A 56,609-nucleotide genomic window follows, 5' to 3' on the forward strand; every position below is an offset into this window, starting at 1 on the left:
CCGCTCAGGATCATCGAAAGGGCCGGAGCGATCCGGCCCTTTTGCGTGGCGCCCGCGCCGCGATCAGGCGGGCTTAAGCAGATCAAGAAAAGCCTGCGCCGCGCGCGTCATGTAGCGCTCGCGGTGATTGAGCGCGATGAAGCGCCGCGAGGGCATGGGCACATCGATCAGCGCCATGGTGCCGGCCCGGATCGCGCTGTCGACGACGCGTCGGGAGATCACCGTCGCCCCGCTCCCCGCCTCGACCGCCGCCCGGATCGCCTCGTTGGACGGATATTCCAGCACGATGTTCAGCGCCCCCGGTGCGAGCCCCCGCGTGGCCAGATAGGCCTCGAAGATCGCCCGCGTGCCCGAGCCCGGCTCGCGCAGCACCCAGGGCCCTTCACCCAGCGCCTCCGCCGTGCGGGGCGGCTTCCAGCTCCAGGGATGCACCACCGGGGCGACGAGCACCATCTCGTCCTCTGCCACCGGCCGCACCGCCAGCGCGCCATCCTCGATCTCCCCCTCGACGATGCCGAGATCGGCGGCCCCGTCGCGCACGCGAGCGGCAACCTCATCGCTGTTGCCGATCTCGATGCGCACCTCGATGCCCGGATAGAGCGCGCGGTAGCGCTGGACGATCTCCGGCAGCCAGTAATTGGCGACGGTCTGGCTGCCGGCCAGCGCCAGCCGCCCGCGCGCGAGACCCGAGAGATCCACCAGAACCTGCTCGGCCGCCGCCACGCGGGCGAGCACCGCCCGCGCCTCCACCAGCAGCAGCCGCCCGGCCTCGGTGAGCGCGATACGCCGGCCGATCCGGTCGAAGAGTTTGGTCGCGTGATTGGCTTCCAGCGTCGCGATGGCCGCGCTGGTGGCCGACTGCGTCAGGTTCAGCGCCTGCGCCGCCCTTGTGAGATGCTCGCGCTCGGCCACCGCCACGAAGATGCGCAACTGCTCAAGCGTCATGGCGCCGTCCGAAAGCCTTTAGCCGATGGTCATCACCAGCATTAGGCTGAAGCTGCCGACAAAGGCAAAGGCGGCGAGACCCAGCAGCAGGGGGCGCAGCCCCTTGGCGCGCAGCCGGGCAATGTCGGTCTCCAGCCCCATCGCCGCCAGCGCCATCGACAGCAGGAAGGTGGTGAGGCCGACGAGCGCGGTCTTCATCTCCGCCGGCACGGCAACAACGCTGTTGAACGCGATCATGGCGATGAAGCCTAGCACGAACCACGGCACGGGCGGCCGGGCCGCTTCCGTCCCGGCTCCGGCGCGGCGGCTGGCGAGGAAGCCGAGGGTCAGCACCACCGGCGCCAGCATCATCACCCGCGTCAGCTTGGCGATGGTGCCGAACTCGCCCGCCGCCTGCCCGTCCTGATAGGCGGCGGCCACCACCTGCGCGACCTCATGGATCGAGGCGCCGGCCCACAGCCCATAGGCGCGCGGGGTGAGGTGCAAGAGGCCCGGCAGCAGCGGGTAGAGGAACATGGCGATGGAGCCGAAGACGGTGACGCAGGCCACCGCATAGGCGACATCCTCATCCGGCGCGCGCGTCACCGTGTTGGTGGCGATCACCGCCGAGGCGCCGCAGATCGAGGTTCCCGCCGCGATAAGCTGCGCCAGCGGGGCGTCGACGCCGAGCAGCCGGCCGAGCCGCACGGTGAACAGGAAGGTCGCGACCAACGTCAGCGCGATCACCGCGACACCGGCCAGGCCGACCTCGACGATCTGCGCCGCCGTGAGCTGGAGCCCGAGCAGCACGATGGCCGCCCGCAGGATGCGCCGCAGGGTGAAGGTCACGCCGGGCTTGGCGAGGACCGGCGTGCCGACGAGGTTGTGCAGCGCCATGCCGAGGAGGATGGCGAGGATCAGCGGGCTGAAAAGCTGGAGCCCCGGCACTTGCCGCAGCCCGAAGGCGGCGGCCGCGATGGCCGCGGTCAGCACGAGCCCCGGCAAGACATTCGCCGCGCCGGACAGGAAGGGATGCGCGGGTCGGCTGGTCAGCACAGGCATCGTCATGGCAATCGCCTCCGTCTTCACGACGAAGCCATGACACGCCCGTTATCGTTCGATCCAACGCATAGTTTTGGTCGTAACGTTCGCTAAAGACGAACGATACACTTCACTCAGTGCCGGAAGTGGCGCACGCCGGTGAACACCATGGCGATGCCCGCCGCATCGGCCGCGGCGATCACATCGGCGTCGCGGATCGAGCCGCCCGGCTGGATCACCGCCGTCGCCCCCGCCTCGATGGCGGTGATGAGGCCGTCGGCGAAGGGGAAGAAGGCGTCGGAGGCGACCACGCAGCCCTTGGTCAGCGGCTCCGCGAGACCCGCCGCCTCCGCCGCGTCGATGGCCTTGCGCGCGGCAATGCGGGCCGAATCCACCCGGCTCATCTGCCCGGCGCCGATGCCGACCGTGGCGAGATCCTTCGCGTAGACGATGGCATTCGACTTCACATGCTTGGCGACGCGGAAGGCGAAGGCGAGATCGGCGAGCTCCGCATTCGTCGGCGCGCGCTTGGTGACGACCTTCAGCTCCATGTCGTCGACCACCGCATTGTCGCGCGACTGCACGAGCAGCCCGCCGGCCAGCGACTTCACGGCAACACCACCGGCGCGCGGATCGGGCAGCGCGCCGGTGACCAGCAGGCGCAGATTCTTCTTGGCGCCGACAATGGCGATGGCTTCCTCAGTCGCGTCGGGGGCGACGATCACCTCGGTGAAGATGTCGACCATGGCGCGCGCCGCCGCGGCGTCGAGCGTGCGGTTCATCGCGACGATGCCGCCAAAGGCCGAGGTCGGGTCGCAGGCCAGCGCCTTGCGATAGGCTTCCTCAAGAGTGGCGCTTTCCGCCACGCCGCAGGGATTGGCGTGCTTGACGATCACCACCGCCGCCGCGCGGGCGGGGTCGAACTCGGCCACCGCCTCGAAGGCCGCGTCGGTGTCGTTGAGGTTGTTGTAGGAGAGCGCCTTGCCCTGGATCTGACGCGCGGTGGCGACGCCGGGACGGGCCGCGCCGCCGACATAGAAGGCCGCGCTCTGGTGCGGGTTCTCGCCATAGCGCAGCGCCTCGGCGAGCGTGCCGGAGAACAGCCGGGTCTGCGGCGCCTCCTCCTCGGCCACCTTGGCGAACCAGGTGGTGATCGCAGCGTCATAGCTGGCGGTGCGGGCATAGGCGCGCTGGGCAAGGCCCCGGCGGGTGAGGAAGCGCGTGCCGCCATGGGCGGCGAGATCGTCCAGCACGGTCTGGTAGTCAGTGGGATCGACGACGACGGCGACATCGGCGTGGTTCTTGGCGGCGGCGCGGATCATTGCCGGGCCGCCAATGTCGATATTCTCGACGCAGTCGTCATAGTCGCCGCCGCGCGCGACGGTCGCCTCGAACGGGTAGAGATTGACCACGACGAGGTCGATCGGCCCGATGCCGTGCTCCTTCATCGAGGCCTGATGCTCGGCATTGTCGCGAATGGCGAGGATGCCGCCATGCACGGTTGGATGCAGCGTCTTCACCCGCCCGTCCATCATCTCGGGAAAGCCGGTGAGGTCGGCGACGTCGAGCACCTTCAGCCCCGCTTCCGCCAGCGCCTTGCGCGTGCCGCCGGTCGAGACCAGCTCGACGCCATGGCCGGCGAGCGCCTGCGCGAAGGCCACGAGGCCGGTCTTGTCGGAGACGGAGAGCAGCGCGCGGCTGATGGGGCGGACATCGGTGGTCATGGCTGGCCATTTCGCAACGGGAGAAAACAGGGCGCCGCCCTATCACGTCTGCGCCCGCGCGTGAACCGGGAGGGGCGTAGAGCAGCCCTGCGTGCGCCGTAAGGCCGCCTAGCCGCGCAGCGCCTTCACCCGCACGAAGGTCCATTCGACCCGCGGCGCCTCACCGGCGCGCCCGGCAATGACGAGTTGCTCGGTGCGGCGTGGGCCGCCGCTGGCGGCGAAGACGATGCTTTCCTCGATCGCCACCGTGCAGTCCGGCGCGGTGAACGCCCAGTCGTCGCCATCGGGCAGTTTGAGGATCACCGTATGCCCGTCCGCCGCGCGCGAGGGCTGCACGAGCGGGTGCAGGTGGAAGCGCAGCGCGTAATGGTCGCGCCCGCCGCCCGGCAGGCTTTCACCTTCGACCGGGCGGAACAGATCCTCGCCATCGAGCCGCGCGCCATCCGGCGACAGACGCCAGGAGCGCTGGTGAATAATGCCGAAGCGGCGCGCATAGCCGTCATGGCTCGCCCGCAGCACCTCCGCCCCGCCGCGCTCCATCCGGTCGACGTGAAGCTGCGCCGGCCCATCCAGCACCGGCGTGCCGCAGATGCGGCGCAGCAGCCCGCTGGACACGAAGCGGCAGGAAGAGGTCTCCTCGATCACGGCAGTGGAATGCGCCGCCGTCTGCCGGGCGATCGGGCGCCATTCGTCGCGGCCGATGGCCGGCATGCCGCAATTGATGATGAGGCGGTTACGCCCCGCCGACATCTCGAAGGCGAGGCACCCGGCATGGGCCTCGTGGCTCAGCGGCGGCGGCGGCGGCGCGCCGGTGTCGGCGATGAGGATGGTGCCTGCCGCCTCCATGCGCTGATAGCCGGAATAAGGTGCGTTGGAGAGCGGGCGCCCGCGCGCATCGTCATAGGCAAGCACGGTGGCGAGCCAGTCCGCCGGGGTCGGGCCCATGCCGTTGAAATGGGCGAAGGCACCGTCGCCATGGCGGAAGAAGCGCAGCATCGGCATCATCCGGTCGATGGCGTTGAGCAGCGCGGGCGGCGGCGGCAGATGGCGCGCGCCGTAGCACTGGCGCAGCGGCAGCAGGTCGAGCAGCAGGTCGATCAGCAGGCCTGGATTGCGCGTCGCCGGCCCGCCATCGGCGAGCACGAGACGGTCCAGCTCCTCCACCAGCCGCTTTTGCGCGCTGCGCATCAGCTTGGGCTGGTCAGCCATGCACAGGCTGGCGAAGGCGAGCGCGATGGCGCAGGCCAGACGCGGGCGCCCGTCGCGGGCCTGCGCCCCGGCGCCCTTCACATAGCGGACCTGCGCGGTGAGACTGCGGATGAAGCGGCGGTGAAAGGCGGCGTCGGCATCCTGCAGGATCAGTGGCGCCTGGGTCAGCCAGCTGATGACCCGCCGCGCGGCGACCTCCGGCAGGGTGGCCGCCGGCAGGCGGTGGCAGCTCAGCGAAATCCAGTCGCCGACCAGCGCGCGGGCATTGGCGCGGGCGATCGGCGTGCCCGCGGCCTGCATGTGGCGCAGCCAGCCGAACCCCATCAGCTCCTCCGCCCATTCGCGCGAGGGCGGCTCGATTTCAAAGGGCGAGAGGCCGTCGGTCAGCACCGCCTTGCCGGCGAAGGCGAAGCGGCCGGAATAGAACTCGGCGGCGCGGGTCGGATCGCCGGTGCGCAGATCATGCGGGGCGAGCAGAAGCCGCGACGGCACCGGCACGGAACGCGAGCGCCACGGGTACCAGCGCTGGGTGAGCGCCCAGGCCCGCAGGCGCCGCCAGCCGGATTCGGCGATGAACCCCGCCAGACGCGCGCGGTCCGCATAGACCTCGCGGGCCATCAGCGCCTCGTCCCCCTACTGTGCCTCAAGAGCCGTCTGTCTCCTCAATCTAGCCGGTTGATGCGGATCAGGGGCAGCGAATCGCGGATGATTCCCGCGCCGGCCGGCGCCCCCGCCGGGGCGCGACATTACCCGAGCGAACGGGAAGGTCCAGCCGCGCCCTCTTCCGTTGCGTCACGCCCTGCGGCGCAGGCGGGCGGCGAAGAAGCCGTCGAGCCCGGCGCGGCGCGGATCCTCGTCCGGCAGATGGGTGGGAAGCGTGCGCACCTCGCCCACCGCGTTGATCCACTCGGCCGCGATGCCGGCCTCGCCGGGCGTCACCGGCGCGCGCTCGAAATCGGCGCGGGCGGCGAGCAGCGCCTCGATCTGGCGCTCGCCCTCCTCCGGCTCCAGCGAGCAGGTGGAATAGACCAGCAGCCCGCCCGGCTTCACCAGCCCGGCGGCGTTGGCGAGGATACGGGCCTGCAGCGCACTGAGGCTGGCAATGTCGCCCGGCGCCTTCGACCAGGCGACATCGGGATGGCGGCGGATCGTGCCGGTCGCCGAGCAGGGCGCGTCGATCAGCACGCCGTCGAATTCCCCACCCTTCCACCTCGCCGCATCGGCCTCGACGACCTCCGCCGTGAGGCCCAGCCGGTCGAGATTCTCCGTGAGCCGCTTCAGCCGCGGGGCGGCGCGGTCGACCGCCACCACCTGCGCGCCGGTGGCGGCGAGCTGGGCGGTCTTGCCGCCCGGTGCGGCGCAGAGATCCGCCACGCGCTGGCCCGGCCCGGCATTCAGCAACCGCGCGGGCAAAGCGGCGGCGGCGTCCTGCACCCACCAGGCGCCTTCCGCGAAGCCCGGCAAGGCGGTGACATTGCCGGCCTCGATGAGGCGGATGGTGCCGGTCGGCAGCAGCGTGCCGCCGAGCTTTTCCGCCCATTCCGCGGCATCGCCGCGCGCCGTGAGATCAAGACCCGCCTCCTGCGCCAGCGCGCGGGAGATCGCCTGCGCGGCGGGCGCGCCATAGGCGCTCGTCCAGCCCTCGATCATCCAGAGCGGCTGGTCGGCGACATCGGGCAGCGCGGCGCGGCCCTCGCGGGCGATCCGCCGGAGCACGGCGTTGACCAGCCCCTTGAAGCCGGCGGTCGCCGCGCTCTCGCCGGCGAGATCGACGCCGGTGGAAACCGCCGCATGGTCCGGCACATCCATGAACAGGATCTGCGCCGCGCTGATCAGCAGGATGGTCTCGACCCGCCCCGCCTTCTCCGGCAGGCCGCGCTCCAGCGTGGAACGCACCAGCGCGCCGAGGCTGCCGAGCCGACGCAGCGTGGTCGCGGCGATCATGCGGGCGAGTGACCGGTCGCGGTCGTCGAGGTCGCGCGTCAGCCGCTCCAGCGCCTCTTCGAGCGGGCGCCCCTTCTCCAGCACGGAATCGACCGCATCCGCCGCCGCGCGGCGCACGGCAAGACCGGGGGAAGCGCCGCCGGGCGAACCGCCGGAGGTGGAACGGGCGGGACCGGAGCGGGCGGGGCGGCGCGGGGCGCGGGGTGTATCGTTCATCGCCAAGCCACTAGGCCGGCACGCGCGCGAACGCAACCGTCGCGCCGCCTCGCCGGCCCGTACGGGTGCATCGTGCCGCACCAGCCAGCGTGAACCGGACGCCGGCCCTGCGACTTGTGGGAAGGCGGGCCGGCCGGCCCTCGCCCTTCGTCTCCCCCTTGCGGGCCTTGTCGAAGGGCCCGAGATTGGTTCCTATCGGGCCACCTCGGAGCGGCCGGCCCGGCGAGTCGGACCGGCCCCGCCGGCCGGCTCATCGGCTCGTGTCGGACAAGCGTGGATTGGCATCGGATTTATGGCCCACCTGATACTCATTGCCGACATTGGCGGCACCTCGTCCCGGCTGGCCCTGGTGGGCGTCGATGGCGTCCCGACCGACATCCAGATCCACCGCAACGACAGCTTCAAGGGCTTCGAGGCGATGATCGAGGCGGACCTTGCCACGCGCGACCCGGCGGTGGTCGCCGCCATTGGCGGGGCGGTGCTGGCGGTGGCGGGCCCGGCGGATGCGGAGTTCGTCAAGCTCACCAACCGCGACTGGTCCTTCTCCAAGCGCGCCATCCGCCGCTATTTCGGCTGGCAGAAATTCGCCGCGGTGAATGATTTCGAGGCGCTGGCGCATGGTGTCACCGCGCTCGGCACGGGCGATCTCATCCCGGTCGGCGAGGGCCTGTCCGAGCCGCGCGGCCCGGTGCTGATCTGCGGTCCGGGCACCGGCTTCGGCGTCGCCGGTCTCATCCAGTCCGGCCGCCTACCGGCGGTCATCACCGGCGAGGGCGGACGTTCCCGGCTCGGCGCGACGGACGCCGAGGAAGCGCGCCTGCTCGCTCATATGGTCGGCGAGCTCGGCCCGGTCGTGGTCGAGCACGCGCTGTCGGGCTCGGGTCTTGCCCGCATCCACCGCATCTCCACCGGCGAGGCGATCTCGCCCGAGGCGGTCATCACCGCCGCCGGGCGGGGCGATGATGGCGCGCTCGCCACCTGCAACCTGTTCCTGCGCATTTTCGGCCGCATCGCCGGCGACCTCGCCCTCACCTTCAACGCGCGCGGCGGCGTGTTCCTTGCCGGCGGCGTCTCGGCCGGGCTCGCGCCGTTCTTCGCCGCCTCGCCCTTCCGCGAAGCGTTCGAGGAGCACCCCCCGCATGAGGCGCGGCTCGCCGGCATGGCGGTGAACATCATCACTCACCCCACCCCCGGCCTCATCGGCTGCGGACAGCTCGGCGCCCGCATGGCGCGTAGCCTGAAGCCCGGCCTGCATCTCGTGTGACGAGGTTCAGCGCGGCGAGAAGGTGATCCCGTCCGCCGCCGCTTCCAGCGCGGCGGGGTCCATGCCCGCCCGCTCCAGCGTCGCGCGCATATGGGCGGGCAGCGGGGCGCGGGCCTCGACGGGATCACGGCCCTTGTTCTGCGGCACCACCACGCGGCGGGCATGAAGATGCAGGATCGGCCCGCCCGGCAGGCGCGAGCCACCGCCATAGATGGGATCACCGAGGATCGGGTGGCCGATGGCGTCGAGATGCACGCGCAGCTGGTGCGTGCGCCCGGTGAGCGGGGAGAGCGCCAGCACGGCGAAGCCCTCGCCCGCCGCCAGCATCTGCCATTCACTGATGGCGTCCTGCCCCTTCGGATCGACCGCCATCCACCAGCCGCGCGTCGGCGAACGCTTGGCGAGCTTGAGTTCGATCCGCCCGCCCGGCTCAGCCGGCACGCCGCGCACCACCGCCATATAGGTCTTGCGCACCGAGCCATCGGCGAAGGCCTTGCCGAGATCGGCCAGCGCCTTGCGATGGCGCCCGAGCACGAGGCAACCCGAGGTGTCCTTGTCGAGCCGGTGGGCGAGTTCGGGCGCGTTCGGCAGGCCGAAGCTGAGCGCGCCGAGGTAATCGGCCAGCGTCTCCCCGCCTTTCGGCCCCTTATGCACGGCGAGCCCCGCCGGCTTGTCGATGATGAGCATCATGCCGTCCCGGTGCAGCACACGGGCGGTGATGTCGAACGCCGACGGGGCGGCCGATGCCGACTGATTGGGGGCGGAGAAAAGGGGGGCGCGTGCGCTCATGCCCCCTCAACACCACAAAGCGGCCGGCCCGTCGAGAGCCGGCACGCTCACGGTCGTCAGCTGCGCCGCAGCTCGTCGCTCACATCAAGCGTCGAGCGCACGCCGATATCGTCGAAATGGCGGGCGAGGAAGGCATCCGCCGCCTCGCGGCCGATCTCCTTGAGATAGACGAGGAACTCCCATTCCGCGTTCATCTTGGTGGAGGCATCGAGCGCCACCAGCTTCTCCGCGCCATCAATGCGGTGGAGCCGCAGGTCGCGATAGCCGTCAATGCCGTCGCCCCTCTTCTTCAGGCTGCCATGCTTGAGCAGACGGGTGACGAATTCGGCGGCGCGCAGCTGCGCCAGCAGCGAGGCGTTGAAGGTGATCTCGTTCATCCGGTTGCTGATGTCGCGCGCCGTCTTCGGCGTCTCGCGGCGGATGATCGGGTTGATCTGGACGAGCAGAATGTCGTCGGTCTTCACCGCATTGTAGAACGGGTAGAGCGCCGGGTTGCCCATATAGCCGCCGTCCCAATAGGGAACGCCGTCAATCTCCACCGCCTGGAACATGAAGGGCAGGCAGGCCGAGGCCATGATGGCGTCGGGCGTCAGTTCGTGGCGGGCGAAGATGCGGGCCTTGCCGGTGTGGACATTGGTGGCGCTGACGAAGACATGCACATGCCGGCAGGATTGCAGCGCCGGAAAATCCACATGCCGCTCGATCAGTTCCATCAGCGGGTTGATGTTGAGCGGGTTGAAGTCATAGGGCGACAGGAACCGGCTCATCATGTCGAAGGCGATATAGCTCGGGTTGCTGTTAAGCGACCAGTTGCCCATCAGCCGGTCGAGCAGCGTGCGCTGGAGCGGGCTGGTGCGCCCGTCCTTCGAGACGTCGCGCCAATAGGCCTCGAGCGCCCGGCGCCCGCCCTCATTGCCGTCCTTGGCGAGGCCCGTCGCCAGCACGGCGGCGTTCATCGCCCCGGCGCTGGTGCCGGAAATGCCCTCGATGGCGATGCGCCCATCTTCCAGCAGCCGGTCGAGCACGCCCCACGTGAAGGCGCCATGCGCGCCGCCACCCTGCAGCGCGAGGTTCAAGGGCTTCAGCGCCGCCGCGCCGGGCTTGTGAGGATGAGGCTCGGGGGCATCGCCGGCCCCCTTCACCACGGTGGGACCGGCGGGCGTCGACAGCGCCCCCGCCGCCGCCTCGGCGGTCGCGGTTTTGGGCGCGGGTTTGGTGTCGCTCCTGGTGTCGGAACCGCCCGCCGCCGTCTTGGGCGCGGGTTTGGCCCGCGTTTTGGCGGAGGGCTTGGGGGGCGTCTTGGCGGGCGTGGCGACCGTCTCCGCCGGCGCGGCCTTTGCCGCCGCCCGTCGGGCGGGAGCGGGCTTGGCGTCCGGCGTGGTAGCGGCGGGCGCCGCCGCCGGTGCCTTGGCCGCAGGTTTGGCGACCGGCGTGGCGCGCGTCTTGGGAGCCGCCTTGGCAGCGGCCTTGGGCGGCGTCGCGGGCTTGCTCGCGGGGTCGGCGGGCGCGGCTGTCACCGCCGCCGGCGCAGGCGCGGTCTCAGGGGTGGACGCCGTCGTGCGGGCGCGGCGGGTGGAGGTGGCGCGGCGAGCCCGCGCGGGCTTGTTGGTTTCGGCCACGCCGCGATCCTCCCGCCTACTCGGCGACCCAGCCGCCGTCGATCTGCTGCAGCGAGCCGGTGATGGAGCGCGCGGCGTCGGAGGCGAGGAACACGGCGAGCGCCGCCACTTCCTCCACCGTGACGAATTCCTTGGTCGGCTGCGCGGCGAGCAGCACGTCCTTCTTCACCTGCTCCTCGGTGAGGCCACGCGCCTTGGCGGTGTCGGGAATCTGCTTCTCGACAAGCGGCGTCCACACATAGCCCGGGCAGATGGCGTTGGCGGTGATGCCGAAGGTCGCCGTCTCCAGCGCCACCGTCTTGGTCAGGCCGGCGATGCCGTGCTTGGCCGAGACATAGGCCGCCTTATAGGGCGAGGCGACCAGCGCATGGGCGGAGGCGGTGTTGATGATGCGGCCCCATTTGCGCGCCTTCATGCCCGGCACGGCGGCCTTGATGGCGTGGAAGGCGGCCGAGAGGTTCAGCGCGATGATGAGATCCCACTTGTCGTCCGGGAATTCCTCGATCGGCGCGACATGCTGCACGCCGGCATTGTTCACGAGGATATCGACCGAGCCGAGCTCCTTCTCGGCGAACGCCACCAGCGCCGCGCATTCGGAACCCTTGGTGAGATCGGCGCCGGAATAGATCGCCTTGACCCCGAACTCGCTCTCAATACCCGCGCGCTCCGTCTCGATCGCCGCCGCATCGCCAAAGCCGTTCAGCGTGACATTGACGCCCTCGGCGGCGAGGCCACGGGCAATGGCGAGGCCGATGCCGCTGGTGGAGCCGGTGATGACGGCGTTCTTACCCTTCAAGGACATAGGCGCGTTCCCCATTTTGTGACCGGACGGGCGGCACGGGCCGCCCGTCGCACTCTACGCATTCGGCATGACGTTTCGTCAGGCCTTTCCCGGACGATGGTGCGCCGCGAAAACCGTCGGCGCAACCGCCTGTTTGCCGGAAGCCATCACGGCTTGAGGCAGACCGCGACCACCTGCTTCACCTGATGCTCGCATTCGACGACGGTCTTGCCGCCATCCTCGGCGAAGGAGGCGATGTGCTGGAAGCCGCGCTGCGGGTTGAGACAGTAGCCGCCAATGACGCTCTCGCCCGTGTCGCAGCTGGCGACGCAGCCCGCCGCCGGGCAATCGGTCGCCCGCACCGCGATCTGCGCCGAGCCGGGCGCACCCGGAGCGCCCGCGGGACCGGCCGGACCGGCAGGGCCGGCCACGCCCGCCGCACCGGCGGGACCGGCCGGACCCGGCGCACCCGCAGGACCAGCGGGACCGGCGGGGCCCGCCACACCCGGCGCACCGGCATCGCCCTTGGCCCCGGCCGGGCCGGGCGGGCCCGCGGGGCCTTCGAAACAGGCCGCCAGCGGCAGCGCGAGAGCAACGACAAGAAGAAGTTTGAACGAGCGCATGAAACCCCCAATGGTTAAGCCCAGCGGCCCATCCTGCGACGGCGCCGCAGGCCGCTCAAGCCGGTAGTTCGGTGTGGCGCCCGCCCTTCCGCTTTGGTGAGCCGATGGCAGGGCGCGCCAGCCCCCACCTGCCGCGTCCCGATGACAGATGCGCGACGTGATCCACACGTGGTCCCCTCATGGCCTCTCATGGTCCCCTCATGGCGAGCAGCGGCGCGAGCGTCTATATTGGGGCCATGACGGTTCACCCTCCGCACGACCACGCCCCGCACGACCATGCGCCGCGCCCCACCGATCCGCATGGCGATGACCACGGGCATGATCATCACCAGGATCACGCTGCCGCGCCCGAGGCGGGCCATGACCGTGACCATGACCATGACCACGCCGCCTGCGTCGCCGGGGCGATGGCGCGGTTCGAGGAGGCCTGCGCCCAGAGCGGCGCGCGGCTGACCCCGCTGCGCCGGCGCGTGCTGGAACAGCTCGCCGACAGCCATGTCCCGCTGGGCGCCTATGAGCTGGTGGAGCGGCTCGGCGCCGCCGGCGACAAGCCCCCGCCCATGTCGGTCTATCGGGCGCTGGATTTCCTTGTCGTGCAGGGCCTCGCCCACCGCATCGAGAGCCGCAACGCCTATCTCGCCTGCGCCCGCGCGCATGGCGCGGACGATGTCATCGTCTTCCTGATCTGCGAGAGCTGCGGGCTCACCTCCGAGGTCGCCTCGCACGCCATTGGCCGCGACCTCGCCTGGGCGACGCGCGCCGCCGGCTTCACCCCGCGCACCCCGGTTCTGGAGATCGCCGGCACCTGCGCGCGCTGCCGCGACGCGGGAGCGGGCACGCCGGCGACGAGCGATGCGTCGCTCGCCACACCTTGATGGCGCGGCCTGTTGACGGCCCGCGCGGGCCGGCTTAACCCGATCTTCCATGAGGCGCGCCCCGTGAGGCGCCGGCGCCTGGCCCGGCCTGCCCCTGTCGAAGCGAGAGCGAAGTGATGACCGACCCGATGGCCGAAACGCTGGCCACCATCGTCGCGCCGGAACTCGAAGCCGCCGGCCCCGCGCCGCGCCGCCAGACCGTGGCGGTGAAGGTCGGGTCGATCACGGTGGGCGGCGGCGCCCCGGTCGTCGTCCAGTCCATGACCAATACCGACACGGCCGATGCGGAAGGCACCGCCCGTCAGGTCGCCGCGCTCGCCCGCGCCGGCTCGGAAGTGGTGCGCATCACGGTGGATCGTGAGGAATCCGCGGTTGCCGTGCCGGCCATCAAGGAGCGCCTCCTGAAGATGGGGCTCGACACCCCCCTCGTCGGCGACTTCCACTATAATGGCCACCTCCTGCTGACCAAGTACCCGGACTGCGCGGCCGCGCTCGACAAGTACCGCATCAATCCCGGCAATGTCGGCTTCGGGCAGAAACGCGACCGCCACTTCACCACCATCGTCGAGCAGGCGATCAAGCACGACAAGCCCGTGCGCATCGGCGCGAATTGGGGCTCGCTGGACGAGGATCTGCTGACCGAACTGATGGACCAGAACGCCCGGCTACCCCGCCCGGCGCAGGCCCGCGCCGTCACCCGCGAAGCACTGGTGCGCTCGGCCCTGCTCTCGGCCGCGCTCGCCGAGGAGATCGGCCTGCCGAAGAACCGGATCATCCTCTCCGCCAAGGTCTCGGCGGTGCAGGATCTCATCACCGTCTATGCCGAGCTTGCCCGCCGCTCGGACTATGCGCTGCATCTCGGGCTCACCGAGGCCGGCATGGGCTCGAAGGGCATCGTCGCCTCCGCCGCCTCGATGGGCGTGCTGCTGCAACAGGGCATTGGCGACACGATCCGCGTCTCGCTCACCCCCGAGCCCGGCGGCGACCGCACCCGCGAGGTGACGGTGGCGCAGGAAATGCTCCAGACCATGGGCCTGCGCACCTTCGTGCCGCTGGTCGCCGCCTGTCCGGGCTGCGGGCGCACCACCTCCACAACCTTCCAGGAGCTCGCCTTCGAGGTGCAGGACTTCATCCGCACCTCCATGCCCGGCTGGAAGACGCGCTACCCCGGCGTCGAGACGCTCAACGTCGCGGTGATGGGCTGCATCGTCAACGGGCCGGGCGAGAGCAAGCACGCCGATATCGGCATCTCGCTGCCCGGCACCGGCGAATTCCCCACCGCCCCGGTCTATCTCGACGGCAAGAAGGCGATGACCCTGCGCGGCCCCACCCTGCGCGAGGACTTCAAGAAGATCGTCGAGGACTATGTCGAACGCCGCTTCGGCATGGGCGGCCGCGCCGCGCCCACCGAGGGCATCGACGCGGCGGAGTAAGCAGGGTGGGCGGAGGCGGCACAATAATGGGGCCGTCACCCCGATCCCCATCCCGTCGTCATCCCGGCCGAAGCGGAGCGCAGAGCCGGGATCGTCACCCGTTGGGGAGCCTGGGGGCGGCGCCTGATCAAGCCGGAGCGCGATCCCGGATCGGCCTTTGGCCGTCCGGGATGACGTGGCACCATAGAAGTGTCATCCCGGCCCCTCGGGTCTTGCCTTCGGCAAGCCCAAGCGCAGGCTCCGCGGAGTGCAGAGCCGGGATTGCGAGCCGACGCGGAGGGCCGTCCATGAAGCGCTTCTTCGTCTACATGTTGGCCACCCGGATTGATGGCCCGCTCTATGTCGGCGTCACCAGCAACCTCCCGAAGCGCGTCGCCGAGCATCGCAGCCATGCCGGTCCCGGCTTCACGGCTCGTTACAACATCGACCGGCTCGTCTGGTTCGAGCCGCACGACGACGCCGAAGGGGCGATCCTGCGCGAGAAGCGCATCAAGCGTTGGCGCCGGGAATGGAAGGTGGCGCTGATAGAGGCAGGAAATCCGGGATGGGATGACCTGTTCCATCTGGTTGAAGCGGAATGAACGGTCCCCGATCCCGGCTCGGCCTGCGGCCGTCCGCGATGACGCCGATAGGTTGGCGACAATCCCCCCCATCGTCATCCCGGCCGAAGCGCAGCGCAGAGCTGGGATCGTCATCCGGTGGAGAACTTGGGCGGGAACCGCGTCAACGAGCCTGCACGCGATCCCGGATCGGCCTTTGGCCGTCCGGGATGACGTTGCATGATGCGGCCGGCGTCACGCGTCGCCACCCTGCCGTCATCCCCCCATCCTATCGTCATCCCGGCCGGAGGCGAAGCCGCAGAGCCGGGATCGTCAGCCATTGGGGAGCCTGAGGCAGGCGCGTGATCAAACCGGAGCGCGATCCCGGCTCGGCCTTTGGCCGTCCGGGATGACGGCTATAGGTGCGGCGATGGACAGAGGTGCCGATGAACAAGCGCGGCGACAGAGTCATATAGGAAAAAAAACCTAGACACACGCCCCATTCTCCGTCATCCTGCCCGCACCTGTCCTCACCGAGGGGTGCGTCCGGAGCGGCCGGCGTGGGGGATGGGGGCGGTGGCTTATTGCGCGGGAGTAACGCACCCGGGCAATACGCGGCCCAAGTCGGGTGTTCCCGTGCGGCGTAGCGCCGTTCACGGGCGGGATGCTACGCGCCTTCAAGCGCGTGGGCGCCGCCTTCAGTGGAGGATAACAAGTCTGACTCCTCCAGGGGCCTCCCGAAGCAAGCCAAAAAACACCGCGTGCGGGGCGCCGGGGACGGCGTGTCGGTTGGCTGAGTGAAGGCTTGCACCACCTTTTAAAACAAAGGTGCAGGCGGCCGCCGTTGGCGTCCGCCCCGGTGCCCCGCGCGCCCTTATTTGGGCGGATGGGAACGGCGCAGAGCCCCGGCCGCGACAGCGGCGCGGGGGTTTTGGTGCGGGGTCGTCCATTCGTCATCCCGGCTGCAGGCGAAGCCGGAGAGCCGGGATCGCAGGCCGCGCTCATCCCCCGCACATCGTCAGGACCGGGCTTGACCCGGCCATCCACGTCTTCCCGCCGCGCCCGGTCCAAGTCGTGGATCCCCGGGTCAAGCCCGGGGATGACGGTGTTCTGGGGCGGGGACCGCCTGAACAAGGCGGCACGCGATCCCGGCTCGGCCTTCGGCCGTCCGGGATGACGCGCTAGAGGGGCCGTCGCGGATGACGGCGCAACGGCGCAACGGCGCGGCACCCCGCCTAGAACTTGGTGCCACCGCTGAAGCGGAAAGCCTGGGTCTGGTCGTAGTCTTCCTTGGTCAGCACCCACGCATAATCGAAGCGCAGCGGACCGAAGGGCGACTTCCAGATCAGGCTGACGCCGACCGAGGAGCGGATCGAGTCGCTGTCCGCCACGCAGACATTATTATAGCCCTTGGTCTTGGAGCCGGCGATGGCCGAGCAGTCCGTCAGGCTGTCCTGCCAGCCGGAGACATTCTCGAACGTCGTCCCACCCTGATAGTCCCACATCGAGCCGGCGTCGGCGAACACGGCGGCTGTCAGGCCCATTTCCTTCGGCATGAAGGTGAGAGGAAACTGCATCTCGGCCGAGGCGCCCCAATAGACCGTGCCGCCCAGCGCATCGGCGTCGGAGCTGTCGCAGACGCCGTCGCTGCAGCCCGAGGCCAGATCGCGCGGACCGATGCCGTTCGACTTGAAGCCGCGCACCAGATCCGGGCCCTTGAAGAAATTGTCGAGGATGCGCAGATCCTCCCCGCCCCACGAGGCGATGTTGCCGCCCTGGCCGCGCACCATGAAGGTGACGTCGCCATAGACCGGGAAATAAAAGCGCGAGTCGAAGGTCGAGCGGATATAATTCACATCGCCGCCGAGACCCGCCAGATCCTGCTTGAACTCGAGCAGATAGCCGTTCGAGGGGCCGTTATTGTTGTCCAGCATGTTGTAGGTGAGCGTGTAGCCGATGGCCGAGGTGATGGCCGGATCGCCGTTCACCTCAAGCAGCGCCCAGGACGGCGTGCCGTAATCCTCGATCGTGTCCTCGTCGATCGTGATTTCCTTCTGGTACAGGCTGTAGCGCAGGCCGAGGGTGAATTCGTCCGTGAGCGGCAGGGCCGCGCGCAGCGTGCCGCCAACCGTGCTCGTGTCATAGGGGCTGGTCGAGGTTGCGGTCGTCTCTTTCCAGTAGAGGTCGAAGCCGGCGGCAATGCGGGAGTCGAGAAAATACGGCTCGGTGAAATTGAGATCGAGCCCCTGCGTGTCCTCGCCCAGCGAGCCCGCTATGCGCACATACTGGCCGCGCCCGAGGAAATTCTTCTCGGACACCGCGACCTCGCCGATGAAGCCGTCGGAGGTCGAATAGCCGCCGGAGATGGAGAACTCGCCCGTGGGCTGATCCTCGACCTGCACGACGAGAACAACCCGATCCGGGGCGGTGCCGGGTTCATTCGTGATCTTCACGTCCTTGAAGTAGCCGAGGTTGCGCAGGCGGCGCTCGGCGCGGTCGATCAGCACGCGGTTATAGGCATCGCCTTCCGCCAGATCGAACTCGCGACGGATGACCCAGTCGCGGGTGCGGGTGTTGCCGCGGATTTCGATGCGCTCGATATAGACGCGCGGGCCTTCCTCGACGGCGAAGACAAGCGAGATGGTGCGGGTCTGCACGTCGCGGTCGCCGCGCGGGCGCACCTGGGCGAAGGCATAGCCGCTCTTCGACACCTCGATCGTGGCGTTCTCGACCGACTTCTCGACCAGCTCGGCGTTGTAGACCTGGTCCTTCTGCACGCGCAGCGCCGCGCGGATGCGGGCCGGATCGACGTCCTTGATGTTGGAGACGACGTCCACCGTGCCGACGCGGTACTGCGGACCCTCGTCGATGACATAGGTCAGGATGAAGCCGTTCTTGCCGCGGTCGAGATCCGCCGTCACCGAGACGATGCGGAAATCGGCATAGCCGTGCCGCAGATAGAACCGGCGCAGCAGTTCCTGGTCGGAATTGATGCGGTCGACGTCATAGACGTCGGTGTTCTTGATCCAGGACAACCAGTTGGTCTCGGTCGTCGTCAGCTCTTCCTTGAGCTTGTACTCGGAGAAGGCCTTGTTGCCGACGAAGACGATGCCGGCGACGCCGAGCTTCTCGCCCTCGGTGATCTCGAAGACGAGGTCGACACGGCCCTGCCCGCGCTCGATGGTCTTCGGCACGACCTTCACATCGTAGCGGCCCGAGCGGCGGTAGAGTTCGATGATGCGCTGGGTGTCGGCCTGCACCGTGGTCTTGGAGAACGGCGCGCGGGCCTTGGACTGAACCTCGCTGGCGAGCTGCTCATCCTTGATCTTGCGATTGCCCTCAAACGCCACGCGGTTGATGACTTCGTTCTCGGTCACGCGCACCACGAGGCGATTGCCGCTGCGGCTGACATTGACGTCCGAGAACAGACCGGTCGCGTAGAGCGCCTTCAGCCCCTCGTCGATCTTGGCCGGCGTCAACGCCTCGCCCGGCTTCGACGCGAAATAGGACCGGATCGTCTCCGCATCCACACGCTGATTACCCTCAACGACAATGGAGGAGGCTTCCTGCGCCGCGGCAGACGCCGCGTAGAGGTGGGCCTGAGCGGCATCACCCATCGTATAGAACGCAACGGCGATCAGTATTACCAGCAGATGGTGAATGAAACTTGCGCCAAGACCACGTTCGTTATACGTCATATTACACCACTCAGCGCCGGATCATTCCATCATCCCGCACGACCAAACCGCCGAGAGCGGCAAAATCACCGGGATATTCGTCCGTCGCACGATAATCGGCCGATTTCAGGCTATTTTGCCGCGCATGCGTGTCCGAGCATTTCGCTTATGTATTATTTTACGACAACACATGACGCAGCGTGCGCCGGCGACGCATAGGCGCCACGACGTTTAGTTTTAATTTTACGCGAAAAGGTGACTGGGGCGCTGTTCGACGGGTGAAGTCATGGGTCAGCGCCCCAGCCGGGCCTGATGAAGTTGCGCTAACATCAGGTGACACTGTTCTAGCGCGGAGTGACTTGATGTGGTGTTACAAGTTACTGCTGCGGAGTTTCCATAGATCACGCAATCTGGCGATGAGCCGAGGTGCATGGCCGAACCGGTCTTGCCGCCCCGCGGTCCATGCGCGTCGCGGGCGGGAAGAGAACTCACGGCGCGCCCCGATCGCCCGAACGACTTTTCATAGCCGGCACCGGAAAAGAAAGGGGCGTGCCTTCAGAAGAGGTATTCGCCTCTGGCTATGTAGTGAAGTTGTTATCGACGATTTTTCCAACGCCTAAGTTGTAATGAGTATCTTTGACGGGTTTTTGCGACCAATCTCTGAATAAATTCTGGCTCTCGGGCGCCGCGCCACGCCTAATGGAAGGTGAACTGCCCGGGCGCCGCCACGCGCCGGGTAGGGCTTCCTCACCTCACCCACCATGGAGCGAGATCGTGTCCCTGATTGCCCTGAATCATGTCGCCGGCGCGGTTGACGTCACCGCCCTCCCCGCCACCCACGCCCAGGAAGAGGCCGTTCAAGCCATATATGGCAACGGCTATGCTAACCTTCGCCTCAGTATCGATACGGTGAACTCGATTTGCTGGACGTTCATGCGACCGGTTGGAAAGCCGTCCTATACGCATGAACTGATGCACGACATCAGTTGCCTGCAGGGGGCCATTACCCGCAGCTTCGCCGAACTCCCGGACCCGGCGGCGGCCCCCTTCTCCTGGTTCGTCATGGCCTCGGACGTGCCCGGCATCTACAATCTCGGCGGCGATCTCGGGCATTTCGCCGCCCGCATCCGCACGCGCGATCTCGCGGCGATGCGCCATTACGGGCATGTCGCCGTCACCGCCATTCACCGCAATGCGGTGGCCTTCGACAGCCCGGTCGTCACCATGGCGCTGGTGCAGGGCGACGCGCTGGGCGGCGGCTTCGAGCATGCGCTGTCCTTCGACCTCATCGTGGCCGAACGCAGCGCCAAGATGGGCCTGCCGGAAATCCTGTTCAACATGTTCCCCGGCATGGGCGCCTACAGCTTCCTGTCACGGCGGATGGACCGGGCCAAGGCGGAAGCCCTCATTCTCTCCGGCCGGGTCCACACCGCCGAGGAGCTGCATGCCATGGGCGTGGTCGACGTGCTGGCCGAGGACGGGCAAGGCCAGCAGGCGGCGATGGACTACATTGCGCGCCACAGCCGCAAGCATAACGCGCATCTCGCCGTCTACCGGGCGCGCCGCCGGGTGAACCCGGTGACGTTGGCGGAGCTGATCGACGTGGTCGACATCTGGGCCGAGGCGGCCCTCAACCTGACCGAGGCCGATCTGCGGAAGATGGACCGGCTATGCGCCGCCCAGAACAAGCGGCTTGCCGGGCTTCAGTCGCCCATGCCGCTGCTGACGGCCGCCGAGTGACACGCCCCCTGCCCCTGGCGGCTCTGGGGCCGCCGGGGGCGTCTATCCCGTATTCTTCAGGCGAACGGAACAGGCCCGCATCGCCACGCGGGTACGCGCCAGCTGATGCTGCGCCAGACGATCAAGTTCGTCGGCGCGGGCGCGCAGCTCATCCCCGCGCAAGTCGCGCCAGGGCTGACACAGCGCGCTGAGGGCCAGAGCGCCGACATTGGCGGAGCTGCTTTGCAGCGCATGCGCTTCGTTGCGGAAAGCGATCACATCGCCGCGCCGGGCCGTGGCGGTGAGCCGCCCGATGATGGCCTGCGCGTCCTCGAGGTAATCCTCCATCAGCTCGGCCGCGAAATGCGGCCCGCCGAGGCGGCACAGGCTCTCAATGGCCTCGTCATCCAGCGGCCGCAGCGAGCTGTCCGGATAGAGGAGAATTCCCCCATTCTCCTGCAGCGGCGCCGGGGCGTCACTGGCCCGCGCGCGGCGGTCGATCATCGCCAGCAGAACACCCGGCTCCACCGGCTTGATCAGGCAGTCATCCATACCGGCGTCACGCCATCGGCTGTCACCGAGCGCGGTAGCGTCCGCCGTGAGACCGACAATGGGCAGGCGATTATCGCCAGTCGACATCATCCGGTAGAGCTTGCTGGCTTCGAGCCCGTCCATGTCGGGCATGTTGAAGTCCATGAGCACCAGATCGAACGCGTCGGCGTCATCGGAGAGCAGATCCAGCGCCTGCTCGCCCGTTTCCGCCACGCGCACCTTGTGGCCGGCGCCCTCCAGGATGCGCTGGAAGACACGCTGGTTGACGCGGTTGTCGTCCACCAGCAGGAGCTGGCAGGCGCGGCGGGGCACCGGCGGGAGGGCCGGTTCCGCCTCAAGTGACGCGGCCACGCCGAGACGGCCGGCCAGTCTCAACGCGCGCTGCACCTCATGGACGGGCGCTCCCACATCGAGCACGCTCGCATAAAGCCGGCGCAGTTCCAGCGGCGGCAGTCCCGGCTCGGATGCGGGCCGAACGAGCACGGGCGGCGGCGAATTGGCGGGAGGCGCCGGCAAAGCAAGATTGCGCGTGTCCGGCTCATACAGAAGCCGGACAGCGCCCACCGCCTGTGGAGGGAACATGCGGGCCGGCCCGAACCGGGGATCGGCGATCAGGGGCGGCAGGCCGAGGTCGCCGAGCGCCTCAAGCAGCGGGGCGAGCGGGGCCGTGTCGCGGCAGACCAGAACGGGAGGGACGTCGCGCTTTGCATCAGCGTCGTCGAGGGCGGCGCCGTCGACCGGCACCTCCAGGCGAAACGTGCTCCCGACGCCCGGTTCGCTGTCCACCGAGATGGCGCCCCCCATGAGGGCAACCAGCCGGCGGGTGATCGCGAGGCCGAGGCCGGTGCCGCCGAAACGGTTGAGAATGCTCGCATCCGCCTGGGTGAAGTCCTCGAAGATCCGCTCCTGATCGGCACGGGCGATGCCGATGCCGGTATCGCTGACCTCTATGATCAGGGTGAGACGGCCGTTCTCGAGCGGCTCGACATCGACGGCGATGGTCACGCCGCCCTTCTCGGTGAACTTCACCGCATTGCCGGCGAGATTGAGCAACACCTCATGAAGGTGCTGGCGGCTGCCCACGAGGTCGAGCGGCGTGCGCGGCGTCACATGAAGATTGAAGCTCAGGCCGCGCTCGCGCGCCTGTCCCTCGACCAGCCGGCGAGCGTCCGCCAGCAGCGCGACGAGATCGAAGGGCGCATGCGGAACCGGCATCCGTCCGGCCTCGATGCGGGAGAGATCGAGCAGCCCGTCGATGAGCGTTCGCAAGGAGCGGGTCGCGACATCGACGGTGTCGACCATCTCGCGCTGATCCTGCGCCAGCGGCGTGCCGCGCAGCAGGCCGGTCATGCCGACGATGGCGGTGAGCGGGGTGCGCAACTCGTGGCTGACGCTCGCCAGGAACAGGCTCTTGGCCTGGCTGGCCTCCTCCGCCACCTTCGTCGCCGTCGACAATTTGCGGATCAGGGTTCCCGCATAGGCCGGCAGGATGACAAGGCCGACCAGCAGGCCGAGCGACAGGTGCCACTGGTCCCGCCAGAACGGCGTGGTCCACATGACCATCGCGAAGCTCAGCACGGCGACGGGTATCGCGGTCAGCAGTTCCGCGACGCCGAACCGGAAGCCATTGCCGAAGATGACCCAGAGATAGATCGGGTAGAACAGCGCGGCGACCTCGCCGCCCAGATGCAGCTGCCAGCCGAGAAACCCGCAATCCAGCAGCAGCGCGAAGACCCGCCGGGCGCGCGATACCGCCGGGCGGATGAGGATGTGCCCGAGGACGCCGAGGGCCAGCACGATGTACAGCGCCATCACCCGCAGCGACTCATGGACGTCGCTCGTCGTGCTGTTCACCGCCAGGACGATGACGATGATGAACGCGAAGATGAGCCGGTTGAAGCTCATCTCGTGCTCGCTGTCCGCGCGGTTGCGCAGGCGGCTCGCGATCCAGTGAATCGGTGACATCAGGCGGCGCTGGAGCGGGGTGGATCGCATGATGACACCTTACCTCATGGCGTCGGGTTGTTCCCACCCTCCCGGTGCGCCAGCCATTGGACAAACATTTCCGCCGGCACGGGCCGGCTGAAATAGTACCCCTGCACCTCGTCACAGCCCTCCGCGCGAAGGGTCTGAAGCTGACACACCTCCTCGACGCCCTCGGCCAGAACCTTCAGATTGAGGTTATGGCCGAGGTCGATGATGGTCCGCACGATGGCGAGCGCCCGCGGGTCGATCGCCAGATCCTTCACGAAGGATCGGTCGATCTTGAGGCGCTGCAGCGGGAAATTGCGGATGTAGTTCAGCGACGAGTAGCCGGTCCCGAAATCGTCCACCGAGAGGCTCACCCCGAGCGAGCGCAGCAGGCGCATCTGCTCGGACACCGTCTCATTATAGTCGATGAGAATGCCCTCGGTCAGTTCGAGGTCGAGAAGCTCGGGGGCGAAACCGCTTTCCTCGATTACGCTGCGGACCAGCTCGCCGACCTTCTGGCGGCGGAACTGCACGGGGGAGAGGTTCACGGCCATGCGCAGATCGCCCATGCCCGCCTGCCGCCACGCCATGCCCTGGCGGCACGCCTCGCGCAGAACCCACTCATTGATCGGCACGATCAGCCCGCTTTCCTCGGCGAGGCTCAGAAACGCGCCCGGCGCCAGCAGGCCGTGCTGCGGGTGCGCCCAACGCAACAGGGCCTCGGTTCCGATGACAGAGCCGCTGCGCAGATCGACCAGGGGCTGGTAGTGGAGCAGGAACTCTCGGCGCTTCAGGGCGTCGCGCATGTCGCTTTCCATCTGCGCCCGCTGGCTGGCGAGCGGGGCCATGTCGGCGGCGAAGAAGCGCACCGTATTGCCGCCGACCGACTTGGCCAGATACATCGCCTGATCGGAGTTGCGCAGCAGGTCGTCGGGGTCCGCGCCGTCGAGAGGGGCGACCGTGATGCCGATGCTGGCGCCGATACGCGGGGAGGACGAATTCTCGTCCTCGCCAATGAGCATCCGCAGGATCGTGACGGCCAGACGCTCCGCATCCTCCGGCCCGTTAATGTCAGGCTGCAGCACCGCGAACTCGTCGCCACCGAGGCGCGCCACGGTCAGGCCCGGGCCGAGCAGGCGCGTCAGGCTTTCCGCCACATCCTGCAGGAGCTGGTCGCCCCGGTGATGGCCGTGGGCGTCATTGACCGCCTTGAACCGGTCCAGATCGATGAAATGCAGCGCGAAGCTCTGATTGCCACGCCGGCCGCGCGCAAGCTCGCGGCGCAGATGATCGCGGAGCAGAAGACGGTTCGGAAGTCCGGTCAGCGAATCGTGGTTGGCCAGATACTCCAGCCGCAGCTCGATCTGCCGGCGCTGGGTCACGTCGATCGAGGTGGTCAGGATGCCGCTGATCCGGCCCGCGCCGTCATGCAGCGGCGCCTTGTTGGTCAGGTAGATGTAGTGCTCGCCGCCAGGAGTGACGACCTCTTCCTCGCGGGGTGCGATCGCCTTGCCCGTCCTGAGCACGAGCTGATCAAGCTGACGGCTGAGAAGGCCGCGCTCCTCACCGATCAAAGATTCGATCGGCTGCCCGACAAGGTCGTTCGGAACCTTGCCGATGGACGCCGCCTGCTGGGCATTCACCAGCACGCAGCGGCCATCAAGGTCGGACGCGCTGATGAAAGCGGGCACCGTGTCGATGACTTGGGCCAGCGCCTCGCGACTTTCGCGCAGCAACTGGTCCTTTGCGCTGAGGTTGATTTCCAGTTGCTCGGCCCGGTCCGCAAGCAGCAGGTGCTGCCGGCGCAGCTTCAGCAGGTTTCGCGACCGCGCCAGAAACTCGACATGATCCACCGGGCTCAGCAGAAAATCTGTCGCGCCCGCTTCAAGCGAGGCAACGCGAAATTTGCGATCGTCATAGGCAGTCACGACGATAATGGGCACGTCGCGCAGATGCGGCAGGGCGCGAACGGCGCGCACCAGCTCGGCGCCATTCATTTTGGGCATCTTGTAATCTGTTATAATCAGATCAGCGCGCTGCTCCGCCAACCATTCCAGTGCTTCGGTTCCGTTCTCGAACGTCTCTACGTAAACATTAGGCTCAAGCTGGCGCGCGAGCTCCGAGTAGATGCGTCGATTGGTCGTACTGTCGTCAATTATTAGTACCGCGGGCATCACTCTGGGGCCTGTGAACGGTTTTCGCTGATATTATACATCAGAATAGGACAATGTCCGCCCGGCGATACCGCGTCGGGATGCTTTTAGACATCGCAGGCGCGGCATGGAGCCGGCGCGCACAACTGGAAATCGCAAAGGTTGCATAATAGAGCGAGGTCGCGACGGCTCATGCGGCGCCTGTTGGAGGTATGGAACAACCGCGATCTCCGGCGGCGGTTCCATCCTCACTCCCCGCGATAGTGACGTTGCGGCAGAGGCGCGCGGCGAGGGCGGCGTCGCAAGGCCGCGCGGGCGCAGGCGAAACCTTGCTCTCATCCGCCTTTCGGCGTAAAAGCCCGCCCTCGCCCGAGCCTGTGAATGGCAGGGCCGTCAGGAGAGACACAATGGGCTACAAGGTCGCTATCGTCGGTGCCACGGGCAATGTGGGCCGCGAAATGCTCGACATTCTCGCCGAACGCGGTTTTCCCGCGGACGAGGTCGTCGCGCTCGCCTCCCGCCGTTCGGTGGGAACGGAGGTCTCCTTCGGCGATAAGACCCTGAAGTGCAAAGCCCTTGAGAATTATGACTTCTCGGACACCGACATTTGCCTGATGTCGGCCGGCGGCGACGTCTCCAAGGAGTGGTCGCCCAAGATTGGCCGCCAGGGCTGCGTGGTGATCGATAATTCCTCGGCCTGGCGCTATGATTCCGACGTGCCGCTGGTGGTTCCCGAGGTGAATGCCGACGCCCTCGCCGGCTTCACCAAGAAGAACATCATCGCCAACCCGAACTGCTCGACCGCCCAGCTCGTCGTGGCGCTGAAGCCGCTGCACGATCTGGCGACCATCAAGCGCGTGGTGGTGGCGACCTACCAGTCGGTCTCCGGCGCCGGCAAGGACGCCATGGATGAGCTGTTCGCGCAGACCCGCGCCGTCTTCGTGTCGGACCCGGTCGAGGCGAAGAAGTTCCCCAAGCGCATCGCCTTCAACGTCATTCCTCACATCGACGTCTTCATGGAAGACGGCTACACGAAGGAGGAATGGAAGGTGATGGTGGAGACCAAGAAGATCCTTGATCCCAAGATCAAGCTGACCTGCACCGCCGTCCGCGTTCCGGTCTTCATCTCGCACTCGGAAGCCGTCAACGTCGAGTTCGAGAAGCCGATCACCGTCGAGGAAGCCACCGCGGCCCTGCGCGCCGCGCCGGGCATCCTGGTGGTCGATAAGCGCGAGCCGGGCGGCTACATCACGCCCTACGAGGCGGCCGGCGAGGACGCGACCTACATCTCGCGCATCCGCGAGGATGCGACGGTGGAGAACGGCCTCTCCTTCTGGTGCGTGTCGGACAATCTGCGCAAGGGCGCCGCGCTCAACGCGGTCCAGATCGCCGAGGCGCTGATCAACCGCAAGCTGCTCCAGCCCAAGTCCGCCAAGGCGGCCTGAGGCGGACGCGGCGGGGGCTCATGAGGCCTCCGCACACAGCGAGACATCATCACCCCCGGGCCAAGCTCGGGGGTGATTTCGTTTTGCAGGCGGCAACCACGGCCTCGGTGGACCGTCGCCCCCTTGGCCCTCGCCCCCGAACCGGTCACCATTCCGCCGAACTCCCCAGCGAAGATTCGGTGCGCTGCGGGAGCGCGGTGCGGCAAGGGTGATGATGCGGATGATCCGGCGGTTTCTCGGGGCGGTTCTGGTGCTGTGCGGGCTCGTCGCCCCGGCCTTTGCCCATCCCCATGTCTGGGTCACGGTGAATGCTGAGCTCGATTATGCGCCCGATGGCCGGCTCACCGGCGTGCGCCACGACTGGACCTTTGACGAGGGCTTTTCCAGCTACGCGCTGCAGGGGCTGGAGACCGGGCCGGACGGCAAGCCCAGCGAGAAGACGCTGAAGGAACTCGCCCAGGTGAACATCGATTCCCTCAAGGAATTCGACTATTTCACCTATGCCAAGCGCGGCAAGCAGGCGATCGGCTTCGCCCCGCCCAAGGACTACTCCCTCACCTATGACGGAACGTCGCTGACGCTGCACTTCACCCTGCCGCTGGCCGAGCCGGAGGCAAAGAAGGGTTCGACGACGATCGACGTCTACGATCCCACCTATTTCGTCGCCTTCGCGCTCGCCGACGACAATCCGATCAAGCTGGCGGGCGATGCCGCCGGCTGCTCGCTGGCGCTGCACCGGCCGGACCCGGCGACGGGCACCACCACGCTGTCGGAAGGCTTCTTCAACGCGCTGACATCCGCCAGCAATTTCGGCTCGCAATTCGCCAACCGCGTGACGGTGACCTGCTCGTGAAGCCTCACGTTCCGGTTCGCGCGCTGGTGGTGACGGGCGCGATGGCCGGGCTCGCCGCGCTTCTTTTCGCCCATCCCGCCCTCGCCCAGTCGCCCTTCGGTGTCGGGGCGCCCGCGCCCTCGGGCAACGTGCCGGGCGATGTCGGCGGCATTGCCGGCTTCATCCTCGCCAAGCAGGCCGAATTCTACCGGCTGCTGACCGGTGCTGTGCGCGCCTCCAAGCAGGATGGGCACGCGGTGTTCCTGCTCGGCGGCATCTCCTTCGCCTATGGCGTGTTCCACGCCGCCGGCCCCGGCCATGGCAAGGCGGTGATCTCCTCCTATCTGCTGGCCAATGAGGCGACGCTGAAGCGCGGCATCGGGCTCGCCTTCGCCAGCGCCTTCGCGCAGGCACTGACCGCCATTCTCGTCGCCGCCATCTTCGCCGTGCTGATCGGCGCCACCGCCGCGACAATGAGCCGGGCGGTCTATCTCATCGAACTCGCCGCCTATGGGCTGATCGTGCTGATCGGCCTGCGCCTCGCCTATGCGAAAGGCCGCGCGCTCATCGCCGCCTGGCGCGGGCAGCCGGACCATGTGCATGGCGATGACTGTGGCTGCGAAGACGGGCACGGCCATATGCCCGCTCCCGAGGCGCTGCCCAAGGGCGGCGGCTGGCGGGAATGGTGGGGCGCGGTGCTCTCGGTAGGGCTGCGGCCCTGCACCGGGGCGATCCTCGTGCTGGTCTTCGCGCTGACGCAGGGCATCTTCTGGGTCGGCGCCGCCTCGACCCTACTGATGGGCGTCGGCACGGCGATCACGGTGAGCGCCATCGCCGCGCTGGCGGTCTTCGCCAAGCGCGCGGCGGTCCGGCTTGCCGCCACCCGCCGGCGCACGAGCGGGGCGGTGGTGCTGCGCGGCGTGGAATTCCTCGCCGCGCTCGCCCTTATCGCCTTCGGCCTGGCGCTGATGTTCGGCTTCATGGCGGCCGAGCGGCTGGGGCTCGGCTGAGCCCGCCTCAATCCTTCAGATAGTCGTGCACCACCTTGCCGAGGCCAAGCGTCAGGTCAGCCTTGATGTGGACGGCGGACAGCACCTCGAGCACCGGCAGCTTGGCGACATCGCAGATGGCGTGCGGGAACAGGCCGAGCGCCGCCGGGCCGGTCCACGCCTCCTTGATGGTGACCTCCTCGAGATAATACTCGACGAGTTCGAGAATGCGCGCGCTGCCATCGACGTGCGGGATGATCTTGAGCAGCCAGCTCGGGGCAAGCATGGAGGCCATCACCGCGTCATGGTCGGCGGGCTTGTACTTGTAGCCCATGGTGCCGGAGGCGCAGAGCACGCTGCCATAGTGCAGATCGGCCACCAGCACGTCGCTCTCCACCCTGAAGCGTGGCTTGGCGAGCTTCTTGGGGAAGCCCCAGAGCTCGCGCCCGCCAGCGATGGGCGCCTCATCGTCGAGATACATGGAGTGGACAAAGCCGCCCTTGCGGCCTTCGAACTCCACCGGGATCACCTGCCCGGTCTCGGTGTAGTCACCGAAGCCGGTGGAGTCCGGCATGCGGATGAACTCATATTTGACGATCGGGTCCGTCACCTTCAGCGGCTCGGGCACCACCTTCTCCAGCGCCGCCGGGTCGGTGCGGTAGGTGATGATGAGGTATTCGCGGTTGAAGAAGCGATAGGGCCCCACCGGATAGGCCGGGTTGGTCAGCGGCATGGAATAGCCAGTGCGGCGGACGTCCTCGATCTTCATGGCGCTCGGTTCCTCTCCTGCGGAAGTGCCAGCCTATCCCATTTGCCGCAGTGCGGTAGAGGTACCGTTGCGGAAATGCCGGGCGGCCCGGAAGGCGGCGGGAAACGCCCCGCCGCCGCAGGGCTCAGAAGCGGTAGACCAGCCCGCCGCGCACAGCATTGGTCTCCACATCGCTGGCAAACTCGCCCTCATAGCCGATGTTCAGGCTGAAGCCCTTGCCGAGCTTCACGTCGATGCCGGCGCCGAGCACGAAGCTGTCCTCGGCAATGGGCGCGCCCTGCACCGCGAAGCCGGCGCCGCTCTCGGCAAAGGCCATCGCCGCTTCCGGCGTGATGTCGCCAAAGGCGTGGCGCCAGCCGAGGCTGGCATGCGGCGTGGCCACCGCCGACCCCATCTCGATGGAGGTGGCGAGACGCAGGCCCAGCGTCGAATAGGGCACGTCGAAGGACAGCCCGTCCGAGGAGAGCGCCAGGCTGCCGCCGCTCTCGGTGAAGCTGTCCGTGTCGATCCAGCTCCACGCCATCTGCGCGAAGGGCTCGAAGGCGATGGCATTCATCTCCACCGCATAGGCCGCCTCGATGAACACATTCGCCGTGCCGCCATCATAGGAGGCGGTGAGCGACTGGGTGAGGCCCATGAAGCTCGCCGTGCGCTGCGTGTCGGTGTCGGTCCAGCCATAGGAGGCGCCGCCGCGCAGGCGGAAATTCTCAAGGCTGGTGCCGGCATAGGCGGCGATCACGAAGGTCGAGGTGTCGGCGCTGCTGAGCCGGGCATCGACATCGGTGTTGGCCGAGACGTAGCCCGCCGCGAAGCCGAAGGTGCTGGCGTCGAGCGTCACATCCGCGCCGGCGAGGAAACCGCCGAGCGAGCTGTCGATCTCCGCCGAATTGCCCGTGCCGTCCGCCGTGCTCCACTGGCCGAAGCCCTGCGCCCAAGCGGCATAGGCCGGGCCGACCGGGGCCGCCACGGGCGCCTTGGTGACAATCGGGCTCTTGGTCGTGCTCGGCGCGGCATAGGCGAGCGCCGGGCCGCCAGCGGCAAGCGCCGCCATGGCCGGGCTGCTTCCCGTCGGGGCGCTCTGGCGCAGGCGGGCGGCGAGCGTGTCGCCGATCAGCGTCGACTGGGTGTAGAGCGTGTTGCCGACCGAGGCATGGACCTCGCCGGAGAGCAGGTCGAACCCGGTCGCGAACTGGCTGGTGTCGGTCGCAGTGGTCGCCGCCGTGAGATAGGACGCCGCCGTGCCGCCGGCCTCCAGCGCATTCGCCACCGCCGCCTGATTGGCGGTCTGGGCGTAGCTCGCGAAGCTCGTGCCGTTACGGGCCAGCGTCAGCGTTACGGAGGCTCCGTCGCGGCCCAGCGTCGGGGTGATGAAGAGGTAATCCGGGCTGACCAGCGTGTCGAACTGGGTGCCCGCCGTGGTGGTGCTCGTCGCGCTGATGATCGTGTAGACGGCGCCGGCGTTCAGCGGGCCGGAGGAGGACAGCTGCACCGTGCCGCCATTCAGCGCCAGCGTGCCGGCGACGATCTGGTCGGACGAGGTCTGGTCGATCTCCACCACATAGGTCGAGCCGGTATTGAAGGTCGCGGTGCCGGTGACCGTCACCGTGCCGATCGAATTGCCCGGCGAGACGGTGCCGCCATTCTCTACGGTGAGGGTCGCGACCGTCGAGTTACCGGTGAGCGTCGCGCCATTGGCGATGGTGAAGCCCGCCGCCGCGAGCGAGCCGTTAAGCGTCAGGCTGCCGTCGATCTCAAGCGTGCCGGCGAAGTCGCTGGTGCCGGTGGCGGTGATGACCGCGCCTTCCGCGATCAGCAGCGCCTCGAAGTCGCGGTACTGCGCGCTGGTGCCGAGCAGGGAAAGGTCGAAGCTGCCCGTGCCAGCGAGCTCGAACGTGTCGGTGCCCGCCCCGCCGGTCACATAGCCGGTGACCGAGCTGCCGATATGGTAGATGAACAGGTCGTCGCCGCCGCCCATGTCGACGGCCTTGGCGTCGTCGCTGGAGATGACGCTGTAATTCTCGATCGTGTCGTTGTTGTTGCCGACCAGCGTGATGGCGACACCGTCCGAACGGATGGTGCCCTGGTTGATGATGGTGGTCGCGAAGGGCGCGGCGCCGCCATTGCTATCGTCGATCAGGATCGCGCGGCCGACATCGTCGGAACCGTCGTTCGGGTAGTTGTCATAGGCTTCGATGACGGCACCGGCATAATTGTAGATCGTGCCGCCGCCCGCCGCGATGCCGTCCGCCGTGTTGGAGATGCCGTCATTGGTGCCGGTCGCGCCGGTGCCCTGCACCGTGCCGTAATTGTGCAGCAGGATCTGGCCATCCACATCGATACCATCGCCGTCGCCATCCGGCACGCCATCGGCCGCGCCGTCATCGTCGAGGAGGCCCGTGACGGCGCCGGTGATGGTCCCGTAATTGGTGATGGTCACCACCGTGGCGCCGGTGCTGTCTACATTGATACCCGAGCCGTTCTGGCCGGTGATGCTGCCGCCCAGCTCGTTGGTGACGGTGATCGCGCCATCGCCGGTGATGCCGTGCTTGGCGCCGAGGATCACGCCGGTCGATTTGTTCACGACCGTGCCGCCGGCGGTCTGGAAGTCGACGCCATCGCCGTCGCTGGTCAGACCGGTCGCCTCGATGCGCCCGTAATTGATCACCGTCCCGCCGGTGCCGGGACGCACCACGTCAGCCGTGCCGGATTCAAGCGTGCCGTAATTGGTGATGGTCACCACGGCGGTTGCGGCGGTGACATTGGCGAGATCGAACACCTGCCCGGTGGCGGAGGTCATCGTGCCATAATTGGTCACGTTGAGCGTGCCATTGGCGAAGTCGTCATTGATGCGGAACGTGTCGTTGGACGCGGAGATCGTGCCATTGTTCACCAGCGTGTAGATGCCGGTGATCGACGAGCCGCTGGTGTCGAAGGCCCGCCCGCCGGTGCTGCTGATCGTGCCGTCATTGGTGATGCTGACGCCGGTACTGGTCGCCGCGCCGTTCCACAACACGGCGACGCCCGAGGTGGTGATCGAGCCGGAGCTGGTGACGGTGCCGACATTGGTGCCGGAGACCTGCTGCTGCGTCGTCGTCGCGGTGCTGACGGTAAAGTTGCCGGCCTGCGCGGCAAGCGGCGCCGCAAGCACAACACCGGCCGCGACAAGCGCGCGCACGCTGGTCGACACGAAGAAGCGGTTCATTGAAAACATCCCCAGGCCTGAAAATCCTCAAGCCTGCGGGTAATGGCGGCGGATGACGGTTGGGTGACAGCCGGACGGCTTTTCGCCCCTCCAGCCGCCGGCATCGTCCGCAAGGTCACATAAGGCCGGCGGTGTGGCCCGAGCGACACATGGCCAAGAGCTAACCGCCTGTCACATCTAGAAATATTCAGCCGGAGGCTGCACTCAGAAGGACAGCAACCCAGCCTTGCCGGCCTCGTCGCCAAGGGCCAGCGCGCCGCCATCGGCGCGGAAGGCGAGCGCGGTCACCGGGCTGCCGGTCGGGGCGCGCAGCAGGATCTCGGCGCCATCGGCGATGCGGACCATGAGCACGAGGCCGTCTTCATAGCCGCAGGCGAACACCTCGTCCTTGGGGTGCGTGGCGACACAGGACACCCGCACATCGCGCGGCGCCAGCATCACCGGCTGCTTGCCCATCGGCCCTTCCTTGCTGCCGAAGGGCCAGAGGATCACCTCCGCCGAGCCCGAGGTGGCAAGGAACCGCCCGCCGGCGGTGAACTCCAGCGAACGCACGCGGGAGGGATAGCCGGACATGCGCATATTGGCGCCGTCGGGCAGCCGCCAGCCATGCAGTGTCGCCTCCTGCATGGTGGTGACGACGAAGCGCCCTTCCGGGTGCCAGACCACGCCGCGATGCGAGCCCTTCCACTCCAGCACCTCGGGCTTGGCCTGTGCGTTGGGGAACCACAACGTCACGCCGCCATAATGGGCGACGGCAAGGCGCGTGCCCTTGGGCGCGAAAGCGAGACCGCCCACGGTGGACGGAAGGTCCAGCGACTTGGCGTCGCCTTTCACCGGCCGGAAATGCGCGGTCTTGCCGGCGGAGAAGGCGAAGGCGCCGTCATTGGCCGTCGCCACCTGGTCGATCCAGCGGCCCTTCTGCTCGGCCAGCGTCTCAACCGATCCGTCGCCACGGACAGCCACCACGCGGCCGTCATCGCCGCCGGTGAGGATGCGCCGGGCGTCGCCCGCCACCGACAGCACCGCGCCCTTGTGGGCGCGCACCCGCGTCTCCTCGCTCCGCTCCGCCAGCACGATCTCGCCATTGCCGAGCACGAATCCCGCCGCCCCGCCAAGAAAACGCACACCGACGACGCTGGCGCCGAGATCGAGCGTGTTGAGGCGGGAGGTCAGGGAGGACGGGGTCGAGGGAAGGACGGCCATGGGGAGATCGGCTTTCGTGGGGACGCTGTGGGGTTAACCCAATTCGGCCCGGACGTCACGGGTAGGCGGTGGGCATGCCCCAGATGGACGTTATCCCGGAACGGCCGTCAGGCTGTGCCGGGATCGGGTCGGGACGGCACGAATATCCCGACGCGGTGCGGGGCACCCGCCGGGATGACGCCGCGGTCACGCCACGCAGGAGAGGAAACCCGCCTCGAGCGCGGCGCGGTTGAGCTTGCGGCCGATGAAGACAATGCGGCTGAGCTTGGCCTCATCCGCCCGCCAGGGGCGCTGGTGGTCGCCGTCGAGGATCATGTGAACGCCCTGGAACACGAAGCGGTCCGGGTCGTCCTTGAAGGCGAGGATGCCCTTGGAGCGCAGGATGTTCGGCCCCTCGCGCTGGGTCAGCTCCTGGATCCACGGGAAGAATTTGTCGGGGTTCAGCGGCTTGTCCGACGAGAAGGAATAGGACTGCATGTCCTCGTCGTGGAAGTGCTTGTGACCGCCCTCCAGAAAGTCCGGGTCGATCGCCTGGATGCGGTCGAGGTCGAACGCGCCCTGGCCGAGCACCTTGTCGATGGCGATGTTGGAACGCTGGGTGTGGTGGATGCGGGCGAAGGGGTTGATGGCGCGGATGCGCATCTCCACGTCCTTCAGCTCGGTCTCCGAGACGAGGTCGGTCTTGTTGAGCAGGATCACGTCGGCAAAGGCGATCTGGTTCTTCGCCTCCGGCGCGTCCTTCAGCCGGTCCTTCAGCCATTTGGCGTCCGCCACCGTCACCACCGCGTCGAGCGTGGTCTTGGCCCCCACCGTCTCGTCGACGAAGAAGGTCTGGGCGACCGGGGCCGGGTCGGCGAGGCCGGTGGTCTCGACGATGATGCCGTCGAAATCGCCCTTGCGGCGCAGCAGGCCGTCGATGATGCGGATCAGGTCGCCGCGCACCGTGCAGCAGATGCAGCCATTGTTCATCTCGAACACTTCTTCATCGGCGCCGACCACGAGGTCGTTGTCGATGCCGATTTCGCCGAACTCGTTCACGACGACGGCGAACTTCTTGCCGTGCGGCTCGGAGAGGATGCGGTTCAGCAGTGTCGTCTTGCCGGCGCCGAGATAGCCGGTCAGCACGGTGACGGGGATCTTGTCGGACTGGGTATCGGGCGATGTAGCGGGCATGGGCCACTCCAAAGGTCTTCTCAAACGCGTCATCCCGGACCGCCGCCACGCGACGATCCGGGATTGCTGGCTTCAGCGATGTCCGGGGAACGCCCCGGAAAAGGGTCAGCTCGACAGCGCCGAGGAGAACGCGCGGATGTTGTTCTCGATCATGTCGATGTAGGTGCTCGCCGGGCCTTTGTCATCGGAGAGCGCGTCGGAATAGACCTCGCCGCCGATCTTGGCGCCGGTCTCGTCGGCGATGCGCTTGACGAGGCGCGGATCGGAGATGTTCTCCATGAACACCGCCGGGATCTTCTCCGCCTTGATCTGGCGGATGATCTTGGCGACGTCCTTAGCCGAGGCCTCGGCTTCGGTCGACACGCCCTGCGGCGCGATGAACTCCATGCCGTAGGCGGCGCCGAAATAGCCGAAGGCATCATGCGAGGTGATGATGCGGCGGCGTTCGGCGGGAATGGTGGCGATCGCCGCCTTAACCTCGGCGTCGAGCGCGTCGAGCTTGGCCAGATAGGCGGTCGCATTGGCCTCATAGGTCGCCTTGCCGGCCGGATCGGCGGCGATCAGCCCGTCGCGGACATTGGCGACATAGAGCTTGGCATTGGCCACCGACTGCCAGGCATGCGGGTCGGTGATCTCATGGGCATGGGCGTCCTTGCCATGATCATGGCCGCCCTCTTCCTCTTCCATCTTGCGCGGGGCGACGCCCTTGGTCGCCACGACGATGGTCGCCTTGGTGCCGGACGCCTTGATGAGGCGATTCATCCAGCCCTCGAAGCCGAGGCCGTTGACGAACACAACCTTGGCGGCCGCGACCTTCTTGGCGTCGGCCGGGGCCGGCTGGAACACATGCGCGTCGCCATTCGGCCCAACGAGCGTCGAGACGGCGATGCGGTCGCCACCGACCTCCTTCACGAAGTCGCCGAGGATGGAGAAGGAGGCGACGACGGGGAGCTTGGTGGCAGGCGCGGCATCCTGTGCGAAGGCAGGACCGGCGAGGCCGACGGCCATGGCCGCGGCGATGAGATGACGGCGGGACAGCATGGGAATTCTCCTCAGGCTTCGAGATGGCGGCGCGGTACGAGGCGCGGAAGCAGCCCTCCCACCGGCCCGAACAGGACAGACAGCGCGTAGCTCGCGCCGGCGACGAGGATGATGGACGGGCCCGAGGGCACGCCCGCGTGATAGGAAACAAGAAGGCCAATGACGCCGGACAGCGCCGCGATCAGCACCGACAGGCCGACCATGGCGGTGAGTTCGCGGGTCCAGAACCGTGCCGCTGCGGCGGGCAGCATCATCATGCCGACCGCGAGCAGCGTGCCGAGCGCATGGAAGCCGCCGACGAGGTTCAGCACCACCAGCGCCAGGAAGACGAGATGGGTCGGCGCCCCGGCCCGGCTGACCGAGCGCAGGAAGCCGGAATCGACACTCTCCAGCACCAGCGGGCGCCAGAGCACGGCCAGCGCCAGCAGGGAGAAGCTGGAGATCGAGACGATGAGCAGCAGCGTCGCGTCGTCCAGCGCCAGCACCGTGCCGAACAGCACGTGCAGCAGGTCGACATTGGAGCCGCGCAGCGAGACCAGCAGCACGCCCAGCGCCAGCGAGATGAGGTAGAAGGCGGCAAGCGCCGCGTCCTCCTTCATCTGCGTGGCCCGCGCCACCGCACCGGCGCCGATCGCGACGGCGAAGCCGGCGACAAGGCCGCCAATGGTCATGGCGAAGAGGTTGAGCCCGGCGGCGAGGAAGCCGACCGCCGCACCCGGCAAGATGGCGTGCGCCATGGCGTCACCGGCGAGGCTCATCCGGCGCAGCATCATGAGCACGCCGATGGGACCGGCGCCGACCGAGAGGGCCAGCGCGCCGACCAGCGCGCGGCGCATGAAGTCGAACTCGGCGAACGGGGCGATCAGGTATTCGTAGATCATGCCGCCTGCTCCGGCGCGCAGAACGGGGCGGCATCGTCCCAGGCCTCGCACATGCGGCGGGCGGCGGAGAGGTTCGCCGTGGTCAGCACCTCGCGCGTCTCGCCCCAGGCGACCGGCTCGCGGGCGAGCAGGAGCGTCTGCGGGAAATGGCTGCGCACCAGTTCGAGATCGTGCAGCACGGCAAGGATGGTCCGCCCCTCGCCATGCCAGCGCTCCACCAGCGCGACGAGATCGGCGATGGTGCCGGCATCGAGCGCGGTAAAGGGCTCGTCCAGCAGGATCAGCCGCGCCTCCTGCAGCAGCAGCCGCGCGAACAGCGTGCGTTGCATCTGCCCGCCCGACAGCGTGCCGATGGGCCGGCGCTCGAAGCCTTCGAGACCGACAGCGGCGATGGCCTGCTCGATCCGGTGCCGATCCCCCCGCCCGATGCCGCCAAACAGCCCGGCGCGGTGCCACAGCCCCATGGACACAAGGTCATAGACGTCGATCGGGAAGGAGCGGTCGATCTCCGCCGCCTGCGGCAGATAGGCGATGTCGCGCGCGGCGACCGTGCAGTCGATGCCGCCGGCAAGCGGCGTCAGCACGCCAGCGATGCCCTTGAGCAGCGTCGACTTGCCCGCACCATTGGGACCGCAGACCGCGAGCAGCGCGCCCTCGCCCACCTCGCCCTGGAGGTGATGCACCGCCGGGTGGCGCTCATAACCGAGGGTCAGGTCGCGAAAGGCGAGTACCTTGCCCATCACAGACCCCCGCCGGAAATAACCGCGATCGCCGCCGCCCAGAGCACCACGGTCAGCGGCAGGGCGATGGCGAGCCGCTGCCATACCGACAGGCGCAGCAACGAAAAGCCCGGCTCGGCCATGGGGTGGCGCTGGCCCGGCGCATGGGAATGAGAATGGACGTGATGAAGCGCGTGAGCGTGCGCCGATCCGTGATCGTGCGCGTGGCCGTGGTCATGCGCCGGACCAGCCGCGCGGGTCAGACTCCCGTGTGCCGTTACGGCACCCCCCCCCTGCGCCGCCCCTTCGTCATCGAGGTGACCGTGGGAGGGGGCAGCGAGCTTGGGCAAGGCGGGCATGAAGACAACTCCGTGGGCACATCTGATACATCATATCCCACGCGCCCGTCCAGCCCTTCGATACTTTATATCAGCGCCCACCTCGTGGTCGTGACCGACACGCCGGCGGGCGGCTCTCACCAAAGGGATCGTGCTTTCCCGTCTCGACGCCGTCGCCTCGCCGACTTAATAGAGGGCCGACTTTGCCCGCCGGCGCGGCCGGCCTGTTCGACCTGGGAGCCCGTTCATGGACATTTCACGCATCTCGATCGGCCCGAATCCCCCCGACGAGGTTCACGCCATCATCGAAATCCCGGCCGGCGGCGCGCCGGTGAAGTATGAGCTCGACAAGGAGTCGGGCGCGCTCTTCGTCGACCGCTTCCTGCACACGCCGATGTTCTATCCGGGCAATTACGGCTTCATCCCCAACACGCTGGGTGACGATGGCGACCCGCTCGACATCATCGTCGTCTCGCCGATCCCGCTGCTGGCCGGCTCCGTTATCGCCGCGCGCCCGGTCGGCGTGCTGATGATGACCGACGAGAAGGGCGGCGACGAGAAGATCCTCGCTGTGCCGGCGGACTCGGTTTACCCCTACCACTCCAAGGTCAAGACCTGCGATGACCTGCCGCCGCTCGTCCTTGAGCAGGTGGCCCACTTCTTCACCCACTACAAGGATCTGGAGAAGGGCAAGAAGGTCAGCGTCGCCGATTGGGAAGGCGTCGACCGCGCCCGCGAGATCATCCTGCAGGCGATCGAAAACGCCAAGAAGTGACGCGCGCGGCCTCGGCCGCGACGCATCTGAACTCAGGCCGCCGGCTCAACCCGGCGGCCTTTGGCATTCTGGTTGCTGGTGGGAGCCTACCCCCATGCCGGAGTGCCCATGCCCCTCACCTATTCTGACCGCGGCAGCTACCGCGACCGTATCATTCCCGACGCCGAACTGCCGGAACTCGGGCCTCCGCCCTATCGCGACAGCTACCCCGTCCGGTTGCCTGACGGCGACTGGGCCGACCTGCCCTTCCTCGCTTTGCCGCCCGATTTCGAGACGGCCATCGCCTATCTCTGCATCACCGAGAACTCCTTCGCGCTGGAAGACCGGCTCTCCACCGCGATCGCCGATCAGGTGCGCCACCTCGCGCCGGAAATCGTCGTCGGCATGCCGACCCTCGGCATGGTGCTCGCCGCCTCGGTGGCGAAGAAGCTCGGCCACCCGCACTATGTGCCGCTGAGCTATTCGCGCAAATTCTGGTTCGAGGACGAACTCTCCATACCGGTGATCTCGATCACCAGCCCGCTCAAGCCCAAGACGGTGTTCATCGACCCGCGCCTGCTGGAGCGGCTGGAGGACAAGCGCGTGCTGCTGGTCGAGGACGTCATCTCCACAGGCGGCACGGTTTCCGCCGAGCTGGAACTGATGCGGCGCATCGGCGCCAATGTTGTTGGCGTCGCCACCGCGATCAAGGAAACCAATGTCTGGCAGAAGACGCTCGGCGCCATAGACCCGGCCTGGCCGGGCCTCGTCCATGCGCCGATCTCCTGCCCGCTGTTCCGCAAGGGCGAGGGCGGCTGGTATCCGGATTGGTCGACCCTGCCCGCCTGACAGCGCGGGCGCCAACGTTCAGTCGGAAAAGCCCATCCCGGCGAGCGCCCGACGCAACGCCGCGCCGACCTTCACCCCGTGCCGCGCGGCACGGGCGCGGTTAGTGAGCCGCCGTGTGCCCGGCAGCCGCGCGCCGGGCTCACGCTCGATAGCGGCGGCGAGGCGCTCGAGATGATCGAGATAGGCGTCGCCCGCCAGCCGGCCGGGGTCGATGGCGATGATGAGCTGCCCCACCGCCGCCGGCGGGCCCTTGCCATCGAAGAAGCTGGGCGCGTCGAAGGAGAAGGTCGAGGCCGTGAGCGCCGCCGCCATCACCTCGATGATGAAGGCCAGCGCCGTGCCCTTGGCGTCGCCCATCGGCACCATGGTCCCAGCGAGCGCGCTCTTGGCATCGGTGGTCGGGTTGCCGTCCACGTCGAAGGCCCAGCCCTCGGGAATGGAAGCGTCGCCCCGCTGCACGGCGGCGAGGATGTTGCCGCGCGCCACCTTGGCCACAGACAGGTCCACCACCGCCGGCGGGCGGTCCTTCAATGGCGTAGCGAAGGCGATCGGGTTGGTCCCGAACACCGCCTTCTTGCCGCCCCAGGGCGCAATCGAGGCGGAGGCATTGGCGAAGGCCAGGCCGACCAGACCGCGCATGGCCAACGCCTCCACCGGCTGGCCGGCCACGCCGAAATGGCTGGAGCGGCGGATCGCCAGCAGGCCGATGCCGCTCTCGCGCGCGGCCTCCGCCAGCAGCGGCAGGCCCTGCTCGATCGCGGGATAGGCAAAGCCGTTTCCGGCATCCACGGCCACCAGCGCCGGCGTCAGGCGCTGGGCGCGCGGCACGGCATGGCCGTCGATCTTGCCCGCGGCCACCATGGCCGAATAGCTCGGCAGGCGGGCAAGGCCATGGGTACCGAGTCCATCCGCCTCCGCCGCCACCAGCGCCGCGGCGGTGAGGCGGGCATTGTCCGGCGCGGTGTTGAAATGCTCGAGCACGCGGGCGGCATAGGCCCGCGCCTCCTCCACGCTCAGTTCCATCTCGGGAAGCGGCGCGCCAGCGACCGAGCCTTCCATCAGAGCGCGCTCCCGCCGAGCGGACCGGCCGGCAGTCGAGAAAGATCAAAGCGCTGCACATCGGCCAGCAGCTCGACAAAAGCGCGGGCGCCGAAATGCGCACAGGTCTCGCCCTTCTCGGGGCTCGCCTGCGTGGCATCGCCCATCGCGCCGGTGGGCTGGATGTCCTGCGCCATCCAGCCGAAGCCGGCCGGGCTGCCGGCGCGCAGGAAGGCGAATTCCTGCTCCATGGCGAGCGTCACCGGCGGGAAGTCGGCGATCTCGCTCTCCCGCACCGTGTCGGGCCGGAAATTCATCATCAGCGAGGTCTCGACCCCACCGGCATGAATGCCGTGCTGGCGCTCCTGCGCCGAGAACAGCCCCTCCGGGTAGCCGAAGCGGTGCCAGGAGACGTGGACCGCCAGCATGCCGAGGCGCGCCCGCAGCTCGCGCGCCACGATGTCGATCACCGAGACATTGCCACCATGCGAATTGACGATGACCAGCTTGCGCACGCCCGCGCGGTAGACGCTCTCGCCGATCTCGGTCCAGGCACGCATCACCGTCTCGGAGGAAAGCGTCAGCGTGCCCGGATAGAACAGATGCTCATTCGACTTGCCGATGGCCTGCATCGGCAGGAACACCGCCGGAATGTCATCCGGCAGCAGGCGGGCCACCTCCTTCAGATAGCCCTCGCCGATGAACGCATCGACACCGACCGGCAGATGCGGGCCATGCTGCTCCACCGCCGCCACCGGCAGAACGGCGATCCAGTTCGCGGTGTCCCCGGCCTGAAAATCGGTCCAGGTGAGTTCGGTCCAGAAGCGTTTGGGCGGCATGGCAGGCGATCCGGTTCGTGACGGGGCGGTTCTAGGATCAATCCGCCTTCGCCGCCAGCGCCTCGATCTCGACCTTGAATTCCGGCCGGGCGAAACCGGACACAATCATCAGCGTCGAGGCCGGCGGCGGATCGACGATGAAGCGGTCGCGCGCCGCCATGTAACCGGCAAGATAGGCCCGGTCGGTGACATAAGCGTTGAGACGGACAATGTCGCCCGACCCCATGCCAGCTTCGGCCAGGCAGGCGCGGATGGCGCGGAAGCAGAGCGCGGCCTGCGCTTCCACATCCTCAGGGATCACGTCATCTTCGGTGATGCCGAGCTGGCCGGAGACCAGCAGGAGGCGCGCGCCGGCCGGCACCTCGACAGCGTGACTGTAGCGGGCGAAGGGGCGCCGGACACCGGCGGGGATCAGATGGCGAAGCATGGGGCAAGGCTAGGCGCGGGCGGGGCTCGGCGCAATCGCCACGCCGGATGCGACGACCCATCCAAGCCCTATGTGCATCCGTATTAAGCTCGCCTATCATGGTGGCAGTGCTTCGCCCTCACCCCTGATCGCCGCTCTTCGCACCGGATGGAGACATCGATGCGCCTGCGTCTTCCGCGCCTGCGTTTTCCTCGGATCGCCGCCCTGGCGGCCCTCGCCTGCGCCGCCTTCACCGCTCCTGCCCTCGCCGCTGACAAGGTGACCTTCGGCACCAATTGGGTGGCGCAGGCCGAGCATGGCGGCTTCTACCAGGCGGTGGTGGACGGCACCTATGCGAAATACGGGCTGAACGTCACCATCCTGCCGGGCGGCCCGCAGGCCAATAACCGGCTGCTGCTGCCGGTCGGCAAGATCGACTTCTACATGGGCGCCAACATGCTGCAGGCGTTCGATTCGGTGAAGGAAGGCATTCCCACCGTCATCGTCGCCGCGCTGTTCCAGAAAGACCCGCAGGTTCTCATCGCCCACCCGGATGTGACCAAGTTCGAGGATCTGAAGACCCGCCCCCTGTTCATCTCCAAGGAGGGTCTGGCGAGCTACTACCAGTGGCTGGTGAAGGATTTCGGCTTCTCGGAAAATCAGGTGAAGCCTTACACCTTCAACGTCGCGCCCTTCCTCGCCGACAAGAACAGCGCCATGCAGGGCTACATCACCTCCGAGCCCTATGCGGTGGAGAAGGAAGGCAAGTTCAAGCCCTCGCTCTTCCTGCTGGCCGATCAGGGTTTCGATACCTACTCGACTACCATCGAGACCCGCAGCGAACTGGTGAAGACCAACCCCGATCTGGTGCAGCGCTTCGTCGATGCCTCGATCATCGGCTGGTACAACTATCTCTACGGCGACAACACCAAGGCGAACGCGCTGATCAAGAAGGACAATCCGGAAATGACGGATGAGATGATCGCCTTCTCCATCGCCAAGCTGAAGGAGTATGGCATCGTCGATTCCGGGGACACCAAGACGCTCGGCGTCGGCGCCATGACGGATGCGAAGATCACCAGCTTCTTCGACAAGATGGTCCGCGCTGGCGTGGTGAACGGCGACATCGACTACAAGAAATCCTATACGCTGCAATTCGTGAACAAGGGCGTGGGCAAGGATCTCGCGAAGTAGCGGATGGCGACGCTGGCGGACGATCCGCGCCGACTTTCCGTCATCCCGGACGGCCGCACGGCCGATCCGGGATCGGCTCGCAGATGGAGAGCGATCCCGGCTCTTCGGCCGGGATGACGAGACAATGATGCAGTCCACACTCGAAGCCGCCTCCACCCAAACTCTCCCCCTCCTCGCGCTGTCAGGTGTCGAGAAGCGCTTCGCCAATGCGGTGACGGCGCTGGAAGGGTTGAACATGCAGGTGCGGCAGGGGGAATTTCTCTCCCTGCTCGGGCCCTCCGGCTGCGGCAAATCCACCGCGCTGCGCCTCATCGCCGGCCTGTCAGAGCCCACGGGCGGGCGGATCGACTGGGCGGCCGGCGCGGCGGCGCGCCCCTCCATCGGCTTCGTCTTCCAGGAGCCGACGCTGATGCCCTGGGCCAGTGTCTTCGGCAATGTGTACCTGCCGCTGCGCCTTGCCGGCACCAGCCGCAAGGCGGCGACGGCGGCCATTGAGGAAGCGCTGGAAATGGTCGGCCTGTCCGCCTTCCGCGACGCCTATCCGCGCGAACTGTCCGGCGGCATGAAGATGCGCGTCTCCATCGCCCGCGCGCTCGTCACGCGCCCGAGCCTGCTCCTGATGGACGAGCCCTTCGCCGCGCTCGACGAGATCACACGCTTCAAGCTGAACAATGATCTTCTGGAGGTCTGGCACCGGCTCGGCTGCACCATCGTCTTCGTCACCCATTCGGTGTTCGAATCCGTCTACCTCTCCTCGCGCATCCTGGTCTTCCGCGCGCGCCCTGGCCGCATCGCGGCGGAGCTGAAGATCGACCCGAACCAGCCGCGCGACGAGGCGTTCCGCACCTCGCCGGAATATGCCGGCCTGTGCCGTGAGGCGTCGCTGGCGCTAGCCCGCGCCATGGAAGCCGGCTAGCGGCGGGAGCGGGGCGCATGGAGCACTCCCCCTTCCGCTGGCTGCTGCCCCTCGCCGTGCTGGCGCTCGCGGTCGCCGGCTGGGATCTGATCGTGCGCCTCAACGACCTGCCGCCCTACATCCTGCCGAGCCCGGCCCTCGTCGCCCAGACGCTCGTCAAGGATCATGTGGTGCTGCTGAACTCCATGCTGGTGACGCTGCGCACGACGGGGCTCGCCCTGTTCTTCGCCGTGGTGGGCGGCGTGGCTCTGGCGCTCATCTTCGCCTCGTCGCGCATCATAGAGTTCTCGCTGTTCCCCATCGCGGTGATCCTTCAGGTGACGCCGATCATCGCCATCGCGCCGCTGATGCTGATCTATCTCGACACCGGCACGGCGGTGCTGGTCTGCGCCTGGATCGTCGCCTTCTTCCCGGTGCTCGCCAACACGACGCTGGGCCTGAAATCGGTCGACCCCAACCTGCGCGACCTGTTCCGCCTCTCCGGCGCCACGCCATGGCAGACGCTGGTGCAGCTCAAGCTGCCGACCGCCCTGCCCTTTTTCCTCGGCGGCCTGCGCATCGCCGGGGGCCTCGCCCTCATCGGCGCGGTGGTCGGCGAGATTGCCGCCGGCTCGGCCGGGCAGGGTTCGGGCCTTGCCTTCCGCATCGTCGAATCCGCCTACCGGCTCAACATTCCCCGACTGTTCGCCGCGCTGCTGCTCATCTCGCTGTGCGGCATCGTCATCTATGCGATGCTGAGCCTGTTCTCCTGGGCCGTGCTGCGGCGTTGGCATGAGAGCGAGCTCGCCGGGGCCTGACATGCGTGAACTCGACCACCTGCCGCCGGCCTATCTTCTCACCAATGCCCGCGTGCCGGCCTGCCTGATCGGCGCCGCCCTCCCCGCTGACAGCGAGGGTCTCGTCCGCGTCGACATCGCGGTTGCGGCGGGGCGCATCACCGCCATCGGCGCCGCGCTTGAGCGGCCGGAGCTGCCGCGCGTTCCGCTGAACGGGTGCCTCGTCCTGCCGGGTCTGGTCGACGTCCATACCCATCTCGACAAGGCTTTCATCTGGCCGCGCGCGCAGAACGCCGACGGCAGTTTCGCGGGGGCGCTGGCCGCCGCCGATGCCGACCGCCGCGCGCACTGGACGGCGGACGACGTGCGCACCCGCATGGATTTCGCCCTGCGCTGCGCCTATGCCCACGGCACGGTCGCCATCCGCACCCATCTCGATTCCATCGGCCCGCAGACCGCCCTTTCCTGGCCGGTCTTCGCGGAGTTGCGCGAGGCCTGGCGCGGGCGCATCGCGCTTCAGGCGGTAGCGCTCACCCCCATCGACCTCGTGCTCGACGATGGCGAGTTCCTGCCGCTGCTCGACGCCGTGCGCCGCCACCGGGGCGTGCTGGGTGCCGTCACCTATATGAGCCCCGCCTTGCCGGCCGGGCTCGACCGGCTGTTCGCGGCGGCGAGCGCGCACGGGCTAGAGCTCGACTTCCATGTCGACGAGACCGCCGACCCCGGCGCCCGCTCCCTCGCCCTCATCGCCGAGGCGGCGCTGCGCCATGGCTTTGAAGGGCGCATCCTCACCGGCCATTGCTGCTCCCTTGCCCGCCAGAGCGAGGACGCGATCGACCGCACTTTGGACCTTGTGGCCCGTGCCGGCGTCGCCGTGGTCTCGCTGCCGATGTGCAACCTCTACCTTCAGGACCGCCAGGCCGGCCGCACCCCGCGCTGGCGCGGCATCACCCTTCTGCATGAGATGAAGGCGCGCGGCATCGAGGTCATGGTCGCCAGCGACAATGCGCGCGATCCGTTCTACGCCTATGGCGATCTCGACCTCGTCGAGGTCTACCGGGAAGCCACCCGCATCGCCCATCTCGACCACCCCTTCGCCGATTGGCCCGCCATCGTCGCGAGCACCCCGGCGGCACTCATGGGGCTCGCGGCAGGCCGCATCGCGGTTGACCACCCAGCCGACCTCATCATCCTGACGGCGCGCAGCCTCAACCAGGCGCTAGCGCGTCCGCAGGCAGACCGTATCGTCCTGCGCGATGGCGCGCGGCTCGATGCCGTCCCGCCCGACTATGCCGAACTCGACAGCCTCAAGGGGATGCCTCATGGCCTATGACATCGCCGCGTTGAGAACCCGCCTCGCCGGCATCCGGCTGGAGGAGAACCCGGCCTTGGTGCGCCAGCGCAGCCGGGACTTCTACTGGTACTCGCCGACGCTGAAGCGCCAGCTTGATGCCGTCACCGCCGACATCGTCGCCTTCCCGACGACGGAGGACGAGGTTGTCACCGTGCTCGCGGCCTGCGCCGCGCTGGCCATTCCCGTCACCCCGCGCGGCGCCGGCACCGGCAATTACGGGCAGGCTATGCCGCTCGCGGGCGGGCTGGTGCTTGATCTGTCCGGCCTCAACCGCATCCTTGAGATCAGCCCCGGCCGGGTGCGCGCACAGGCCGGCGCGCTGATCGCCGATATCGACGCCGCCTGCCGGCCCGGCGGGCAGGAACTGCGCCTGCACCCCTCCACCTACCGCACCGCCTCGATCGGCGGCTTCATCGCCGGCGGGTCGGGCGGGGTCGGCTCCATCACCTGGGGCGGGCTGCGCGATCTCGGCAACATCATCCGCCTGAAGGTGGCGACGATGGAAGCCGTGCCGCGCCTCCTCGATCTCACCGGCGAGGAGGTGCAGAAGGTCGCCCATGCCTATGGCACCAACGGCATCATCCTCGAGGTCGAGATGCCGCTCGCCCCGGCCTATGACTGGGTCGAGGCCATTGTCGGCTTCGACGACTTCGCCCGCGCCGCCGCCTATGCCAATGCGCTGGGCGAGCAGGACGCGATCCTCAAGAAGCTGCTCTCGGTCATCGCCGCGCCAGTGCCGCAGACCTATTTCCTGCGCCATCGCGCCTTCCTGCCGGATGGACAGCACATCGTGCTGGTGATGATCGCGCCCATGGCGCGCGCGGCCTTTGACAGCTTCACCGCCCGCTGGGGCGGCCGGCTGCTGTTCGATCTCGACGCGCTGGGCACGCAGGAGACCAAGGGCCTGCCGCCGCTCTACGAGCTCTCCTGGAACCACACCACGCTGCGCGCGCTGCGCATCGACCCGACGATCACCTATCTGCAGACGCTCTACCCCTTCCCGAACCAGCTTGACCTGGTTGCGCAGATTCATGCCGAGCTCGGCGACGAGGTGCCGGCCCATCTCGAATTCGTCCGCTTCGACGGCAAGGTGACCTGCTTTGGCCTGCCGCTGGTGCGCTTCTCCACCGAGGAACGGCTGGAAGCGATCATTGCCCGTCACGAGGCGGTGGGCATCCCGGTGTTCAATCCGCACCGCTACACGCTGGAGGAGGGCGGCATGAAGCAGACCGATGCGGAGCAGCTCGCCTTCAAGCGCGCGGCGGACCCGGCCGGTCTGCTGAACCCCGGCAAGATGATCGGCTGGGACCATCCCGACCTCGATGTCGCCGACGGGCGCACCTATCTCTTTGCCGGGCTGGACGGCGCCGCGGGAGCGGCCTGATGCGCGTGCTCGTCGTCTATTGCCACCCGGTAGCGGAGAGCTTCAACGCGGCGGTGCGGGATGCGGTCATCCGGGGCCTGACGCGCGCGGGCCACGAGGTCGATCTGCTGGACCTCTATGCCGAGGGATTCGACCCGGTGCTGAGCCGGCAGGCGCGGCTCGATTACCATACGCCCGGCGTCAATGCCGTGCCCGTCGCCGACCATCTCGCCCGCGTGCGGGCGGTCGAGGGAATGGTGATCGTCGCCCCCACCTGGTGGTACGGGCCGCCCGCCATGCTCAAGGGCTGGCTCGACCGCGTCTTCGTGCCATTCGAAACCTTCGGCATGCCCAAGCCCTTCCGGCCGCTGGAACGCCGGCTCAGCAATATCCGTGTGCTGGCGGCGGTCAGCACACTCGGCTCACCCTGGTACTGGTGGCTGTGGGTCGGCCAGCCGGGCCGGCGCATCATCATGGAAGGGCTCGGCGGGATCATCCATCCGCGGGCGCGCAAGCTCTGGCTCGCCTTGCACAGCATGGATTCGGCGAGCGCCACCAAGCGCGCCTGGTTCCTCGCCAAAGTGGAAGCGCGCTTCGCCGGATTGTGAGAATTCACGATAGTTTCCGAAAACTTTGACGGCGAAGCGGTTTATAGCCATCCTCCCGTCACGGCATCACGTTTGACTATCGTGTCGATCCGATGCTGCGATCCTAGAGGCGGGGCGCCCATGAAGGATGGCTTCGAGAAGAGCATCAGTCACCGGCTTCATCATGCCGCGCGGCTCCAGCGGGCGCTTGCCGCCCGGCGACTGCATGACATCGGCCTTTTCCCCGGGCAGGAAACCGCGCTGAAGCTGCTCGCCAACAGCGACGGACGGACCATGACCGAGCTCGCGGCGGCCTTGCGGGTACGCCCGCCGACCGCTTCCAAGACCGTCGGCCGCCTCTCCGCCCAGGGCCTTTTGGAACGCCGCGCCTCGGATGGCGACGCGCGCCTCGTGCGCGTCCACCTCACCGAGGAAGGCCGTGCCCGCGCCGGTGCCATCGACGGCATCTGGGATTCGCTGGAAGACATCATGGTGGCCGGCCTCGACGGCAAGGACCGCAAAAGGCTGCGCAAGCTGCTGCGCAAGATCGAGAAAAACCTCGCCACCCAGCTCGGTGCCGCGCCGGAAACGCTCGCCGAGGCGGACGCCGAGGACGAGGCCGAAGCGGCGGAAGAGCCGGCCTGAGGGGTGCCCGGCTTGAAACCGGGGCCTCTTTGGTGACGAATACGGCTCCCCAGACTTGAGGAGCCCGCGAATGGTCGAATCCTCCCGCCCCGAACTGCTGCAGACCGGCCCGCTCATGGCCATGATCGAGCAGCAGCTCGCCGAGCACTTTACCGTCCACCGCCTGGACAAGGGCGACGCCGACGCCCTGCTGGCGCAGGCGGGCCCGAACATCCGGGCCGTGGCGACGGGCGTGGGCGCGACCGCCGGCGGGGCGAACCGGGTGAACGAGGGCCTGCTGGCCCGACTTCCCAAGCTCGAGATCGTCGCCAATTTCGGTGTCGGCTATGATGCGGTGGATGTCACGGCAGCGGCCGCACGCGGCATCGTCGTCACCAATACGCCGGGCGTGCTCGACGACGAGGTCGCCGACCTCTCTGTCGGCCTGCTGCTGGCCACGCTGCGGCGCATTCCGCAGGCGGATCGTTTCCTGCGCGCCGGCAACTGGCCGAAGGGCGGCTTCCCGCTGGGCGCCACCCTGCGCGACCGCTCCATCGGCATTGTCGGCATGGGGCGGATCGGCCAGGCCATCGCCCGCCGGCTCGCCGGCTTCGGCCGGCCCATCGCCTATCATAGCCGGCGGCCCGTCGAGGGCCTGCCCTACCCGCATTACCCCGTGCTGCGGGAACTCGCGGCGGCGGTGGACGTGCTGCTGGTCATCGTTCCCGGCGGACCGGCGACGGACCGGATGATCAATGCCGAGGTGCTGGAAGCGCTGGGGCCGAACGGCGTACTGATCAATGTCGCGCGCGGCTCGGTGGTGGACGAACCCGCCCTCATTGCGGCGCTGGAGAGCGGCACCATCGCCGCCGCCGGGCTCGACGTGTTCGCCAATGAGCCGCATGTGCCGGACGCGCTCATCGCCATGGATAATGTGGTGCTGCTGCCGCACATCGCCTCGGCGACGCATGTGACGCGCAACGCCATGGGCCAGCTGGTGGTGGACAATCTGCTGGCCTGGCGCGACGGGCGCGAGCCCCTGACGCCGGTACCGGAAACCCCGCTCCCCGTGCGGCGCTGACCATGCGCGCGCGCCCGCTCGCCGTCGGGACGATGCTCGGCCTCTGCCTGATGGCGATGGCCGGCCTTGCCCGCGCGCAGTCGCCGGAGACGTCGCAGGGACCGGAACTTGCCGATGCCTATCAGCTCACCAATGCCGATGGCGACCGGATCTGCCCGATCCGGCTGCTGCCGGGCGTGGTGAAGGAGACCGCGAAGACACCGGCGCGGGCGCCGCATTTTGCCGTGGAACTCGACCGCGCCGGCTGCGCCGGGGCCATCCTGTTCGCCGCCGACATCGCCGCTTGGGGGCCGGGGCCGGGCAACGCGATCCGCCTCTATAGCGCGGAGGGCCGCCTGATCGCGGAATTCACCGAAGGGGTCGGCGGCACCTGGGAGGCGCTGCGCGAGAAGGACGGGGTGTATTTTCTCGTCAACACCCGGCTCGCGGAGCCCGCCACGGCTCTCCAGCCGCGCGATCTCGTCGGCATCTGGGATGTGTCGGAGACGGGCGGCGCGGCGGCGTGCCGCCTCACCCTGACCGACAGCGCGAGCGGCGACGCCTTTCGGCTCACCGCCCCCGCGGCCTGCGCGCCGCTGCTTGGCCTGCCCCTGCCCGACCGCTGGCGGCTGGACGGGGACGATCTGCTGCTGCTGGGCGCCGGCGGCGCGCGATTGCGCTTCGCCGCCGGCGAGGAAGCGGTGTGGAGCAAGGTGCCAGCCGAAGGCCAGCCGCTCCACCTCACCCGCGCTCCCTGAGGCGAAAGCCCCGGGAGCCGATCGTCACTTCGCCGCCGTCGCCATCGCGCCGGTGGAGGTGCGCGGCACGTAGAAGCCGCGACGGCTGCCGGCCACGAAGTCGGAGGACAGGCCGAGCACCGTCTCGGCGCCGCCGAGGATCAGATAGCCGTCCCGGGCGGTCACACCGGCGATGCGCGTGAGCACATCGGACTTGGTGGCCGAGTCGAAATAGATCAGCACGTTGCGGCAGAACACGATGTCGAACGTGCCGAGATGCCCGAAAGGCTGGAGCAGATTGAGCCGCGAGAAGCGCACCATGGAGCGGATCTCCGGCGAGATGCGCCAGTTGTCGCCCACCTGGGTGAAGTAGCGCAGCAGGTAATGCACCGGCAGGCCGCGCTGCACCTCGAACTGGTTGTAGATGCCCTCCTCGCAGCGGGCGAGCACGTCCGACGAGAGGTCGGTGCCGACGATCTCGACCCGGCGCCCGCCGAGCAGCCGCTCATTTTCCTTGAGCAGCATGGCGATCGAATAGGGCTCCTGCCCGGTCGACGCCGCCGCGCACCAGATGCGGATCGTGTGCAGCGGGCCGCGCTTGGCGACAAGCTCCGGCAGGATGAACGAGGACAGCAGCTCGAACGGGTTCTTGTCGCGGAAGAACAGCGACTCGTTCGTGGTCATCGCCTCCACCACCGCATCGGCGAGGCCGACCGGCGCGGTCCCGTCGCGCAGCAGCGCGACGAGCCGGCTGAAGTCCGGCACCTTCATGCGGTGCAGCACCGGCTCCAGGCGGCTCTCCAGCAGATACTGCTTGTCGTCGCCAAGGATCAGGCCCGAGCGCTGCTTGAGGAAGCGGCGCAGAAAGTCATATTCGGAAAACGCAATCATTCCCGCCCCCCGACGATAAGCCGCGTCACCTTGCGGCCAATTTCCCCGATCGGGAGGATCCCCGAGCAGGCCCCGATCTGAGCGGTGGCGCCCGGCATACCCCAGACGACACTGCTTTCTTCATCCTGCGCGATGACGCTGCCGCCGGCCTCGGCGACACGCAGCGCGCCCTTGGCGCCGTCCGACCCCATGCCGGTAAGCACGAGCGCCAGCGTCGCGGCGCCATAGACGGAGGCCACCGTCTGGAACATCGGATCGACCGCCGGCTTGCAGAAATTCACCGCCGGGCCGTCGAACAGGCGAATCTTGGCGGTGCCGTTGTCGCGCAGCACATCCATGTGGATGCCGCCCGGCGCGACATAGATGCGGCCGGGGAGGATGGGCTCGCCATCCTTGGCTTCCGCGCAGGGGCGACCCGAGGCGCGGGCGACATGCTCGGCCAGGATCGAGGTGAAGGTCGGCGGCATGTGCTGGACGATCAGCACCGGCAAATTGGCGACCGCCGGCCCGATGTCGGTGAACAGGCGCGTGAGCGCCTGCGGGCCACCCGTGGAGCTGCCGATGGCGAGCACGCCGACCGGCATCATCGAATAGCTCCGCAGCTTCTGCGGCATCTTGGCCGCCGACGCCGCCGACATGGTCGGGGGAGCGGCGACAGGTGCGCTGACGGGCGCACTCACCACGACCGGCGCGGGGGCCGGCGCCGCACCCACCGGGGGACGCGGCAGCGAGCGGCGGCGCGCGCGCTGGCCGAGGCCTCGCGCCTTCGCCATCAGTTCGGCCCGGAACTCTTCCGCCGCGCTGACGCCGCGGTTGGCGTCGGGCTTGGGAATGTAGTCGGCCGCACCCAGCGTAAGGGCGCGCAGGCTGACCTCCGCGCCGCGCCGCGTCAGCGAGGAGGCGACGAGCACGGCGGTGCCGGGCTTGCGCTCCAGGATCAGCGGCAGGGCGGTCAGGCCGTCCATGTCGGGCATTTCGAGATCGAGAATGATCACGTCGGGCTGCGCCCGCTGCACGTCGTCCGCCGCGCGGCGGCCGTTCGGATGGGTAGCGACGACCTGAAATTCGCCGTTCTCACCAAACCAGTTCGACAGCACCCCGCGCATGAACACGGAGTCGTCGACGATCATCACCTTGATGGGAGGGCCGGCCTGCGGAGGGGCGGCTGTGCTGGGGGCTGTCGCCATGATCATGTCTCGCTTTTTTCCAGCAAGCCCACTTCTTCGAGCTTTTCGCGCAGGATGTCTTCATCGAAGGGTTTCATGATGTACTCGTCCGCGCCGGAAGAGAGCGCGCGGGCGATATGGTCCATGTCGTTCATCGTGGTGCAGAAGACGACCTTGGGCGCCGCGCCGCCGGCGCTCTGGCGCAGCTTTTCCAGGAACTCGAGCCCGGTCACATAGGGCATGTTCCAGTCGAGCAGGATGCCGTCCGGCATGGCGAGGGTGCAGCGCTCCAGGGCATGCTTGCCATTCTCGGCCTCATCGACATCGAAGGACCAGCTTTCGAGCATGCGGCGGGCGATTTTCCGCACCACGGCGGAGTCATCAACGACAAGAAACGTCTTCATCGGCGAATGTCCCGAGTGTTCCATCATGCCGCCGCCCGCGTGCTGCCGACGGTCGCCAGGACACGTTCGACATCGAGCAGAACCAGCAGCTCACCCTCCAGGCGATGCACGCCGTCGGAGAAGCGCATCCACTCTTCCTCAAGGTTCGGCGGGTTGCTGTCATGCGTGCTGGCGTCGAGGAGGAGCACATCGCCCACCCCGTCGATCAGCAGCGCGAAGGCCTCGCCGGTACGCTCGATGCCCACCGCCATCCGGGCGAGCGAGCTGTCGGGCAGCCCGAGCAGGCGGCGCATGTCGACCATGGTGACGATGCGCCCGCGCAGGTTCAGCACCCCGTCGATCTCGCGCGGTGCCAGCGGCACCGGCGTGATGCGGTCGGGAACGAAGACCTCGTTCACCGACGAGATCGGAACCCCGAAGAGCTGCCCGCCGATGCGGACGGTGACGAACTGGCGGGCGTCGCTGAGCCCTTCAACAGTAGCGGTTGCGGTGCTCATGCCGCCTTCTCCTCATCCTCGTGGGCCGCGAATTCGCGCAGCGCGGCAATCAGCCCGGTGCGATCGAACTTGGCGACGTAATCAGTGAACCCGGCGATGCGGCCGCGTTCGATGGAGTCCGGGTTGCGCCCGCTCGCCATGGCGATGATCGGGAGGTCCTCCAGAAGCAGTTCGCGGCGCACGCGCTCGGCAAAGCGGAAGCCGTCCACACCGGGCATGTCGACCTCGCTCACGACCGCGTCGAAGTGGAGATCACCGGAGAGCTTCTCGAGCGCCTCGCTGGCCGAGGAGCAGGTCGTCACCGCGTAGCCATTGCCCTTGAGCACCGGCTCCAGCATGGCCCGGTGGAAGGCATTGCCATCCACCAGCAGCAGGCGGCCGGCGCGCTCATGCGCCTGACGCACGGGCGGGATGTCGAAGCTCGCCCCGAACGCGGCCTGCATGAAGTAGGCGACGTCGAGAACCTCAGTGGCGGTCTCGTTGATGATCGCGCCGCCCATGATCTCCGGCGCACCGGAGGAGAGCTTGAGGTTGAACTCGGTCTCGACGATGTCCACGATCTCGTCGACCACGAGACCCATGGTCCGCTGGCCTTCCGAGAAGATGAGCAGCGGCTGCTTGCCGGAGGTCTTCCGCTCCACCTCGTCATTGGCATAGACGATGGGGATCAGCGTGCCGCGATACTGCGCGACGCTGCGCTCGGAGACGATCTCCACCTGGGCGGCGTCGAGCTCCTCGAGACGGGTGACCAGCGAGAGCGGCACCGCCTTCATGCCGCGCGGGCCAGCCCGGCACAGCAGGAGCGAGGTGGTGTCGGAGGCACTGTCGGTTTCACCCTTCTGCTGCGCGCCCATGCTGTCCGCCGCCTTGTCGGCACGGCTGGCGGCAAGCTGCGCCAGACCATTCGGGTCGATGATCATGATCACGCGGCCATCGCCCAGAATGGTGCTGCCGGAGACCAGCGAGAGCCCGCGCAGCACCGTGGAGAGCGGCTTCACCACGATTTCCTCTGTGTGCGAGACGCTGTCGACCACGACGCCGAAGCGGTGGCTACCGACCTGCATCACGACGATCAGCTCGCCCTCGGGACGCTCGCCCCAATGGCAGGACAGGTTCATCACCGTGCCGAGATCGACGATCGGCAGCAGCCGGTCGCGCAGGCGCAGCACATGGGCGTGCTTGATGAAGCTCAACGAATGCTCACTATCCGCGCGCACCCGCACCAGCTCGACCACCGAGGTCTGCGGCAGGGCAAAGCGCTCGCCAGTGCTCTCCACGATCAGCGCCGGCACGATGGCCAGGGTGAGCGGAATCTTGATGGTGAAGGTGGTGCCCTCGCCGCGCTTGGAGCGCACGTCGATGGTGCCGCCGATCAGCTCGATGTTGCAGCGCACGACATCCATGCCGACGCCACGGCCCGACACACTGGTCACCGCCGCCGCCGTCGAGAAGCCGGCGTGGAAGATGTAGCGGAAGGCCTGCGCATCGGTCATGCGGGCCGCATCGGCCTCCGAGCAAAGGCCGTTCTCCACGGCCTTGACCTTGATGCGCTCGACGTCGAGGCCACGCCCGTCATCGGCGATCTCAAGGATGACATGGCCACCCTCGTGATAGGCCGAAAGGCGGATCGTGCCCTTCTCCGGCTTGCCGGCGGCGCGGCGGGCGGCGGGCATCTCAAGCCCGTGATCCGCCGAGTTGCGCACCATGTGGGTGAGCGGATCCTTGATCTGGTCGAGCACCTGGCGGTCGAGTTCGGTCTCAGCGCCGTGCTGCTCCAGCTCGATCTGCTTGCCGAGATCCTGCGCGAGGTCGCGCACGATGCGCGGCAGCTTCTGCCAGGCATTGCCGATCGGCTGCATGCGGGTGCGCATGACCGCTTCCTGCAGCTCGCCGGTCACGGTGGACAGGCGCTGCAGCGGGCTCTTGTACTCGTTGTCTTCGTTGCGACGGCTGATTTCCATCAGCTGGTTGCGGGTCAGCACCAGCTCGGACACCATCGTCATCAGATGTTCCAGCACCGAGACGCTGACGCGGATGGTCTGATTGGCCACCGAATTGGCGTCATTGGCCGCCGGCGGCGGGGCGCCATCGGTCACCATCGGCTTGACGGCGACCGGAACGGGCGCCGGCGCGGGAGCGGCGGCAGCCGCCGGCTTGGCCTTGGCAGCCGGCGCCTTGGTCTCGACCTCCGTCTCGCGGAACATGCGCTCCAGCTCGTCGAGCGGAACCTCGCCCGGCAGCGTCTCGCGCTCCTGCACGATGAGGGGCTTGTCGGCCACGGGCGGCGGCGGCGGCGGGGCGTCCGCCGTCACGTCGGTACGCGCCACCTCGGCCTCGAGTTCGTCAATCAGATCCGCGTCGGAGCCGACCGGCTCGGTGCCGTCATTGCGCTCGATTTCCGTCAGGATCGCCTTGATGCGGTCGACGGTGCGCAGGATCAACCCAACCGCGCCCGTGGTCACCGGCCGCCCGTTGCGGAACTCGTCCATCAGCGTTTCCGCGGCATGGGCGAGACCGGCAAGACGCACCAGCCCGATGAACCCGCAGGTTCCCTTGATGGTGTGGACCAGGCGGAAGATGTTGTTGAGGATATCCCGGTTGTTAGGGTCGGTCTCGAACTTCACGAGCTCAACGTCGGCGACGTCGAGGCTCTCGGAAGTTTCCGTCAGGAATTCGCGGAGGAGATCATCCATGGCTCAATCTCAAAGGTGGCAATGGGGCAGCGGGGGGCCGCCGGCGCCGAGACGCCGGCGGCAGGCGATCAGGCCGCGCGAACACGGTTGACGAAGGTGTCGACCTGGGTGCGCAGGCGATCGGCCTGGGCGGACAGGTCGGCCGCGGAGCGGACGATCTCGTTGGAGACACGGCCGGTATCGGCGGCGGCGGAGCTGACCGTGGCGATGCTGGAGGAAACCTCCTGCGTGCCCTGGGCCGCCTGATGCACGTTCTGGGCGATCTCGCCGGTCGCCGCACCCTGCTCGTCGATTGAGGTGGCGATGGCGGTCGAGATCTCGTCGATGCGACGGATGGTGCCGGAGATGCCCTCGATCGCCTTGACGACGTCGTTGGTGGCTCCCTGGACGGCGGCGATCTGCGAGGAGATCTCGTCGGTCGCCTTGGAGGTCTGCTCGGCCAGCGTCTTCACTTCCATCGCGACCACGGCGAAGCCGCGGCCCGCCTCACCCGCACGCGCCGCCTCGATGGTGGCGTTGAGGGCGAGAAGGTTGGTCTGCGAGGCGATGTCGGTGATGAGGTTCACCACCTGGCCGATGCGCTGGGCGCTGGCGGCAAGGCCGCGCACCACTTCGGCGGTCCCGCTGGCCTGGTCGGTCGCCTCGCCGGCGATCTTGGCGGCGGTGGAGACCTGCGAGCCGATCTCGCGCACCGAGGCGGCGAGCTCTTCGGCGGCGGAGGCGGCGATCTGCACGTTGCTGGTCGCCTGCTCGGCCGCCGCGGCGACCACGGTGGACTGACGCGAGGTCTCGTCCGCCGACTTGTTCATGCTGGAA

48 protein-coding genes (1 of these 48 running past the window's edge) are annotated in these 56,609 nt (G+C 68.0%); 19 read left to right on the forward strand and 29 right to left on the reverse strand.

Annotated elements, in window-relative coordinates; translation table 11 throughout:
- Positions 1-63 precede the first annotated feature (63 nt).
- The 5 genes from AncyloWKF20_RS11920 to rsmB all read right to left on the reverse strand — a co-directional run bounded on the left by AncyloWKF20_RS11920 (position 64) and on the right by rsmB (position 7,058).
- A complete protein-coding gene (locus AncyloWKF20_RS11920) occupies positions 64-945 on the reverse strand; it encodes a LysR family transcriptional regulator (protein ID WP_279314278.1) in 882 nt (293 codons plus the stop codon).
- A gap of 18 nt (positions 946-963) precedes the next feature.
- On the reverse strand, positions 964-1,992 hold the full coding sequence (locus AncyloWKF20_RS11925) for a YeiH family protein (RefSeq protein WP_279314279.1): 1,029 nt from the start codon (positions 1,990-1,992) through the stop codon (positions 964-966).
- A 107-nt stretch (positions 1,993-2,099) separates the two neighbouring features.
- Positions 2,100-3,689, reverse strand: coding sequence for a bifunctional phosphoribosylaminoimidazolecarboxamide formyltransferase/IMP cyclohydrolase (gene purH / locus AncyloWKF20_RS11930; protein ID WP_279314280.1), 1,590 nt, complete (start codon positions 3,687-3,689; stop codon positions 2,100-2,102).
- 108 nt (positions 3,690-3,797) lie between these two features.
- A complete protein-coding gene (locus tag AncyloWKF20_RS11935; RefSeq protein ID WP_279314281.1) occupies positions 3,798-5,516 on the reverse strand; it encodes a heparinase II/III family protein in 1,719 nt (572 codons plus the stop codon).
- A gap of 174 nt (positions 5,517-5,690) precedes the next feature.
- Positions 5,691-7,058 (reverse strand): 16S rRNA (cytosine(967)-C(5))-methyltransferase RsmB, encoded by a 1,368-nt coding sequence (gene rsmB / locus AncyloWKF20_RS11940; RefSeq protein ID WP_279314282.1) that lies wholly within the window; start codon positions 7,056-7,058, stop codon positions 5,691-5,693.
- A gap of 292 nt (positions 7,059-7,350) precedes the next feature.
- Between rsmB and AncyloWKF20_RS11945 the strand changes: the two genes are divergently transcribed.
- Positions 7,351-8,322, forward strand: a complete 972-nt coding sequence (locus tag AncyloWKF20_RS11945; RefSeq protein ID WP_279314283.1) for a glucokinase — start codon at positions 7,351-7,353, stop codon at positions 8,320-8,322.
- A 6-nt stretch (positions 8,323-8,328) separates the two neighbouring features.
- On the opposite strand, the gene AncyloWKF20_RS11950 is transcribed toward AncyloWKF20_RS11945, so the two are convergent.
- The 4 genes from AncyloWKF20_RS11950 to AncyloWKF20_RS11965 all read right to left on the reverse strand — a co-directional run bounded on the left by AncyloWKF20_RS11950 (position 8,329) and on the right by AncyloWKF20_RS11965 (position 12,134).
- The gene (locus AncyloWKF20_RS11950) at positions 8,329-9,012 is read right to left on the reverse strand and encodes an RNA pseudouridine synthase (RefSeq protein WP_279317951.1); all 684 of its coding nucleotides are present in this window, start codon (positions 9,010-9,012) and stop codon (positions 8,329-8,331) included.
- 155 nt (positions 9,013-9,167) lie between these two features.
- Positions 9,168-10,730, reverse strand: coding sequence for a patatin-like phospholipase family protein (locus tag AncyloWKF20_RS11955; protein WP_347710375.1), 1,563 nt, complete (start codon positions 10,728-10,730; stop codon positions 9,168-9,170).
- A gap of 16 nt (positions 10,731-10,746) precedes the next feature.
- Positions 10,747-11,532: a 3-hydroxybutyrate dehydrogenase gene (locus AncyloWKF20_RS11960; protein ID WP_279314284.1), complete on the reverse strand. Its 786-nt coding sequence runs from the start codon at positions 11,530-11,532 to the stop codon at positions 10,747-10,749.
- Positions 11,533-11,678: 146 nt separating this feature from the next.
- The gene (locus tag AncyloWKF20_RS11965; RefSeq protein WP_279314285.1) at positions 11,679-12,134 is read right to left on the reverse strand and encodes a hypothetical protein; all 456 of its coding nucleotides are present in this window, start codon (positions 12,132-12,134) and stop codon (positions 11,679-11,681) included.
- 407 nt (positions 12,135-12,541) lie between these two features.
- Here AncyloWKF20_RS11965 and AncyloWKF20_RS11970 point away from each other — a divergent pair, with 407 nt between their 5' ends.
- From AncyloWKF20_RS11970 to AncyloWKF20_RS11980, 3 genes are all read left to right on the forward strand, one after another.
- The gene (locus tag AncyloWKF20_RS11970) at positions 12,542-13,009 is read left to right on the forward strand and encodes a Fur family transcriptional regulator (RefSeq protein ID WP_279317953.1); all 468 of its coding nucleotides are present in this window, start codon (positions 12,542-12,544) and stop codon (positions 13,007-13,009) included.
- A 116-nt stretch (positions 13,010-13,125) separates the two neighbouring features.
- Positions 13,126-14,442 (forward strand): flavodoxin-dependent (E)-4-hydroxy-3-methylbut-2-enyl-diphosphate synthase, encoded by a 1,317-nt coding sequence (gene ispG / locus AncyloWKF20_RS11975; protein ID WP_279314286.1) that lies wholly within the window; start codon positions 13,126-13,128, stop codon positions 14,440-14,442.
- Positions 14,443-14,729: 287 nt separating this feature from the next.
- Complete coding sequence (locus AncyloWKF20_RS11980; RefSeq protein ID WP_279314287.1) at positions 14,730-15,023, forward strand: GIY-YIG nuclease family protein; 294 nt, start codon at positions 14,730-14,732, stop codon at positions 15,021-15,023.
- Between the two features lie 1,193 nt (positions 15,024-16,216).
- On the opposite strand, the gene bamA is transcribed toward AncyloWKF20_RS11980, so the two are convergent.
- Entirely contained in the window at positions 16,217-18,679 is a 2,463-nt protein-coding gene (bamA, locus tag AncyloWKF20_RS11985; protein ID WP_279314288.1) for an outer membrane protein assembly factor BamA, read from the reverse strand.
- Positions 18,680-19,522: 843 nt separating this feature from the next.
- Here bamA and AncyloWKF20_RS11990 point away from each other — a divergent pair.
- Complete coding sequence (locus tag AncyloWKF20_RS11990; protein ID WP_279317954.1) at positions 19,523-20,398, forward strand: crotonase/enoyl-CoA hydratase family protein; 876 nt, start codon at positions 19,523-19,525, stop codon at positions 20,396-20,398.
- A 42-nt stretch (positions 20,399-20,440) separates the two neighbouring features.
- Here AncyloWKF20_RS11990 and AncyloWKF20_RS11995 read toward each other — a convergent pair whose 3' ends face one another.
- Both AncyloWKF20_RS11995 and AncyloWKF20_RS12000 read right to left on the reverse strand, forming a co-directional pair.
- Complete coding sequence (locus AncyloWKF20_RS11995; RefSeq protein ID WP_279314290.1) at positions 20,441-22,894, reverse strand: sensor histidine kinase; 2,454 nt, start codon at positions 22,892-22,894, stop codon at positions 20,441-20,443.
- 44 nt (positions 22,895-22,938) lie between these two features.
- Positions 22,939-25,074: an EAL domain-containing protein gene (locus AncyloWKF20_RS12000; RefSeq protein WP_279314291.1), complete on the reverse strand. Its 2,136-nt coding sequence runs from the start codon at positions 25,072-25,074 to the stop codon at positions 22,939-22,941.
- 386 nt (positions 25,075-25,460) lie between these two features.
- Here AncyloWKF20_RS12000 and AncyloWKF20_RS12005 point away from each other — a divergent pair, with 386 nt between their 5' ends.
- From AncyloWKF20_RS12005 to AncyloWKF20_RS12015, 3 genes are all read left to right on the forward strand, one after another.
- Positions 25,461-26,498 (forward strand): aspartate-semialdehyde dehydrogenase, encoded by a 1,038-nt coding sequence (locus AncyloWKF20_RS12005; protein ID WP_279314292.1) that lies wholly within the window; start codon positions 25,461-25,463, stop codon positions 26,496-26,498.
- A gap of 211 nt (positions 26,499-26,709) precedes the next feature.
- A complete protein-coding gene (locus tag AncyloWKF20_RS12010) occupies positions 26,710-27,351 on the forward strand; it encodes a DUF1007 family protein (RefSeq protein WP_279314293.1) in 642 nt (213 codons plus the stop codon).
- A 41-nt stretch (positions 27,352-27,392) separates the two neighbouring features.
- On the forward strand, positions 27,393-28,340 hold the full coding sequence (locus AncyloWKF20_RS12015; protein ID WP_279317955.1) for a nickel/cobalt transporter: 948 nt from the start codon (positions 27,393-27,395) through the stop codon (positions 28,338-28,340).
- A gap of 7 nt (positions 28,341-28,347) precedes the next feature.
- On the opposite strand, the gene AncyloWKF20_RS12020 is transcribed toward AncyloWKF20_RS12015, so the two are convergent.
- From AncyloWKF20_RS12020 to AncyloWKF20_RS12055, 8 genes are all read right to left on the reverse strand, one after another.
- Positions 28,348-29,088: an acetoacetate decarboxylase gene (locus tag AncyloWKF20_RS12020; RefSeq protein ID WP_279314294.1), complete on the reverse strand. Its 741-nt coding sequence runs from the start codon at positions 29,086-29,088 to the stop codon at positions 28,348-28,350.
- A 124-nt stretch (positions 29,089-29,212) separates the two neighbouring features.
- On the reverse strand, positions 29,213-32,290 hold the full coding sequence (locus AncyloWKF20_RS12025) for an autotransporter outer membrane beta-barrel domain-containing protein (RefSeq protein ID WP_279314295.1): 3,078 nt from the start codon (positions 32,288-32,290) through the stop codon (positions 29,213-29,215).
- Positions 32,291-32,494: 204 nt separating this feature from the next.
- Positions 32,495-33,493, reverse strand: coding sequence for a WD40 repeat domain-containing protein (locus AncyloWKF20_RS12030; protein WP_279314296.1), 999 nt, complete (start codon positions 33,491-33,493; stop codon positions 32,495-32,497).
- 186 nt (positions 33,494-33,679) lie between these two features.
- The gene (locus AncyloWKF20_RS12035; protein ID WP_279314297.1) at positions 33,680-34,666 is read right to left on the reverse strand and encodes a GTP-binding protein; all 987 of its coding nucleotides are present in this window, start codon (positions 34,664-34,666) and stop codon (positions 33,680-33,682) included.
- Between the two features lie 105 nt (positions 34,667-34,771).
- Positions 34,772-35,707, reverse strand: coding sequence for a metal ABC transporter substrate-binding protein (locus AncyloWKF20_RS12040; RefSeq protein WP_279314298.1), 936 nt, complete (start codon positions 35,705-35,707; stop codon positions 34,772-34,774).
- A gap of 11 nt (positions 35,708-35,718) precedes the next feature.
- Entirely contained in the window at positions 35,719-36,588 is an 870-nt protein-coding gene (locus AncyloWKF20_RS12045; protein ID WP_279314299.1) for a metal ABC transporter permease, read from the reverse strand.
- Positions 36,585-37,328 carry a zinc ABC transporter ATP-binding protein AztA gene (gene aztA / locus AncyloWKF20_RS12050; protein WP_279314300.1) on the reverse strand — a complete coding sequence of 248 codons (744 nt, stop codon included), beginning with the start codon at positions 37,326-37,328 and terminating at the stop codon, positions 36,585-36,587. The genes AncyloWKF20_RS12045 and aztA overlap by 4 nt, the downstream gene beginning before the upstream one ends.
- On the reverse strand, positions 37,328-37,450 hold the full coding sequence (locus AncyloWKF20_RS12055) for a hypothetical protein (protein WP_279314301.1): 123 nt from the start codon (positions 37,448-37,450) through the stop codon (positions 37,328-37,330). The genes aztA and AncyloWKF20_RS12055 overlap by 1 nt, the downstream gene beginning before the upstream one ends.
- A 442-nt stretch (positions 37,451-37,892) precedes the next feature.
- On the opposite strand from AncyloWKF20_RS12055, the gene ppa reads away from it, so the two are divergent.
- Complete coding sequence (gene ppa, locus AncyloWKF20_RS12060; protein ID WP_279314302.1) at positions 37,893-38,420, forward strand: inorganic diphosphatase; 528 nt, start codon at positions 37,893-37,895, stop codon at positions 38,418-38,420.
- 108 nt (positions 38,421-38,528) lie between these two features.
- Positions 38,529-39,248, forward strand: a complete 720-nt coding sequence (locus tag AncyloWKF20_RS12065) for a phosphoribosyltransferase (RefSeq protein WP_279314303.1) — start codon at positions 38,529-38,531, stop codon at positions 39,246-39,248.
- Positions 39,249-39,266: 18 nt separating this feature from the next.
- Here the strand turns inward: AncyloWKF20_RS12065 and AncyloWKF20_RS12070 are convergent, their stop codons facing one another.
- Genes AncyloWKF20_RS12070 through AncyloWKF20_RS12080 form a run of 3 tightly spaced genes read right to left on the reverse strand, consistent with a single transcriptional unit; the run spans position 39,267 to position 41,552 of the window.
- The gene (locus AncyloWKF20_RS12070) at positions 39,267-40,307 is read right to left on the reverse strand and encodes an Ldh family oxidoreductase (protein WP_279314304.1); all 1,041 of its coding nucleotides are present in this window, start codon (positions 40,305-40,307) and stop codon (positions 39,267-39,269) included.
- Positions 40,307-41,125 (reverse strand): creatininase family protein, encoded by an 819-nt coding sequence (locus AncyloWKF20_RS12075; RefSeq protein WP_279314305.1) that lies wholly within the window; start codon positions 41,123-41,125, stop codon positions 40,307-40,309. Before AncyloWKF20_RS12075 ends, AncyloWKF20_RS12070 begins: the two co-directional genes overlap by 1 nt.
- Positions 41,126-41,162: 37 nt before the next feature.
- The gene (locus AncyloWKF20_RS12080) at positions 41,163-41,552 is read right to left on the reverse strand and encodes a RidA family protein (RefSeq protein ID WP_279314306.1); all 390 of its coding nucleotides are present in this window, start codon (positions 41,550-41,552) and stop codon (positions 41,163-41,165) included.
- A 159-nt stretch (positions 41,553-41,711) separates the two neighbouring features.
- Between AncyloWKF20_RS12080 and AncyloWKF20_RS12085 the strand changes: the two genes are divergently transcribed.
- The 9 genes from AncyloWKF20_RS12085 to AncyloWKF20_RS12125 all read left to right on the forward strand — a co-directional run bounded on the left by AncyloWKF20_RS12085 (position 41,712) and on the right by AncyloWKF20_RS12125 (position 50,163).
- Positions 41,712-42,725 (forward strand): ABC transporter substrate-binding protein, encoded by a 1,014-nt coding sequence (locus tag AncyloWKF20_RS12085; RefSeq protein WP_279314307.1) that lies wholly within the window; start codon positions 41,712-41,714, stop codon positions 42,723-42,725.
- 124 nt (positions 42,726-42,849) lie between these two features.
- Entirely contained in the window at positions 42,850-43,641 is a 792-nt protein-coding gene (locus AncyloWKF20_RS12090) for an ABC transporter ATP-binding protein (protein WP_279314308.1), read from the forward strand.
- A 17-nt stretch (positions 43,642-43,658) separates the two neighbouring features.
- Complete coding sequence (locus AncyloWKF20_RS12095; RefSeq protein ID WP_279314309.1) at positions 43,659-44,438, forward strand: ABC transporter permease; 780 nt, start codon at positions 43,659-43,661, stop codon at positions 44,436-44,438.
- A gap of 1 nt (position 44,439) precedes the next feature.
- A complete protein-coding gene (locus AncyloWKF20_RS12100; protein WP_279314310.1) occupies positions 44,440-45,750 on the forward strand; it encodes a cytosine deaminase in 1,311 nt (436 codons plus the stop codon).
- Entirely contained in the window at positions 45,740-47,155 is a 1,416-nt protein-coding gene (locus AncyloWKF20_RS12105) for an FAD-binding oxidoreductase (RefSeq protein ID WP_279314311.1), read from the forward strand. The genes AncyloWKF20_RS12100 and AncyloWKF20_RS12105 overlap by 11 nt, the downstream gene beginning before the upstream one ends.
- Positions 47,155-47,742 carry an NAD(P)H-dependent oxidoreductase gene (locus tag AncyloWKF20_RS12110; protein WP_279314312.1) on the forward strand — a complete coding sequence of 196 codons (588 nt, stop codon included), beginning with the start codon at positions 47,155-47,157 and terminating at the stop codon, positions 47,740-47,742. The genes AncyloWKF20_RS12105 and AncyloWKF20_RS12110 overlap by 1 nt, the downstream gene beginning before the upstream one ends.
- Before the next feature lie 120 nt (positions 47,743-47,862).
- Positions 47,863-48,366 (forward strand): MarR family winged helix-turn-helix transcriptional regulator, encoded by a 504-nt coding sequence (locus AncyloWKF20_RS12115; protein ID WP_279314313.1) that lies wholly within the window; start codon positions 47,863-47,865, stop codon positions 48,364-48,366.
- Positions 48,367-48,436: 70 nt separating this feature from the next.
- Positions 48,437-49,426, forward strand: coding sequence for a 2-hydroxyacid dehydrogenase (locus tag AncyloWKF20_RS12120; RefSeq protein WP_279314314.1), 990 nt, complete (start codon positions 48,437-48,439; stop codon positions 49,424-49,426).
- Between the two features lie 2 nt (positions 49,427-49,428).
- Positions 49,429-50,163, forward strand: a complete 735-nt coding sequence (locus tag AncyloWKF20_RS12125) for an AprI/Inh family metalloprotease inhibitor (RefSeq protein ID WP_279314315.1) — start codon at positions 49,429-49,431, stop codon at positions 50,161-50,163.
- A 24-nt stretch (positions 50,164-50,187) separates the two neighbouring features.
- On the opposite strand, the gene AncyloWKF20_RS12130 is transcribed toward AncyloWKF20_RS12125, so the two are convergent.
- From AncyloWKF20_RS12130 to AncyloWKF20_RS12155, 6 genes are all read right to left on the reverse strand, one after another.
- Positions 50,188-51,033, reverse strand: coding sequence for a protein-glutamate O-methyltransferase CheR (locus tag AncyloWKF20_RS12130; RefSeq protein ID WP_279314316.1), 846 nt, complete (start codon positions 51,031-51,033; stop codon positions 50,188-50,190).
- Positions 51,030-52,226 (reverse strand): chemotaxis response regulator protein-glutamate methylesterase, encoded by a 1,197-nt coding sequence (locus AncyloWKF20_RS12135; RefSeq protein WP_279314317.1) that lies wholly within the window; start codon positions 52,224-52,226, stop codon positions 51,030-51,032. The genes AncyloWKF20_RS12130 and AncyloWKF20_RS12135 overlap by 4 nt, the downstream gene beginning before the upstream one ends.
- Entirely contained in the window at positions 52,223-52,603 is a 381-nt protein-coding gene (locus tag AncyloWKF20_RS12140) for a response regulator (RefSeq protein WP_279314318.1), read from the reverse strand. The genes AncyloWKF20_RS12135 and AncyloWKF20_RS12140 overlap by 4 nt, the downstream gene beginning before the upstream one ends.
- 23 nt (positions 52,604-52,626) lie before the next feature.
- Complete coding sequence (locus AncyloWKF20_RS12145) at positions 52,627-53,100, reverse strand: chemotaxis protein CheW (protein WP_279314319.1); 474 nt, start codon at positions 53,098-53,100, stop codon at positions 52,627-52,629.
- On the reverse strand, positions 53,097-55,793 hold the full coding sequence (locus AncyloWKF20_RS12150) for a hybrid sensor histidine kinase/response regulator (protein WP_279314320.1): 2,697 nt from the start codon (positions 55,791-55,793) through the stop codon (positions 53,097-53,099). The genes AncyloWKF20_RS12145 and AncyloWKF20_RS12150 overlap by 4 nt, the downstream gene beginning before the upstream one ends.
- Positions 55,794-55,861: 68 nt before the next feature.
- Positions 55,862-56,609: the 3' portion of a methyl-accepting chemotaxis protein gene (locus AncyloWKF20_RS12155; protein ID WP_279314321.1), read on the reverse strand. 926 nt of this gene lie beyond the right edge of the window; only the last 748 of its 1,674 coding nucleotides appear in the window; its start codon lies beyond the right edge, outside the window — the gene reads right to left on this strand; its stop codon occupies positions 55,862-55,864.

This window comes from Ancylobacter sp. WKF20 (assembly GCF_029760895.1).
Taxonomy (GTDB): domain Bacteria; phylum Pseudomonadota; class Alphaproteobacteria; order Rhizobiales; family Xanthobacteraceae; genus Ancylobacter.

Excerpts from the sequence above, each read along its gene's own strand:
- AncyloWKF20_RS12095 (WP_279314309.1), top strand. The coding sequence starts at position 43,659 with ATGGAGCACTCCCCCTTCCGCTGGCTGCTGCCCCTCGCCGTGCTGGCG.
- AncyloWKF20_RS11925 (WP_279314279.1), bottom strand. The coding sequence starts at position 1,992 with ATGACGATGCCTGTGCTGACCAGCCGACCCGCGCATCCCTTCCTGTCC.
- AncyloWKF20_RS11970 (WP_279317953.1), top strand. The coding sequence starts at position 12,542 with ATGGCGCGGTTCGAGGAGGCCTGCGCCCAGAGCGGCGCGCGGCTGACC.
- AncyloWKF20_RS12070 (WP_279314304.1), bottom strand. The coding sequence starts at position 40,307 with ATGGAAGGCTCGGTCGCTGGCGCGCCGCTTCCCGAGATGGAACTGAGC.
- AncyloWKF20_RS12100 (WP_279314310.1), top strand. The coding sequence starts at position 44,440 with ATGCGTGAACTCGACCACCTGCCGCCGGCCTATCTTCTCACCAATGCC.
- bamA (WP_279314288.1), bottom strand. The coding sequence starts at position 18,679 with ATGACGTATAACGAACGTGGTCTTGGCGCAAGTTTCATTCACCATCTG.
- AncyloWKF20_RS11945 (WP_279314283.1), top strand. The coding sequence starts at position 7,351 with ATGGCCCACCTGATACTCATTGCCGACATTGGCGGCACCTCGTCCCGG.
- AncyloWKF20_RS12065 (WP_279314303.1), top strand. The coding sequence starts at position 38,529 with ATGCCCCTCACCTATTCTGACCGCGGCAGCTACCGCGACCGTATCATT.
- purH (WP_279314280.1), bottom strand. The coding sequence starts at position 3,689 with ATGACCACCGATGTCCGCCCCATCAGCCGCGCGCTGCTCTCCGTCTCC.
- ispG (WP_279314286.1), top strand. The coding sequence starts at position 13,126 with ATGACCGACCCGATGGCCGAAACGCTGGCCACCATCGTCGCGCCGGAA.
- AncyloWKF20_RS12020 (WP_279314294.1), bottom strand. The coding sequence starts at position 29,088 with ATGAAGATCGAGGACGTCCGCCGCACTGGCTATTCCATGCCGCTGACC.
- AncyloWKF20_RS12030 (WP_279314296.1), bottom strand. The coding sequence starts at position 33,493 with ATGGCCGTCCTTCCCTCGACCCCGTCCTCCCTGACCTCCCGCCTCAAC.
- rsmB (WP_279314282.1), bottom strand. The coding sequence starts at position 7,058 with ATGAACGATACACCCCGCGCCCCGCGCCGCCCCGCCCGCTCCGGTCCC.
- AncyloWKF20_RS12035 (WP_279314297.1), bottom strand. The coding sequence starts at position 34,666 with ATGCCCGCTACATCGCCCGATACCCAGTCCGACAAGATCCCCGTCACC.
- AncyloWKF20_RS12140 (WP_279314318.1), bottom strand. The coding sequence starts at position 52,603 with ATGAAGACGTTTCTTGTCGTTGATGACTCCGCCGTGGTGCGGAAAATC.
- AncyloWKF20_RS12080 (WP_279314306.1), bottom strand. The coding sequence starts at position 41,552 with ATGCTTCGCCATCTGATCCCCGCCGGTGTCCGGCGCCCCTTCGCCCGC.
- AncyloWKF20_RS12005 (WP_279314292.1), top strand. The coding sequence starts at position 25,461 with ATGGGCTACAAGGTCGCTATCGTCGGTGCCACGGGCAATGTGGGCCGC.
- AncyloWKF20_RS12120 (WP_279314314.1), top strand. The coding sequence starts at position 48,437 with ATGGTCGAATCCTCCCGCCCCGAACTGCTGCAGACCGGCCCGCTCATG.
- AncyloWKF20_RS12150 (WP_279314320.1), bottom strand. The coding sequence starts at position 55,793 with ATGGATGATCTCCTCCGCGAATTCCTGACGGAAACTTCCGAGAGCCTC.
- AncyloWKF20_RS11980 (WP_279314287.1), top strand. The coding sequence starts at position 14,730 with ATGAAGCGCTTCTTCGTCTACATGTTGGCCACCCGGATTGATGGCCCG.
- AncyloWKF20_RS12045 (WP_279314299.1), bottom strand. The coding sequence starts at position 36,588 with ATGATCTACGAATACCTGATCGCCCCGTTCGCCGAGTTCGACTTCATG.
- AncyloWKF20_RS12015 (WP_279317955.1), top strand. The coding sequence starts at position 27,393 with ATGGCCGGGCTCGCCGCGCTTCTTTTCGCCCATCCCGCCCTCGCCCAG.
- AncyloWKF20_RS12055 (WP_279314301.1), bottom strand. The coding sequence starts at position 37,450 with ATGGCCGAGCCGGGCTTTTCGTTGCTGCGCCTGTCGGTATGGCAGCGG.
- AncyloWKF20_RS12145 (WP_279314319.1), bottom strand. The coding sequence starts at position 53,100 with ATGAGCACCGCAACCGCTACTGTTGAAGGGCTCAGCGACGCCCGCCAG.
- AncyloWKF20_RS11935 (WP_279314281.1), bottom strand. The coding sequence starts at position 5,516 with ATGGCCCGCGAGGTCTATGCGGACCGCGCGCGTCTGGCGGGGTTCATC.
- AncyloWKF20_RS11965 (WP_279314285.1), bottom strand. The coding sequence starts at position 12,134 with ATGCGCTCGTTCAAACTTCTTCTTGTCGTTGCTCTCGCGCTGCCGCTG.
- AncyloWKF20_RS11995 (WP_279314290.1), bottom strand. The coding sequence starts at position 22,894 with ATGTCACCGATTCACTGGATCGCGAGCCGCCTGCGCAACCGCGCGGAC.
- aztA (WP_279314300.1), bottom strand. The coding sequence starts at position 37,328 with ATGGGCAAGGTACTCGCCTTTCGCGACCTGACCCTCGGTTATGAGCGC.
- AncyloWKF20_RS12125 (WP_279314315.1), top strand. The coding sequence starts at position 49,429 with ATGCGCGCGCGCCCGCTCGCCGTCGGGACGATGCTCGGCCTCTGCCTG.
- AncyloWKF20_RS12110 (WP_279314312.1), top strand. The coding sequence starts at position 47,155 with ATGCGCGTGCTCGTCGTCTATTGCCACCCGGTAGCGGAGAGCTTCAAC.
- AncyloWKF20_RS12025 (WP_279314295.1), bottom strand. The coding sequence starts at position 32,290 with ATGAACCGCTTCTTCGTGTCGACCAGCGTGCGCGCGCTTGTCGCGGCC.
- AncyloWKF20_RS12105 (WP_279314311.1), top strand. The coding sequence starts at position 45,740 with ATGGCCTATGACATCGCCGCGTTGAGAACCCGCCTCGCCGGCATCCGG.
- AncyloWKF20_RS12040 (WP_279314298.1), bottom strand. The coding sequence starts at position 35,707 with ATGCTGTCCCGCCGTCATCTCATCGCCGCGGCCATGGCCGTCGGCCTC.
- AncyloWKF20_RS11960 (WP_279314284.1), bottom strand. The coding sequence starts at position 11,532 with ATGTCCTTGAAGGGTAAGAACGCCGTCATCACCGGCTCCACCAGCGGC.
- AncyloWKF20_RS11920 (WP_279314278.1), bottom strand. The coding sequence starts at position 945 with ATGACGCTTGAGCAGTTGCGCATCTTCGTGGCGGTGGCCGAGCGCGAG.
- AncyloWKF20_RS12115 (WP_279314313.1), top strand. The coding sequence starts at position 47,863 with ATGAAGGATGGCTTCGAGAAGAGCATCAGTCACCGGCTTCATCATGCC.
- AncyloWKF20_RS11950 (WP_279317951.1), bottom strand. The coding sequence starts at position 9,012 with ATGATGCTCATCATCGACAAGCCGGCGGGGCTCGCCGTGCATAAGGGG.
- AncyloWKF20_RS12090 (WP_279314308.1), top strand. The coding sequence starts at position 42,850 with ATGATGCAGTCCACACTCGAAGCCGCCTCCACCCAAACTCTCCCCCTC.
- ppa (WP_279314302.1), top strand. The coding sequence starts at position 37,893 with ATGGACATTTCACGCATCTCGATCGGCCCGAATCCCCCCGACGAGGTT.
- AncyloWKF20_RS12135 (WP_279314317.1), bottom strand. The coding sequence starts at position 52,226 with ATGATCATGGCGACAGCCCCCAGCACAGCCGCCCCTCCGCAGGCCGGC.
- AncyloWKF20_RS12130 (WP_279314316.1), bottom strand. The coding sequence starts at position 51,033 with ATGATTGCGTTTTCCGAATATGACTTTCTGCGCCGCTTCCTCAAGCAG.
- AncyloWKF20_RS12075 (WP_279314305.1), bottom strand. The coding sequence starts at position 41,125 with ATGCCGCCCAAACGCTTCTGGACCGAACTCACCTGGACCGATTTTCAG.
- AncyloWKF20_RS12010 (WP_279314293.1), top strand. The coding sequence starts at position 26,710 with ATGATGCGGATGATCCGGCGGTTTCTCGGGGCGGTTCTGGTGCTGTGC.
- AncyloWKF20_RS12000 (WP_279314291.1), bottom strand. The coding sequence starts at position 25,074 with ATGCCCGCGGTACTAATAATTGACGACAGTACGACCAATCGACGCATC.
- AncyloWKF20_RS12085 (WP_279314307.1), top strand. The coding sequence starts at position 41,712 with ATGCGCCTGCGTCTTCCGCGCCTGCGTTTTCCTCGGATCGCCGCCCTG.